This is a genomic window from Streptomyces sp. NPDC058457 (assembly GCF_042720695.1).
In the GTDB taxonomy this organism is placed as follows: Bacteria; Actinomycetota; Actinomycetes; order Streptomycetales; family Streptomycetaceae; genus Streptomyces.
The window spans coordinates 1-57,671 of the sequence record NZ_JBHXLU010000075.1 but is presented as its reverse complement, the minus strand read 5'-3'; the positions used below and the strand labels follow the sequence as shown (position 1 = coordinate 57,671).

Sequence of the window (57,671 nt, the reverse complement as noted above, 5' to 3'; positions counted from 1 at the left end):
TGTAGGCCTTGCGGCGAGCGGTCTCGATCCCGATGGGGCCGACTCCGTCGTCGCTCAGCAGTACCTTGGTGATGCCGCTGCGGTTGACGACCGCCACGCAGATCCGCGCCCCCTCGGCCCGGGCCGCGTCCAGCGCCGCCTCGGCCGCCTTGTGCGCGATGGCGTACGACAGCGGTTCCCTCATCCCGCGGTCCTCTCCTGGAGTGGGGCACTGGAGGCTGCCGGGATCCCGCGGATCAGGTCCGAAGCCTTCTCCGCCACGGCGATGACGGTGGCGTTGATGTTCGCGCCGGGCACGGTCGGCAGCACCGACGCGTCGACGACACGCAGTCCGTCGATGCCGCGCACCCGCAGCTCGGGGTCGACGACCGCGGTCTCGGAGGTTCCGATCGCGCACGTGCCGCAGGCGTGGTTGGCGGAGTAACCGGTCTCGCGCAGATAGCGCTCGAAGTCGGCGTCGGTGCGCACGTCGGGGCCCGGTGCGAGCTCCGCCTTGATCATCGGGGCGACCTCGGGGCTGCGCAGGAGGGCCAGCGTGGTGCGCACGGTCTCCCGCAGCGCGGCGACGTCCTCCGGCTCGGTGAGCAGGTTGAACGTGATCCGCGGCGGGGCGGCCGGGTCGGCGGAGCCCAGCCTGACCTCACCGCGGCTGCGGGGGGTCGCGACGGCGTTGAGGGCCACGCAGTGCCGGTCCTTCAGCGGCCGGATGCCGGGGAACCACGGCCGGGCGTCGAAACCGCCGGCCAGGATGCCGAGGAACCCGTCGGGACGGTCCAGGTCGGGGCGGGTGCGAATGTACGCGGAGAGGAACTCGGGCATCCCGGCCAGCGGACCGTTGCCCGTGAGCAGCCAGCGGAGCGCGCCCACCGCCGCGCGGTCGGCGCGCAGGTGCTCGTGGAAGGTCACCGGATCCTTGACGTCGAACAGCACGGGAGCCGCCGGGTGGTCCTGGAGGTTGGCGCCGACGCCGGCCAGGTCCGCCACCGGTTCGATGCCGTGCTCGCGCAGGTGATCCGCCGGTCCGATGCCCGAACGCATCAGCAGCTGCGGCGAGTTGTAGACACCCGCGCAGACCACGACCTCGCGGGCCGCCCGGATCACCCGGATCTGTCCGCCCTCCACGACACGGACGCCCGTCACGCGTCCCTGGTCGAGCACGAGCGTGTCCGCCAGCACCCCGGTGAGCAGGGCGAGGCCGGGGCGTCGCCGCAGCGCGGGGCGCAGGTACGCGGCGGCGGTGCTGTGTCGTCGCCCACGGTGGATGGCGTTCTCGACCTGGCCTGCTCCGGTGGGGTCCCCGCTCTGGGTGTCGTCGGGGAACTCGATGCCCAGCGATCGGGCGGCGCGGTCCAGACGGCGGCCGAAGGGACCTCGCCGGACCGTGGTCGACACAGTGACGGGTCCATACCCGCCGTGGTGCTCGGTGTCCCCGCGCCAACTGCTCTCCGAGCGGCGGAAGTAGGGCAGCAGGTCATCCCAACCCCAGCCCGTCGCACCGGACTTGACCCAGTCGTCGTAGTCGAGGCGGTGTGCGCGGACATGGGTCGAGCCGTTGATCGATCCGGTGCCGCCGACCAGCCGGCCCCGCGGGACCGGGATATGCCTGCCGTTCAGGCCCGGCTCGGGCTCCGACTCGTAACCCCAGCCGATGTCCTTGCGTCCCGACAGCAGGCCGACCCCGAGGGGGAGTTGAACGAGCAGACCGCGGTCCGCGGGCGGGCCGGCCTCGATCAGCAGCACCCGTGTCCCGGTGTCCGCGGACAGGCGCGCGGCGAGGACGCAGCCGGCCGTACCCGCGCCGACGACGACGTAGTCGTACTCGGCGCTGTGCCCGGCGCTCATACGGAGGGTCCTGCGCTGGGTCCGGACATCTCGTCTCCTTCGGCTCTGGAGCGAACGCGCGCTGGAGGAGCTGCGGAAAATCGCGGGGAGGCGGTCGCCGGCTCGGCACGTTCTCAGGTGTTGTCGCGAGGTGCGGCCAAGTCCGCGAGCGGGGCGCCACCTCGGTGCCGGGTCACCGTAACAAGAGCGTCCGGCGATTCGACAGGGGTCTGCAAGTAATTCATCAAACCAGGTCGGAGCCATTGACAGTTTTTCATCAGGGCCGTACAACGGCATGAACGCCTCAGGGGCGCACACCGCTGGCCGTGCCTGTCCGTCCCTTGTCGGAGCGTGCCGGAGAGCCGCCGCACGCTTGCGCCGCAGCGCCTCGCGACAGCGCGAAGCAGCCTCGACCGCGGGCTGTCCGACCCCTCGAACGGCCCTCGTACACGCGTCCCCACTGCCTCAATGCCGAGGAGATGGTCCACATGACCGACATGACCGTGCCCGACACGGGAACCGGCTACGGCCGTAAGCCCTCCTCCCACGACGCCCGCCTGACCGAGGTCGGCCCCGGCACCCCGATGGGCGAGGCGCTGCGCCGCCATTGGCAGCCGATCGCCAGCTCCACCGCCCTGACCAGCGACGTTCCGCACCGAGTGCGCCTGCTGGGCGAGAACCTGATCGTCTTCCGGGACGGCCAGGGCCGCCCCGGCGTCGTCTTCGAGCGGTGCGCGCACCGCGGCAGCAGCCTCTTCTACGGCCGTGTCGAGGAGGACGGCATCCGCTGCTGCTACCACGGCTGGAAGTTCGACGTGCAGGGCCACTGCCTGGACCAGGCCTGCGAACTCGACGGCGGCAAGCGCCGCAATCTCGCACGTCAGCCGTGGTATCCGGTGGAGGAGGCCTACGGCCTGGTCTTCGTCTACATGGGCCCGCCCGAGATCAAGCCCCCGCTGCCGCGCTACGACAGCCTCGAACCCCTGGGCGAGGGCGAGAGCTATCACACCAGCTGGATGGTGCCCGGCGCCGAGGTCATCGGCCTGGAGCAGGACTACAACTGGCTCCAGCTGTTCGAGAACGCCGTCGACCCCGTGCACGCCGCGTGGCTGCACTCCAACCACAGCGGGTTCCAGTTCCAGGGCACCGGCACGACCGGCTTCCCCGAGCACTACTACAACCACCGCACCGCCGCCGAGCGCACCACCTACCACCGCACCGACAACGGCGTGAAGTACGTCTGGCGCTACCAGGACACCAAGGGCGACGGTGGCGCACCCGTCGACCTGGAGTGGTCGGTGGAGTGCATGCTGCCCAACATCATCGCCCTGCCCGACTTCATCCGCTCGACCCCCGACGTCCGCAACGACATGCTGATCTGGGTCGTCCCAGCCGACGACACCCACCACCGGCTGGTCTTCTCCATCCGTTCCGCCGACCCCGAGCGGGCCACGTCCTTCATGTTCGGCATCAAGCAGAACGGCAAGGACGGCTGGCAGCTGAGCGACGAAGAGAAACAGCGCTTTCCCGGCGACTACGAGGCCCAGTGGTCACAGGGCCCCATCACCCAGCACTCCGAAGAGACCCTGGCGCCGTCCGACAAGGGCGTCGTCATGCTCCGGCGCATGCTGCGCACGATGCTGGACGACGTCGAGGCCGGACGCACCCCGCTCGGCGTCGCCACCCCCGGCGAGCCGGTCCGCCGTGTGGAGGCCGGCCTCGTCACCCGGCCGGAGGCGCCCACGGGGACGGACCGGGCGGCAGCGCCCACGGCGGCAGGGGCGTGACCGAAACGTGAGCACCACCTGGACGGACGCGGTCGTCGTGGCCCGGTACGACGCCACGCCGAGAATCGCGGTCTTCGACCTCGCCCGGGCCGACGGCGACGAACTGTGGGAGTACGAGCCGGGCGCCCACATCGACGTACAGGTCGGCGCGGCGGGACTGATCCGGCAGTACTCCCTGTGCGGACCACCGGGCGTCCGCAAGCAGTACCGGCTCGCGGTCCTCGACGAGCCCGCCTCGCGCGGCGGTTCACGCGCCATGCACGCCCTCGCCGAGGGCGACACGCTGCGCATCGCCGCACCGCGCAACCGCTTCGGCCTGACGTCCGCGCGCCGGCACGTGCTTCTCGCGGGCGGCATCGGCATCACCCCGCTGCTGTCGATGGCCCAGAGCCTCGACGCCACCGGGGGCGACTACCACCTGCACTACTGCGCCCGCAGCCGGAGCGAGGCCGCGTTCCTCGCCGACCTGGAGAACCACCCGCGGGTCACCCTCCACTTCGACGACGAGCCCCCGGAGCAACGCCTGGATCTGGGAGGCGACTTGGGGAGCCCCGCTCCCGGGACCGCGGTCTACGTCTGCGGTCCCGGCGGGTTCATGGACTACGCGCTGGGGCGGGCGGCCGAGCTCGGATGGCCCACGTCCGCCCTGCACAAGGAGCGCTTCAGTGCCTCGCCCGCAGTCGCGGCCGAGCCCGGCGGGGGAGGGGAGGGCAGATTCACCGTGCGCCTGTCCTCCACGGGAGCGGAGTACCCCGTTCCCGAGGACCAGAGCGTCCTGGACGTCCTGCTGGCGAACGGGGTCGAGGCGCCGAACTCGTGTGGACAGGGCATCTGCGGCGAATGCATCGTGCGGGTGCGCGCCGGTGAGCCCGACCACCGGGACGACGTCCTGACCGACGAGGAGCGCGGGGAGGGTCTGTTCACCCCATGCTCGTCCCGGTCGAAGTCCCCGATCCTGGAGCTGGAGCTGTGACCACCTCATCGACCGTGGCGAAAGACCTCGCCGCCGCTGCCCCCGTCCCCGCCTCCGCTCCCGTAACGGTCGAGGAGGCCGAGGCCGCCTGGCTCGCCGCACAGACCCTCCCGGACCCGGAACCGGTGCTCCGCGACCTGATGCATCCCGACTGCGTGATCGTGCACTCGGCGGTGGGCCACATCCACGGCGTCGACGACTGGTTGCGGTACGCGGCACGCCTGGGCCGTACCAGTCAGGTGGACACCCATGACGTGACCGTCCAGAGCTTCGGCACCACGGCCGTGGTCTCCTGTCTCCAGGAGATGCGGGTCGCCTTCGTGCCCGAGCTGACCCCGTTCGTCATCCAGGCCGCCGTCACCCGGGTCTGGGTGCGCTCCCCGTCGGGCGGCTGGCAGCTGGCGCACCTCCAGATGGCCCGGCGGCTGCCGCCCGGCTGAGCGGCGCACGGACTCCCGGAACCCTGGGATCCGGTCGAGGATCCGGTGGTCGTCAGTCCTGGGGCTCGCCGTCCACCGGCGAGCCCTCGTCCTGTGCCGCCTGTGCCGCCTGTGTCGCTGTTGTCGCTTCGGCGAGCGCGGAGACGATCCGGCCCACCTGCTCCGCGTAGTGGTCGATGAATTCCGGTGATTCTGGGTCCTGTTGGCCGAGTTCACGGGCGATCCACGGGATGGCCACCGGAGCGATCGAGGCGGCGAAGAAGACGAGGGCCACGGCCCCCACGTCGAGGTCGCTCCGGAATTCACCGCGCGCCTGCCGGGCGCGGAGTTCCTCGACGTGCTTGAACAGCTCGGCGGCCCGCTCGTCCTCTGCGGGCGGGCGCGTGCCGGGCTCTTCGCGCGTCAGCGTGTGCACCCACGCGGGGTCCTCATGCGCCCAGTGGACGTAGCGCCGCGCGGCATCCGCGAAGGTACGGGCCTGGCTGACGCGCATGGACTCCTCGAGCCACTGATCGCTCAGCGCCTCGTACAGCCCGCGTTTGCCCCCGAAGTAGTAGGTGATCAGCTGATGGCTGACGCCGGCCGACTCCGCGATCCGCACGACCCGGGCCCCGTCGAAACCGTGGGCGGCGAACTCCGCGCCGGCGGCGGCCAGAATGGCCCGCCGGGTGCCCACCGGGTCGCGCTGACGACCGGGATCATCAGGGTGCCTCCGGCGCTGCTGCCTGCCCGACGCCGCTCCCGACTTTCCTCGTGTCGCCTCTTCCCCTGTCACATGGACGACCTTACCGGCGGCCTTGTTGGGCAGGCCAACTACTTGCGACATCCTTCGTGCTCACCGCCGCGGCAACGGTAGTGGGTCGGCGAGGCAGCAGTGGCTGGACAGCCGCCCCCAGCTCGTCGTCGACTTCCGCCGAGCCACCTGACACCCCCGGATGACCCCGCCCCGGAGTGATCCAACCGGCCTCGCCGGCGCCACCGAAAGTCACCGGACGATGTCGAAGCGCATCCGGCTCCACACACCGTCGATGACACGACCCTCGGGCGTCGGCGTGCTGGCGGGCTGCTGCTCGAACTGTTTGATCGATCAGGGGGCGCTAAGGCGTACTGCCTGTGCGCTCTGTCGTTTGTGTAGGTCGCCGTCTGTTCCGGTAAGACAGGCAATGGCCGAAGGAGCCGGCGAGCGAGCGTCAGCGTCTTGTTGGATATGGCAGCTTTCCTGGTGGTGCATACCATTTGTATGTGTACGGGAGGACTTCTTCGTGAGCAGGAGCCGAGGTGACCCCTGAGGATGCTGGCCCGGATAGCCGCGCAGAGGAGCAGCCTCAGCCGGTGGCGTCCGGCTGCCCGGCGAACTGGGACGAAGGGGGGCGGCGCGAGGGAGCGTGGGGCAAGGAGACCACGGAGGCGCTGCCCCTCGTGCTTCAGCACGCGACGATTTGCCTTGGTGGCCTGGGAGCCTTGATGCACCGGTGGGTTCCCTCTACCGGTCGGCTGAGCCTGGTGTCGGTCAGCGGGCTCGCCCCACTAAACGCCGAAGCGTGGGCAGATCTTCACGCTGAGCAGGACGTGGCACCCGTGCGGGCCATGCGGGGTGGCGACTTCGTCTGGGTGGGCGGGGACAGCCTAGGTGTCGGGGCGGCTGGCACGGCGGCAGTGCCACTCCTGGGGGTCGACGGGCTGGTCGGAGTGCTGTCTGTACTCACCGCACGGGCTGATGAACCGGGTGAGGTGCAATGGTCCTTCCTGCGCGCGGTGGCGGGGTGGGCTGCTGGGCGCCTGGGCGGCGGGCCAGGCATACCGGCGGGCCCGGGACCAGTGTCCGGAGCCGAGCGCTCCGTCCGCATGGGTGAGCTGACCGTCGCGCTGGCCGAGGCTGTCACCTCACAGGACGTAGCGGAGGTTTTTGCGAAGCATGTCCTGGCTCCGTTCGGAGCCGACGGGCTGATGTTCATCGTGCTGGAGGGCGGGCGAACACATGTGGTCGCCAGCGTCGGCTACCCACAGGAATTCCTCGAAGCGATCAGCGGCACTCCGGCCTCCGCCAGTGCCCCGGCGCTCGACGTAGTGCGCACCCGTGTTCCCCGGTTCGTCGAATCGGGTACGGAGTTCTTGCAGCGATATCCGACGATGAGGGGCTTGTGGGAGCTGGCACCCAAGGAGGCCTGGGCGTTCCTGCCCCTGATGGTGTCCGGACGCGTCTTGGGTATGTGCACGGTGTCCTTCGGCCATCCACGTTCCTTCGGGGACGAGGAGCGCACCTTGCTGACGGCTCTCGGTGGTCTGGTCGGCCAGGCGCTGGAGCGGGCCCGGCTGTACGACGTAGAGCACGCCCGTTCCCAGGAACTGCAGCGCGGTCTGCTGCCCAGGATGCTGCCTCGTCTGCCTGCCACCAGCGCCGCCGCCCGCTACCTGCCCGCAGGAAGAGACGAAGATGTGGGCGGTGACTGGTACGACTTGATTCCACTGTCCGCCGACCGGGTCGCCCTGGTGATCGGCGACGTCATGGGGCACGGCATCACCGAAGCGGCGATGATGGGCCGTCTGCGCACCGCCGTTCGCACCCTCGCCGACCTCGAAATGCCTCCTGACGAGCTTTTTATCCATCTCAATGACCTCGTCAGCGACCTTGGCGAGGACAGCTACGCCACCTGCCTGTATGCCGTTTTCGACCCCGTCGCACGTACTTGCACCTATTCCCTGGCCGGTCACCCCCCGCCCGTCGTGGTCCACCCCGATGGCACCGTCCGCATTCCCGACGTGAGTCCGGACCCGCCGCTGGGAGCCGCTGAACCACCGTTCGACTCGCACCAGCTGGACCTGCCCGACGAGAGCCTTATCGTCCTGTGCACCGACGGCCTCGTCGAATCGCCCACCCGGGATGTTGATCAAGGGCTGGCTCAGCTCCGGCAAATCGTGTCGCAGGCCGCTGCCCACACCGCGTACTTCGACCCCGATGACGAGGACAGCGACGTTCGGCGCTTGGAAGATCTGTGCGACACCGTCGTCTCGGCTCTGCTGCCCGACCCTGGGCAGACAAATGACGACGCCGGCCTGCTCATCGTCCACACCCGATGCACCGATGCAGGAGATGTCGCCTCCTGCGGCCTCCCCGAGGGCCCTCAGGCGGCCGGACAGGCCAGAGCGTACGTTCGGGAGCGCCTCCACGTGTGGGGCTTGGAGGAGCTTGTACCCGCCACGGAGCTGTTGGTGAGCGAGCTGGTCGGTAACGTCGTTCGGCACGCCAAGGGCCCAATCCGCATGCGCCTAATGCGCAGCCACTCGCTGACATGTGAGGTTTACGACGGCAGCCTCACGACCCCGCGCATGCGCCGTGCCACCTACACGGACGAAGGTGGACGTGGCTTGCAACTCGTCGCAGCCCTGTCCAGGCGCTGGGGCGCCCGGTATCTCGATGACGGCAAATGCATCTGGACAGAGCAGGACATCCCGCACGGGGATGCCTCTGGTGAGCCTGGGCTGGTGAATGCCGCTTCGGCGGTGTGACCGGAGGCTCGAGTTCCTGGATGGAGCGTAGGACAGGCGGCCTCCCGGATCGCCTGCGATGAGAGGCGGCCCGTGACGACGGCGAATGAGGTCACGATGCCGCCTCAAGACCCTGTTCGGCGAGACGATCCGAGGAAGCGCCGCAGCTTCGAGCTCTCCGAGGGACCGGCCCGGGAAAACCTTGCGATGCAGTCACGGTGCTCGCGGCTGATCCGAGGGTCATCGACCACATGCTTTCCCCACGGCCCTTCGGACTGCCCTCCCCAGTCCTCCTGTGGAGCCACTGATCTCGGTACCTCGCGCTCGAGAGGGCGTTGGTCGACAATGCGCGCGGTCGGATCAGCTCCCGCGCGGTGTCGGTCGAACCGCGGACGCCGCCGGCGAACCGTTTTGTCGGCTCGATCTCGCTACTCTTGCGCCTGCGTCGGCGTAGAGGGGGAGGCCGTGAGGCGAGGGACATCGGAGTACGAGGCGGCCCAGGAGGCCATGGCGGAAATCCTGCTGGAGCGGGCCCGCAGCGGGGACTGGCCGATCCAGTACGGGAAGCTGAGCAACCTCCTGGAGGAGCAGGGTCACAACGTCCCGGCCCACAGCGTGGAGATGGATCACCTCTTGGCCGACGTCTCCCACCAGGAGAGCCCAGACGGCACCAAGACGACGCTCTCCGTCATGGTCGTACTCAAGGAGAAGGGAGAGCCTGGCGCCGGGTTCTACCGCCTGGCCCGAGAGGAGTTCGGCCGCAAGGGCGACAACGTGGGCATCTGGGGCGAAGAGATGAAGCTCCTGGCCGGTGACTTCAGGCATCGCTGAGTCACTCACTGAGCAGGCACGGCCTTGGACTCCTGAGTAAGGATGGGAGAGGGGCTATCGTTATTTTACGCCCCTGGCGGATCCAGCTGGCGAACCCACACGACGATTGCATGTGTCCGACGGTATGCCGGACATGTTGCGTACCTCGGTGGTGCCGCGGGGGAGTGCCTGCGAGGCGAGTTGGCCGCTGCTATCGACGATTTGCTCGTATGCGGAGACCGTCACGCAGATCGCGCACTGGCGCTACTATGAGCGGATCGGTTACATGACCATCGTCGACCGCTTGAACGCCGACCCGGACAAGTACCCACCACCCGAGCCGCCCGGCGGTGCCACCAAGGCCAGGGGTACCTGGAGTACATCGGCGGTCTGCCCAGGTTTGAACGGCTCTTCTCCCGGGCCGGTGGAGGGCATACATGTGGCGCCCCCGGAGCCGCCGAACTGTGAGCCACACGGCGGGCACAAGCGGTCCTGGGTGAGGGTGGGTTTCTCTCTGGGCCTGGGGCGAGCGAGACCCTCTACCCCAGTCGTAACGTGACGCGCCATGCGGATGCTGGTCCGGACGGCGCTATGTCGCCAGGCTGTCTGGGTGGCAGAACAAGTACGCGTCCGCGAGATCGATGACGACGAAGGGCAACGCCTGTTGCGGATCATCCGCAGAGGCACCGGATCGGTGGTGACCTGGCGTCGAGCCCAGATGGTCTTGCTGTCCGCGCAAGCATGCCCGTGGAGAAGATCGCCGAGGTGCCGTTCACCCTCCCGGAACGCCGGGAGATCAAGAAGATCGCCAAGTCCAAGTCGGCCGAGCACGGTCTGCCATATTCGACCTGGAGCCCGGCCAAGCTGGCCGATTTCCTGGTCGCCGAGGGGGTGATCGACGACATCAGCCACGAGGGCCTTCGGGTCCTTCTCCGCGAGGAGGGCGTGTCGTTTCCATGCATAAAGACCTGGAAGACCTCGAGGTCGTACCCGAGGAGGGCGAGCCCGGCGTCGCCTTATGCCTGGATGAGTTCGGCCCGCCCAACCTCCAGCCCCACCCCGGCCGGCAAGGGGCCGAGCGCGGCGGACGGCACAAGGATCCCGACCGGGAACCCCGGCACCGCCGCCGGGCGACCTTCACGCGGCCCCGACTACGCCATCGAGAAGGCTCGTGTCGAGCACCGAGCACCTCTAAGCGATCGCCGACGGCGAGCCATTGCCATGAAAGACACTTCCGGCTATAGGGATGACTCCCGTGTCGACGGCCGGGCACGGACGCGCCGAGAGGACCGGCTCTTCGGCGGCGTGCAACTGGATGTCACGGGGTGTGTCGGCAGGCCATCCCACTGCGTCCGGCCGTTCCGGTGTACTGGCGCTGGACCCCGACCGTGTGGGTGCCCTTCTTCACGGCGCCGCACCGGTCTCCCCCGGCCCCTGCCAGCGAGATCATGGCTGATGGAAGCTAGCACAATGAGGTGGATCGCTCCTGGTTGCCGTGTCTGGGGCGGGAGTTGAGCGTTCGGTCCGGCGTGGGGACGTCGCCGTGGATCGTGTCGGATGAGCTGTGGGGTCATTTGGACCCGCTGTTGCCGCAGCGCGAGTGCAGGTTCCGGTATCCGGGTCGCAGGCCGTTGCCGGACCGGGACGTGTTGTGTGGGATCTTGTATGTGCTGCACACCGGGATCCAGTGGGGTACCTGCCGCCGGACCTCGGCTTCGGGTCGGGCATGACGTGTTGGCGGCGGTTGCGGGACTGGAATGATGCTGGCGTGTGGCAGCGGCTGCACGAGGTCCTGCTGGCCGAACTGAACGCGGCGTCGCGGCTGGACTGGTCCCGTTGCGTGGTTGACTCCTCGCAAGTTCGAGCGCTAAAAGGGGGCAGCACATGGGTCCGTCACCGGTCGACCGGGGCCGCTGGCGAGGATGCCGCGCGGATGCTGACTTTTTGCTGATCCTGAACGTGTTGCATGGCCCTGACCTGCGGAAACTCTGGCAAACACCTGGATGATGCTCTGGGTGACCTTCCTCGCCGAGCTGCTCTACGGCCTCCTCGGCGTCCTCACCCCCGGCCTGCTGGCGCTCCGGCTGGCCGAGACCGCGGTGGGCGCCCTCGGTGCCGTACTCGCCGTGCTGTTCGTGCTGCCGGTCACCACCCACCTCACCACCGACGCCTGGATCCGGCGCGCCCTGCGCTGCGTGCACGCCTGCACGGCCGAGGCCGCCGCCAGGCTCGCCGGCTCAGCCACCGCCGACCCGGCACCCCGGGTGGCCGAACTGGAACAGCTCCTCGGCCGGGTACGGCTCTCGGTCGCCCCTCTCGTGCACCCGCTCACCCCGATGCACGGCCGCAAGCGCCGCGCCCGCCGGGTCCTCGCCCTGCTGGACGACTGCGCCCGGGAGGTCCGCGGCCTGGTCGCGGTCGCCGCCGACCCGGAGGCCTCGCACGACGCCCGGCTGGCCGCCGCCTGCTGGCGCGTCGAGGCGGCCGTCGAGGCGCTCACCAGGGGCTCGGAGCACATCACCGCCCCCGCCGAGCCGCCCGCCGAACCCGCCCTCGCCCACCTGCACGGCCTGGAGCGCGCCCTGTCCGAACTCGCCGAGCCGCTGCGCACCCCCTCGGGCTCGCCCCTGGTCGGCGCCTGAGACGCGCCGCCCCGCACGTCTTGGTCTAGACCGCAAGCTGCTACCGTCGGCCCGGACCGGCTCGTACGGCTCGGTACTCCCTCGTACTGACCCGTACCGGCTTGTGGCGGCTCGTAGCGGCTCGTGGCGAGAGGGGACAGCGGTGGCAGACGGCGGCAGGCGGCGGAGGGCGTTCATCGGGTCGTTCACGGCCGCGGGCGGCCCCGGGGTCGTCACGGCGGCGGTCCGTCCGGACAGCGGCGCCCTGGCCCTCCTGGAGGGCGTCGACGGCGTCCCCGACCCGTCGTATCTCGCCCTCGCACCCGGTGGGCGCACCCTGTACGCGGTCAGCGAGACCGCCGACGGCGCGGTGGCCGCGTACCACGTCCACGACGACAAGCCGCGGCTCGCCGGGCCACCGGTCCCGGTCGACGCCAGCGGTCCCACCCACCTCAGCGTTTTCGACGGTCATGTCCTGACCGCCAACTACGGCTCCGGCAGCGTCACCGCCGTCCCCGTCCGCCCCGACGGCACCCTCGCCCCCGCCCCCTCCGGGCAGCTCCGGCACACCGGCTCAGGCCCGCACGAGCGGCGCCAGCGCGGCCCGCACGCCCACCAGGTGCAGCCCGACCCGAGCGGCCGCTGGGCGGTCAGCGTCGACCTGGGCACCGACTCGGTCCGCGTCTGCACCCTGGACGAGGGCACCCCCGCCCTCCACCGGGAGTTCGCCCTGCGCCCCGGCTCCGGCCCCCGCCACCTGGCCTTCCACCCCGGCGGCCGGTACGCGTACGTCGTCAACGAACTCACCCCGACCGTGACCGTGTGCCGCTGGGACGCCGGCACCGGCACCCTGAAACCACTGACCGAGACCCCGGTCCTGCCCGGCGCCCCGGCCGGCGACGCCTATCCGTCCGGCATCGCCGTCTCCGCCGACGGCCGCTTCGTCTGGACGGCGACCCGGGGCGAGGACGTCCTGACCACGTTCACGGTCGACGGGGACCAGCTCCACCTGACGGCGACGGTCCCGTGCGGGGGCCACTGGCCCCGGGCGATCACCGAGTCGGAAGGCTTCCTCTACGCCGCGAACGAGCGCTCGGGCAACATCACCTGGTTCACGATCGACCAGCACACGGGCCTGCCCCGCTACGACGGCACGGTGGAGATCCCGGCGCCCTCCTGCATCGTCTTCGACTGAAGCGCCCCGTCAGGGCTGCGGGACCGTGATGATCTGCGGCGGCCGTAGCGCCCCGGAGGGGCGCGGGGAACTGCGCGCTGAGCCCCCACCGGCCCGCAGCCGAGGGCCTGCCGTACCACCCCAAAAAAAGCCGATGGCCCCCTCTCCAGGAAAGGGAGCCGTCGGCTTTTGCCGGCTGTCAACGTACAGGCGCACCCTGCGGCTGCTGCGGAGCAATGCCCAGCGCCGTCGTGTACTTGGCCAGCGCCAGCTTGCCGATCGCCGGGTACGGCCCCAGCGGGTCGGCGGTGGCGCAACCGGCCTCCTCGGCGGCCGCCGCCACCAGCGCCGCGTCGATCTCCGGCCCTATCAGGTACGGCGCCAGCGCCAGCTGCTGCGACCCCGAACCCCGCAGCTGCTCCGCGACGGAGGCGATCGAACCCTCCTGGTCCAGCGCGGCGGCCATCACCGGCACGGCCAGGCGCGCGGCGAGCAGCATGCCGGTGATCCCGGCGGCCTGCACCGCCTCGTCGCCGCCCACGGACGCGAGGATGATGCCGTCCGCGGCCGTCGCCACGGTGAACAGCCGGGCCCGGTCGGCACGGGCCAGACCCGCCTCGGAGAGGCGCACGTGCAGCGCCTCGGCGAGCAGCGGGTGCGGACCGAGGACGTCGGTCAGGTCGGCGGCGACCCGGCTCTCCATGACCGCCTGGCGGACCTGGCGCAGCAGCGCGCTGTCCGGACCGGCCAGCAGCGGTACGACGACGGCGACGGGGCCGTCGGGGGCCTTGATCCCCTCGACGCCGGCGGCGACGGCCTGCTCGTAGCGGGCGGTGCGCTCCTCGGCGGCACGGGCGAGCACGGACTGGAGGGTGGGGAACTCCGCGTCGTTCCCGTCCAGGTACCCGATGCGGGCGTCCAGGCCGGGCAGCTCGGAACGGGCGATGCTCACGACCTCATCGGCGAGGCTGCGCGTGGTCGCGCTGGGCGTCCCCGGTACCGCGAGGACGAGAGCGGGCGCGTCCTCGGGAGCCACCAGCGGCTCGGGACGGCGGTGCCGTCCGGGCTGGCGGGGGCGCGGCATTCGTACTGGCAGGCCGGCGGGCCCAGTGGGGGAGCTCATGGCGCCGCATGTTACTGGCTATCTGGGCTCCCTTGTTCGGGGAGGGTGCAGGTGAGCGGTATCCGTCCGGTTTTGTCTGATGAGTTACGCATGATTCGGAGGTGATCCCTTCACCTGTCGGATACTTCATGTCCCAGTGGGATCAATCCCTTTTTGTACGCACCACGAAGAGCAGCTTTTCATCACCCGGGAGAGTGAGCCGTCCGGTGACCAGGTCACTCGCGACGCGTACCGCTCCGTGCAGCGGATCACCCTCCGCCGGCACCTGCCGCGCCCGCGGAAGCGACCGCGCCAACTCCTCGGTCAGCGGTACGAGAAGCGGATCGCCCAGCTTGGACAGGCCGCCGGTGAGGGCGACCAGGGGCCCACCGGCAGTGGGGCAGACGGCGGCGGCCGACTCGGCCATGTGCCGGGCGGCGGCACGCAGGATCGCGACCGCGACCGGGTCGCCCGCAGCGGCGCAGTCCGCGACGTGCGGGGCGAAGGAGGCCAGTACGGCGGGCCGGTCGGCGCGCGGATAGAGCTGCCCGGGCAGCCCGGGCAGCGGCCCGAACCGCTCCTCGGCGCGGGCCCGTAGCGCGGCCGAGCCGCCGTCCCGCCCGTCGAAGGCGCGCAGCGCCGCCTCCAGGCCGGCCCGGCCGATCCAGGCGCCACTGCCGCAGTCGCCCAGCAGGTGTCCCCAGCCGTCCGCCCGCCGCCACCCGGCGAGATCGGTGCCGATCGCGATCAGCCCGGTCCCGGCGGCGACCACCGCGCCCGGGCGCGGACCCAGGGCGCCGACGTACGCGGTCACGGCGTCGGCGGCCAGCGCGACCGTCCGCACACCGAGCTCGCGGGCCAGCGCGCCCGGCAGCTGGGCCCGCAGCGCGTCGCCGAGACTGGCCAGCCCGGCGGCACCGACGACGACCGTCGTCACCCGCTCCAGCCCGTACGAGTCGGCCAACGCCCGGGCCATGGGCAGGAGTTGCTCCAGCAGATGCCCGGGGTCGATGCCCCGCGCCCCTGTCCGTACCGGCTCCCGGGAGGCCCGTGGCGCCGACGGCTCGCGTCCCGGCACGCCGACGACGGCCCGTAGCCCGGAGCCACCGGAGTCGACCGCGAGGAATCCCGCGCCGAATCCGGCGCCGGACCCCGCAGCGAGTTCCGTGCCCCGGGATCCACCACCCTCGTCGGTCACGGCAGGCGCCGGTCCACCGGCTGTCCCCCCTGCTGGATCAGCAGGGCGTTGGCGCGGCTGAACGGGCGGGAGCCGAAGAAGCCGCGGTCCGCCGACATGGGCGAGGGATGCGCGGACTCCACCGCCGGCAGCCGGCCGAGCAGCGGGCGGAGATTGCGGGCGTCGCGGCCCCACGGGATGGACACCGGCGGCTTGCCGCAGCCGGCCGGCGCCCTGTTGAGCAGCAGGGCGCCCTGCCGGCTCCAGGGGGTGAGGGCGCCGTCGGACGGCTGGGGCAGGCCCGGGTCGGTGCCGAGCTCCCGGTAGATGTCGATCAGGCTGCCCGGCAGGGTGCGATGTCGACGGCGGAGTGGCCTGGTCACTGGATGCAACAGGCTCCCCTCCTTCCCGGTGGCCGACTGCGCGCATTGCCGGACCGGCTCGATGACCTTGATCAGGAGGAAGGGTAGCGCCGCGGGCGTCGTGCGTGCGGGGAGACTTGTGCGTCTGTGTGGAACCCGGTGTGTGCCAGTAGGGTGACGCGCTGTGGCACCACGACCCTTGTATGAACTTGTTGAAGCAGGCTGGGCGAAGGCTCTTGAACCTGCGGCCGAACGTATCGCTGCGATGGGGGACTTTCTCCGGGCCGAGATCGCGGCCGGCCGGACCTACCTGCCGTCCGGGGCGAATGTCCTGCGGGCCTTCCAGCAGCCCTTCGATGACGTACGCGTCCTGATCGTCGGTCAGGATCCCTACCCCACGCCGGGCATGGCCATCGGGCTGAGTTTCGCGGTGGCGCCCGAGGTGCGTTCGTTGCCGGGGAGTCTGGAGAACATTTTCCGGGAGCTGCACTCCGACCTGGCAGCGCCCAGGCCGTCCAGTGGCGATCTGACGCCGTGGACGGAGCAGGGGGTGCTGCTGCTGAACCGGGCGCTGACGACGGCGCCGCGCAGCCCCGGTGCGCACCGGGGCAAGGGCTGGGAGGAGGTCACCGAGCAGGCGATCCGGGCGCTGGCGGCACGTGGCAAGCCGCTGGTGTCCATCCTGTGGGGGCGTGACGCGCGTAATCTGCGGCCGTTGCTCGGGGATCTCCCGGCGATCGAGTCCGCCCACCCGTCCCCGATGTCGGCGGACCGTGGCTTCTTCGGCTCCCGCCCGTTCAGCCGCGCCAACGACCTGCTGGTCCAGCAGGGGGGACAGCCGGTGGACTGGCGACTGCCGTAAGCCCTGGTGCGGGTGACGGCTCGGTCGGCGGTCAAAGGTCTCTGGCGCCGCGGAGTGGACCGGCCGACTCGGCGGCTTCTCCCGTCTCACCGCGACAGGGCGGCAGAACCACGGCATGGCATCGCGGAACAGAGCCGAACACCCAGTCGGTTCGAGAACGGTTCAGCGTCAGCCGCCCTGCCGGGCCCCGGCCCTACCGAGACGTCCCCTTGGCGAGGTCGACCGCGTCGAGCGACATGGTGGCCGGTCCGGACCGCGGTGCGGGAACCAGATGGAGGCGCTGGACATCGACGGCGCCGTCGACTGATGCCTGCTGCCCGTCGTGACACCCGCAGGGCTGGTCGTCGAAGCCGGCGAACCGGTACGCGATCTCCATCATGCGGTTGCGGTCAGTGGCCCGGAAGTCGGCGCTCAGATGCGCTCCAGCCGTGGCGGCCTGATCGATGAGCCAGTTGAGGATGACCGAGCCGGCACCGAAGGACACCACGCGGCACGAGGTCGCCAGCAGCCTGAGGTGCCATGCCCCGGGCTGCCGGCGCAGGAGGATCAGGCCCACCGCGCCGTGCGGCCCGAACCGGTCGCCCATGGTGACGACCAGCACCTCGTGCTCGGGGTCGGCCATCAGCCGGCGCAGCGCGGCGTCGTCGTAGTGCACCCCGGTCGCGTTCATCTGACTCGTGCGCAGGGTCAGTTCCTCGACGCGGCTCAGTTCTTCGTCGGTCGCCCTGCTGATCGACATCCACAGGTCGAGCGAGCGCAGGAAGTCCTCGTCCGCTCCCTTGTACTCCTCGCGCTCGGCGTCCCGGCGGAAACCGGCCTGGTACATCTCACGGCGTCGCGTCGAGTCCACCGTGACGGAGGCGGGACTGAACTCCGGCAGGTTCAGCAGGTCCGTCACCTGCCCGGCGTCGTAGCAGCGCACCTCCGGCAGGTGGTACGACACCTCGGCGCACTCGGCCGGTGTGTCGTCGATGAACGCCATCGCGCCGTGGGCGAAGTTGAGTCGTTCGGCGATGGACCGGACCGAGTCGGACTTCGGTCCCCAGCCGATGTGCGGGAGGACGAAGTACTCGGCCACGCCCAGTTGCTCCAGCCGCTGCCACGCGAGGTCGTGGTCGTTCTTGCTGGACACCGCCTGCAGGATGCCCCGCCGGTCCAGTTCGGCGACCACGTGCTTGATGCCGTCCGTGATCCGGACGTCGTCTCCGTCCAGCAGGGTGCCCTGCCACAGTGTGTTGTCGAGATCCCAGACGAGGCACTTCACCGTCGTCGGCCGCTCGGCCATGGGCCGTCTCCTTCATGAGTCCGACGTCTTCACGAGTCCGACAGCACGTGCTCGGCCAGCATGACCTGGCACAGCTCGTTGCTGCCCTCGATGATTTCCATCAGCTTGGCGTCCCGGTAGGCCCGGGCGACCAGGCTGCTGTTGTCCGCGCCGGCGGATGCCAGGACCTGCACCGCCGCGGCGGCCCCCTGTGCCGCCTGGGTGGCACCGACGTGCTTGGCCAGGATGACGGCGGTGACCGCGTCGGTGGCGTTGGCGTCCCAGAGGGCGCTCGCGTGCTCGCATGCCCGAGTGGCGATCTGTTCGGAGACCAGCAGCTCGGCGAGGTGCCGACCGACCAGTTGGTGTTCACCGAGGGGCTTGCCGAACTGGTGGCGGGAGCGGGCATGCGCGCCTGCCGCGGCCAGGCAGGCGCGGAGGATGCCGACACAGCCCCAGCCCACGGACATGCGTCCGTACGCCAGGACGAGGGTGACCAGCATCGAGAGCGGCATTCCCGCCCCGCCCAGCAGCCGCCGTGCCGGTACCCGGACGTCCTCCAGGCGGATCGTGGAGTGTCCGGCGGCGCGGCAGCCCAGCGGATCGGGCACCCGCTCGACGGTGACACCGGGAGTGTCCGCGGGGATCACGACGGCCGCGCCGCCTTCCCCGTACCGCCCGAAGACCACCAGTTCGTCGGCGTAGTGGGCCGCGGTGATCCACACCTTGGTGCCGTTCACCACCACGTCGTCCCCGTCAGGTCGGACGGTGGTGCTCATGGCGGTGACGTCGCTGCCCGCTTCGGCCTCGCTGAAGCCGACGGCCGCCAGCCGGCCTCCGACCAGGCCGCCCAGGAGATCGGTGTGCTGCTGGGCGGCACCGAGGCGCTGGACGGCCCAGGCGGCCATGCCCTGCGAGGTCATCACGCTCCGCAGCGAGCTGCACAGACTCCCGACGTGCGCGGTGAACTCGCCGCTGAGGGCGCTGTTCAGGCCGAGACCGCCGTACTCCTGCGGAACCTGGGTGCAGAGCATGCCGCGCGCGGACATCTTCCGTAGCAGCTCGTGCGGGATCAGTCCGGTCCGGTCCCAGTGGTCGGCCTGGTCGCCCACCAGCTCGGTGACCTCGGCGGCGAGCCGGTCAGGCACGGGTGTTCCCGCCGAGCCTTGTGACGAGCTGGACCATCGAGTCGACCGTGCGGAAGTTCTCCAGACGCATGTCGGCGCCGCCGATGGAGATGCCGAACGTCTTCTCCAGGTGGACCACCAGCTCCATGGCGAACAGTGAGTTGAGCCCACCGGCCGCGAAGATGTCGGCGCCGGGGTCCCAGCTCGTCTTGGTCCTGGTCTCGACGAAGGCCAGGACGGCCGCCTGGACGTCCGCGGGCCGGTCTGTCGGGACGGTCATGTCGTGCTCTCCTCGTACTCGTAGAAACCGCGTCCGGTCTTCCGGCCGTGGTGGCCGTCGGCGACCTTCTGCAGCAGCAGGTCGCAGGGGCGGCAGCCCTCGTCGCCGGTGCGCTTGAGCAGCACCCACAGGGAGTCGACGAGGTTGTCGATGCCGATCAGGTCCGCCGTGCGCAGTGGTCCGGTGGGGTGGCCCAGGCAGCCCTGCATCAGCGCGTCGACGTCCTCGGCGGTCGCCGTGCCCTGCTGGACCACCCGTGCCGCGTCATTGATCATCGGGTGCAGCAGACGGCTGGTGACGAAGCCGGGTGCGTCGCGGACCACCACGGGCCTGCGACCGACCTCGTGGAGCAGGCCGCGTACCGCCTCCAGGGCCGTCTCACCGGTGCGCACGCCGCGGATGACCTCGGTGGTGCCGATCAGGGCCGGCGGGTTCATGAAGTGCGTGCCGATCAGGTCGGCGGGGCGGAGCACGGCGTCAGCCAGCTCGTCGATGGGGATCGAGGACGTGTTGGAGACGATCGGGGTCCCCGGGGACACGAGCGCGGAGACCTCGGACAGCACCGCGTTCTTCAGGCCGGCGTCCTCGGTGATCGCCTCGATCACCAGTCGCGCGCCGCGGACGGCGGACGAATCGCCGTGCGGGCTGACCTCGCCCTGGGCACGGTCCGAGGGCAGGGCGCCCATGAGCTGGGCCATGCGCAGTTCCTGGCGGATCCTGCCGGGTGCGCGCGTCAGTTTCTCGGGGTCGTTGTCCACCAGCCGTACCGGCAGGCCATGGCCCGCCAGGAGCGTGGTGATACCCACGCCCATCACACCGGCACCGAGAACCGCGATCGGCTCGGTCGTCATCGTCGCTCCTGCTTTCTGGGCATGACTCGTGCTCGGCGGCCGAGTACGCGGACGGGTGGTCGCCGGGGCCCGGCGGGAGCCGGACGCTCTTCACGGCCGTCCCGCCGCCACGGTTCTGGCCGCGGCGGTCGGGGCGTCCTCAGGCGGATCGCTTGCGGGCGAGGGTGATGCCGTCGGCCATCGGAAGCAGGGACACGTCGACCCGCTCGTCCTCGCGTAGGAAGGCGTTGAACGCGCGGATCGCGACGGTGTCGGCGTCCTGGGCCTCCGGATCCACCACCCGCCCGAAGAACAGGGTGTTGTCCACCACCACGAGACCGCCTGGCCGCAGCAACGTCAGCGCCTTCTCGTAGTAGTGCAGGTAACCGGTCTTGTCCGCGTCGATGAAGACCAGGTCGAAGTGGCCCGCTCCGTGCTCCTGGTGCAGCGCGTCAAGGGTGTCCCTGGCGTCACCGATCCGCAGCTCGATGCGGTCCTCGACGTCCGCCTTCCGCCAGTAGTCGACTGCGATGCCGGGCCAGCGGTCGGTGATGTCGCAGGTCGTCAGGCGGCCCCCGGACGGGAGGGCACGCGCCATGCACAGCGTGCTGTAGCCCGTGAAGGTACCGACCTCCAGGACATTGACCGCGCCGGTCAGGCGGACCAGGAGAGCAAGGAGCTGCCCTTCCTCCGGTGACACCTGCATCGCGGCACCCCCCGGCAGTTGCGCGGAGAAGTCGCGAAGGGCGGTCAGTACAGGATCCTCCCTGAGCGAGACCTCACGGAGATACGCATGCAATGTCTCGGAGAAAGCGAGTTGTTCGGCCATCGTGTAATCCCGTCGGCAAACGTCCGTTTTGCGCAGAGTGAGGTGGGGTTTGACCGCGGCGGCCTTCGGTGTCGTGGTGGTGAATGGCCCCGGGTGATTGCCGCATTGAAAATATGAAGGTTTATTTTGAATTTAGTTGCTGATGGCTCCGGTCTGGCGGTGGAGGGGCGCTCGGATTGCGGCCGAGTTAAAAGCGGATTGCATCGGGGTCTCTTGACGCGGCTTTGTCGTCGAGTGGTTCCGGTGAAACCTCCGGGTCGCCTGCCGTGAATGGCCATACCCTGCTTGTCTACCCTGCGTGCGATCGGCTTGTCCAGTCCGGTCGAGTGCTCAAGTGCCTTGCTGTGGTGGTGATCTGAAGCACTGTGGGCGGTTTCCGGACTGGCGCGAATCTGCTGCTCGGGGCCCTCTCATCCCGATATGTGGGGTCTGTCCAGTTGGCGGTGGATATAAAGCAGAGAAGGGCCCGCATTCCAGGACGTGGCTCAAAAACTCTGGCGTGAATCATGTCCATGGTGTGCGCTAGCATCAAATGGTCGTTGCCTGCTGCATGCGTAACGGGCTTTGGTCTCTGCTCTTATGGAGGCCGTGAGGTTGGGCGGCATTGGTTTGGATTGACCGGCGATGCTTCGTGGGATCGCGTTGGATACCTGTACCTGTGAACCTGCTGAACAGCACGGAAACAATGCGGAAAAGGTCCGGCATGTTGAGGAGTACGCGTTGACTACGACGGACCTGCAGCAGGCTGCCATCGCGGTCATCGGCTATTCGTGCCGACTGCCCGACGCGCCCGACCCGGAGGCTTTCTGGCGGCTGCTGCTCGACGCACGGCATGCCATCACCGAGGCGCCGGCCGACCGGTGGACCCGCGCCCAGATCGACGCCGTGGGAACGCCGAACGCCGCCAGTGCGCGCTGGGGCGGGTTCATCGAGCATCCCGACGCTTTCGACGCGGCCTTCTTCGGTGTCTCGCCCCGCGAGGCCGCCGCGATGGACCCGCAGCAGCGCCTCGTCCTGGAACTGGGCTGGGAGGCCGTCGAACGCGCGGGCCTGCTGCCCGCCGCGCTCGCCGGTACCCGCACGGGCGTGTTCGTCGGCGCGGGATGGGACGACTACGCCACCCTGCGGCGGCAGTCCGCCGACGAGATCACCCATCACACGCTGGTCGGCACACAGCGCGCCCTGATCGCCAACCGGCTCTCGCACACCCTCGGTGTGCGCGGCCCGAGTCAGCTCGTCGACACCGGGCAGTCCTCGTCCCTGGTCGCGGTGCACCTGGCGTGTCAGAGCCTGCGCAGCGGTGAGTCCGTCACCGCGCTGGCCGGTGGCGTCAACCTGAACCTGGCACTCGACACCGCGCTGGTCGCCGCCGGCGTGGGCGCCCTCTCGCCGACAGGGCGCTGCCACACCTTCGACGCGCGGGCCGACGGCTATGTGCGCGGCGAGGGCGGCGGCCTGGTGCTGCTGAAGCTGCTCGACCGGGCCGTCGCCGACGGCGACACCATCCACGGCGTGCTCCTCGGCAGCGCCGTCAACCACGACGGCGGCGGCAGCGCGCTGACCGTGCCCGACGTCGAGGCGCAGCGCGAGGTGGTGGAACTGGCCCAGCGGGCCGCCGGGGTGTCGCCCGCCGACGTCGACTACGTCGAGCTGCACGGCACGGGCACCAGGGTCGGAGACCCCGTCGAGGCGGCCGCACTGGGCGCCTCGATCGGCTCCGCGCGGCCGGCCGGCTCACCGCTGGTCGTCGGCTCGGCCAAGACCAACGTCGGCCACCTGGAGAGCGCCGCCGGTATCGTCGGCCTGCTCAAGACCGTCCTGGCGGTCCGTCACGGCGAGATCCCGGCCAGCCTCAACTTCGACACGCCGCCGCCCGGCATCCCCCTCGACGAGCTGAACCTCAAGGTGGCCACCGAACGCGGCCCCTGGCGTGGGAACCGCCGGATCGCAGGCGTCAGCTCTTTCGGCCTGGGCGGTGCCAACTGCCACGTGGTGGTGGCCGGTTACGAGCAGGACGGGGCCACGGCGCCGGCCTCTCCCGAACGGCCCGCAGCACCCGGCGCCACGCCCTTGGTGGTGTCCGGGCGCACGCAGGCCGCGCTGCGCACGCAGGCCGCGCGACTGGCCGACTGGATCGACGACCACCCTGGTACGGACCCTGTCGATCTGGGCGGTTCCCTGCTGTCGTCCCGCACGCTCTTCGACCACCGTGCGGTGTCCCTGGGCGGGACCGGGCTGCGGACGCTGGCGGCGGGCGGAGCCGGGGAGGACGTGGTCACCGGACACGCCGCGGCACCCGTGGGCAAGACGGTGTTCGTCTTCCCCGGGCAGGGCTCGCAGTGGGTGGGCATGGCGCGTGAACTCCTGGACGATTCACCGGTGTTCGCCGCCCGCATGGCCGAGTGCGAACAGGCCCTGGCACCGTTCACGGACTGGCGTCTGGCCGACGTGCTGGGCGACGCGGACGCACTGTTACGCACCGAGGTCGTCCAACCCGTCCTGTGGGCGGTCATGGTGTCGCTCGCCGCGACGTGGCGGTCATGGGGTGTCGTCCCCGACGCGGTGCTCGGCCACTCCCAGGGCGAGGTCGCGGCCGCCGTGGTGGCGGGCGCCCTGTCGCTGGAGGACGGTGCGCGGGTGGTGGCCCTGCGCGCCAGGGCCCTGCGCGCCCTAGCCGGACGCGGTGGCATGACGTCACTGGCGCTGCCGGCCGCGGAGGCCCGCGCGCTCCTCGGGCCGGGGCTCTCGATCGCCACGGTCAACGGCCCCTCGTCGGTGGTCGTGGCCGGCGCCCCCGAGGCGCTCGCGGAGCTGGAGGCCCGTGCCGAGGCGCGGGACGTCCGCGCCCGTCGGCTGCCCGTGGAGTACGCCTCCCACTCCGCACAGGTGGAGGAGATCGAGGAGCAGCTGCTGGACGCCCTGCGGGACGTGACCCCCCGCGCGGGAAGCGTCCCCTTCTTCTCGACCGTGGACGTGGACTGGGCGGACGGCGCGGAGCTCGACGCCGGGTACTGGTACCGGAACCTGCGTCGGACCGTCGAGTTCGAGTCGGCCGTACGGACTCTGGCGGGCGCGGGATACGGCGTGTTCGTCGAGGCCAGCGCTCATCCGGTGCTGACCGCGGCGGTGGCGGAGACCGCCGGTGACGTGATCACGGGCGGGACGCTGCGCCGGGACGACGGGGGACTGGAGCGGCTGAAGCGCTCGGCGGCCGAACTCTTCGTCCAGGGCGTCGACGTCGACTGGTCCTCTGCGCACGCCGGCGCCACCCGCGTCACCCTGCCCACCTACCCGTTCCAGCGACAGTCCTACTGGTTCGACCGGGCCGCCGGGCCCGCCCCGGCCGTGACGGAGGCCGCCGACACCGGACTGCCCGCACTGACCGAGCTGGTCAGATCGCACGCCGCCGCCGTCCTGGGACACGCGAGCCCGGACGAGGTCGATGCCGGGCTGGCTTTCAAGGCGCTCGGCCTCGACTCCCACTCGTCGCTGGAACTGCGCGGCCGGCTGGCCGCCGCCACCGGCCTGCGACTGCCCGCCGCCCTGGTCTACAACCACCCCACCGTCGAAGAGGTCGCGTCCTTCCTGCACCGCGCTCTGCACGGCGCGGACAGTGCCGCGCCGGTCGCCGCACCGGTGGACGGGCCGGTGGACGGGCCGGTGGACGAGCCCGTCGCGATCGTCGCCATGAGCTGTCGGCTGCCCGGCGGGGTGGGCTCCCCCGAGGACCTGTGGCGGCTCGTGGAGTCCGGCACCGACGCCATCGGGCCACTGCCCGAGGACCGAGGCTGGGACCTGGACGCCCTGCTCGGCGGCGAGGACGGCGGCACCTCCCACACCGGCTTCGGCGGATTCCTGGACGGGGTGGGCGACTTCGACGCCGACTTCTTCGGTATCTCGCCGCGCGAGGCGCTGGCCATGGACCCGCAGCAGAGGCTGCTGCTGGAGACCAGCTGGGAGGCGTTCGAGCGGGCCGGTATCGTCCCGGCCACGCTGCGGGGCAGCGCCACCGGAGTCTTCGTCGGCGCCATGAGCCAGGACTACCTGCCCCGGCTGCACGAGATACCGGCCGAGGCCGAAGGATACGGCCTGGTCGGTGGCGCAGGCAGCGTCGCCTCGGGCCGTATCTCCTACACCTTCGGCCTGCACGGTCCGGCCGTGACCGTCGACACGGCCTGCTCGTCGTCGCTGGTGGCGCTGCACATGGCGGCACGCGCGCTGCGCACGGGCGAGTGCACCCTGGCCCTGGCCGCCGGAGCCACGGTGATGTCGGGCCCCGGCATGCTGATGGAGTTCAGCCGGCAGAACGGCCTTGCCCGAGACGGCCGTTGCCGGTCCTTCAGCGACGACGCCGCCGGCACCGGCTGGGGCGAGGGCGTTGCCGTACTGCTCCTGGAGCGGCTCTCGGACGCCCGGCGCAACGGCCACCCGGTGCTTGCGCTGGTGCGCGGCAGCGCCGTCAACCAGGACGGCGCCTCGAACGGGCTGACCGCGCCGCACGGACCCTCGCAGGAGGGCGTCATCCGCGACGCCCTGGCCGACGCGCGGCTGACCGCGGCCGAGGTGGACGCCGTCGAGGCACACGGCACCGGCACCGTCCTGGGCGACCCGATCGAGGCCGAGGCGCTGTTGGCCGGCTACGGTCAGGACCGCGAACAGCCCCTGTGGCTGGGCTCGTTGAAGTCGAACATCGGACACACCCAGGCCGCCGCGGGCATCGCCGGAGTCATCAAGACGGTGCAGGCCATGCGGCACGCGACGCTGCCCGCGACGTTGCACGTCCGTACGCCGTCGTCCCGGGTGGACTGGTCCGCCGGTGCGGTGCGGCTCCTCACGGAGCAGTCGGCGTGGCCGGACGCGGGCCGCCCGCGCCGGGCCGGCGTCTCGTCCTTCGGCGTGAGCGGTACCAACGCCCACGTCATCCTCGAAGAGGCCCCGCCTGCCGTAGCCGAGTCGGTGGAGCATGTCCCGGACGTCGTAGCCGAGTCGGTGGGGCATGTCCCGGACGCCGTACCCGAGTCGGCGGAACACGCCCCGGACACCGCACCGGCCTCCCCGCCCTGGATCCTGACCGCCCGGGACGCCCACGCCCTGCACCGGCAGGCCGGCCGACTGGCGATGCACCTGGGCGTCGCCCCGCAGCCGCGCCCCGCGGACGTCGGCTACTCGCTGGCGGCCGAGCGGACCGCGTTCGACGAGCGTGCGGTGCTGCTCGGCGGGCCGGCCGGGCTGCGCCCGCTCGCCGAGGCGGCGCCCGGCGACGCACTGCCGCTGGCCGGCGTGGTGCGCGGCACCGCGCTGCCCGGCGCCAGGACGGTCTTCGTCTTCCCCGGACAGGGCTCGCAGTGGGCTGGCATGGCCCTGGAACTCGCCGAGGCCGCGCCCGTCTTCGCCGAGCGACTGCGGGCCTGCGAGGACGCCCTGGCACCGTACGTCGACTGGTCGCTGTCCCAGGTCCTGGCCGAGCCCGGAGCACCCGGACTGCAGCGCGTGGACGTCGTGCAGCCCGCACTGTTCGCCGTCATGGTCTCCCTGGCCGCCCTCTGGCGCTCCCACGGCGTGCGGCCCGACCTGGTCGTCGGTCACTCGCAGGGCGAGATCGCCGCGGCCGTGGTGTCCGGTGCGCTGACCCTGGAGGACGGCGCGCGCGTTGTCGCGCTGCGCAGCAAGGCGCTGCGCGCCCTCGCCGGACGCGGCGGCATGGTCTCCGTCGCCGAGCCGGAGGAGGCGGCCGTGCGCCGCCTCGCCCGCTGGGGCGACCGGCTGGCCGTCGCCGCCGTCAACGGACCCGGAGCGGTCGTCGTCTCCGGCGACCCCGGGGCGCTGGACGAACTCCTCGCCGCGTGCGAGGAGGAGGGCTGCCGCGCCCGCCGGGTCCCGGTCGACTACGCCTCCCACTCGGCGCACGTCGAGGAGATCCGCGAGGCGGTCATCGAGGCGCTGGACGGGATCGAGCCCCGCCGCGCCGCGGTGCCGTTCCTCTCCACGGTCACCGGCGAGGTGCTCGACGGCACGGAGCTCGACGCCGGCTACTGGTACCGCAACCTGCGCGGCACGGTCCGCTTCGGCCCGGCCGTCGCGGACGTGCTCTCCCACGGCTCCGCGCTCTTCATCGAGGTCAGCCCGCACCCGGTGCTCACGCAGGGCGTCTCCGAGTCCCTCGACCAGGCCCCCGACCGCCCGGCGGCGGCGCTCGGCACGCTGCGCCGGGACGACGGAGGCCCCGAACGGTTCCTCACCTCCCTGGCCGAGGCGTACGTGCACGGGGCACCGGTGGACTGGGCGGCGCTGTACGCGGGCAGCGGTGCCCGGCGCACGGAGCTGCCGACCTATCCGTTCGAGCGCCGGCGATACTGGCTGGACACCTCGCGGGCCGCCGCGCCCGCGCGCTCCGGACCGGACACCTGGCGCTATCGCGTCACCTGGACCCCGCGGCCCGACGCCGAGCGGGCACCGGGTCCGGACGCCCTGTCCGGGCGCTGGCTGGCGGTGGTGCCCGAGCACCTCGCCGAGGACCCGTACACCGCCGCGGTGGCCGCCGTTCCGGCCGCGTACGGCGCGGACGTCCACACCGTGGCCGTACCGGCCGCCGACGACCGGGCGGCCCTCGTCGGGCGGCTGCGCGCCGCGGCCGCGGAGGGACCCGTCGCGGGCGTGCTCTCGTTGCTCGCCCTCGACGAACGGCCGTGCCCCGGGCGCCCGGCGGCGCCCGGCGGTCTGGTGTCCACCGTGGCGCTCGTCCAGGCACTCGGCGACACCGGCCTGACCGCACCGCTGTGGCTGGCCACCCGTGGCGCCGTCGCGGTGGACGCCGCCGACCGGCTCACCGCCGCCGCGCAGTCCCCGGTCTGGGGGCTGGGCCGGGTCGTCGGCCTGGAGCACGCTGACCGCTGGGGCGGTCTCGTCGACCTCCCGGCCACTCTGGACGAGGACACCCGCAGCCGACTGGCCGCCGTCCTGGCGGGCCTGCCCGCGGACGGCGCGGCGGACCCGGCCCGCGGTACCGAGGACCAGCTGGCCGTGCGCGCCACGGGCGTGTCCGTGCGCCGCCTGACACGGGCGACGCGGAGCACCCGCTCCGGGGCTCCCCGCACCTGGGAGCCCCGCGGCACCACGCTCGTCACCGGCGGCACCGGCGCCCTGGGCGCGCACGTCGCCCGTCGGCTCGCCCGCCGCGGCGCCGACCACCTGCTCCTCGTCGGCCGCGGCGGGCCACAGGCGCCCGGCGCCGACGCGCTCCGCCGGGAGCTGGCGGAACTCGGCTCCCGCGTCACGATCGCCGCCTGCGACGTGGCCGACCGCGACGCCCTGACGGCGCTGCTCGCGACGGTCCCGCCGGACCACCCGCTCACCGCCGTCGTGCACACCGCCGCCGTCCTGGACGACGACACGGTGGCGGCGCTGCGCCCGGAGCAGATCGACCGGGTGCTGCGCCCGAAGCTGGCCGGCGCGCGGCACCTGCACGAGCTGACCCGGACGCTGGACCTCGACGCCTTCGTGCTGTTCTCCTCCGTGGCGGCCACCTTCGGCGTGCCCGGCCAGGGCAACTACGCCCCGGGCAACGCGTTCCTGGACGCCCTCGCCGAGGAGCGCCGCGCCGAGGGGCTCGTCGCGACCTCCGTCGCCTTCGGCCCCTGGGCGGGCGCGGGCATGGCAGGCCTCGACGGTGTCGGCGACCTGCTGGCCCGGCACGGCCTGCCCGCCATGGACCCCGAGGACGCCCTGACCGCGATGGAGCGGGCCGTCACGGACGACGAGACCTGCCTGACCGTGGCGGACGTCGACTGGGACCGGTTCTTCCTGGCGTTCACCGCCTCCCGCGTCCGGCCGCTGCTGCACGACCTGCCCGAGGTACGGCGGATCCGTGCGGCGGCGGCCACCGCGGCCGGGGAGCCCGGCGCGGCGGGGACCGGGCTCGCCCGGCGGCTCGCCGACGCCGGCGAGGAGGAGCGCGGCCGCATCCTGCTCGATCTGGTGCGCGGTCACGTCGCCGCCGTGCTCGGTCACTCCGGCGCCGGGGCGGTCCCGGCGGAGCGCACGTTCAAGGAACTCGGCTTCGACTCGCTGACCGGCGTGGAGGTCCGCAACCGGCTGAGCGCCGCGACCGGACTGCGGCTGCCGGCCACCGTGGTGTACGACCACCCGACCCCGGCCGCCCTGGTGCGCCACCTGCGCGCCGAACTGACCGGCTCCGCGGCCGCCGTACCCGGGCCGGACCGCTCATCCGGGCCGGACCGTGCGCCCGTGCCGGTCGCGGCCGACGACGACTCGATCGCCGTCGTCGCGATGAGCTGCCGCTTCCCCGGCGGCGTACGCACCCCCGAGGACCTCTGGCGTCTCGTCGACGAAGGCACCGACGCGGTCGGCGCCTTCCCCGCCGACCGCGGCTGGGACCTGGACGGGCTGTACCACCCCGACCCGGCGCACCCGGGCACCACCTACGTGCGCGAGGGCGCCTTCCTCGACGACGCCGCCGACTTCGACGCCGACTTCTTCGGCATCTCGCCGCGCGAGGCGCTCGCCATGGACCCGCAGCAGCGCGTGCTCCTTGAGACGTCCTGGGAGCTGCTGGAGCGCGCCGGCCTCGACCCCACCACGCTGCGCGGCAGCCGTACGGCGGTCTTCGCGGGCACCAACGGGCAGGACTACCCGGCGCTGCTCGCCGCCGCGCCCGCGGACCACGCCGACAGCGAGGGCTACGGCAGCACCGGCGGCGCGGCCAGTGTCGTCTCCGGCCGCGTCTCCTACGCCCTCGGCCTGGAGGGGCCCGCCGTCACGGTCGACACCGCCTGCTCCTCCGCGCTGGTGGCCCTGCATCTGGCCTGTCAGTCGCTGCGCCGGGGCGAGGCCGACCTGGCCCTGGCCGGCGGCGTGACCGTGATGTCCACACCGGGTCTGTTCCTGTCGTTCAGCCGGCAGCGGGGCATCGCCCCCGACGGGCGCGCCAAGGCGTACGCCGCCTCCGCCGACGGCACCGCCTGGGGCGAGGGCGCCGGACTTCTGCTGCTGGAGCGGCTGTCCGACGCCCGGCGCAACGGGCACCAGGTGCTCGCCCTGGTGCGGGGCAGCGCGGTCAACCAGGACGGCGCCAGCAACGGTCTGGCCGCTCCGAACGGGCCCTCGCAGCAGCGGGTCATCACGGCGGCCCTGGCCGACGCCGGCCTGCGGGCCGACGAGGTGGACGCGGTCGAGGGCCACGGCACCGGCACCCGGCTGGGCGACCCCATCGAGGCCCAGGCGCTGATCGCCACGTACGGGCAGGACCGCGACGCCGACCGGCCGCTGTGGCTCGGCTCGGTGAAGTCGAACATCGGCCACACCCAGGCCGCGGCGGGTGTCGCAGGCGTCATCAAGATGATCATGGCGATGCGGCACGGTGTCCTCCCCGAGTCCCTGCACCTGGACGCACCCTCCGACGTCGTGGACTGGACCGCGGGAGCCGTACGGCCGCTGGCCGAGGCGCGGCCCTGGCAGCCACGGCCCGGAGCGCCCCGCCGGTTCGGCGTGTCCGCGTTCGGCATCAGCGGCACCAACGCGCACGCCGTCCTGGAGGAGCCCGGGCAGCAGGACGCCGGACCCGCCGCCGAACCCACCGCGGAACGGCCCGGCGGCCGCCCGGCCGCCGGAGCCCGGCTGTTCCCGCTCGCCGCCAAGGGCCGCCCCGCCCTGCGCGCCCAGGCCGCGAACCTGTCGGCGCTCCTCGGCAGCGGGTCCGTGGCCGACGACGGGCTGACGGACGTGGCGTACTCGCTGGCCACCACCCGCGCCGCGCTGCCTGACCGGGCCGTCGTGCTCGCCGAGGACCGCGACGCCCTGGTGCGCGCGCTCGACGCGTTCGCCGACGGCAGGCCCTCGGCGGCGGTCTTCGAGGGCAGCGCCCGCGACGACGCCGCTCAGCCCGTGGCCTTCCTGTTCACCGGGCAGGGCAGCCAGCGTCTCGGCATGGGCGCCGAACTGCGCGCCCGCGTCCCCGCGTTCGCCGTCGCCTACGACGAGGTCTGCGCGGAGCTGGACCGGCACCTGGACCGGCCGCTGCGCCAGGTCGTGGACGAGGACGCCGAGGCCCTGGAGCGCACCGAGTACGCCCAGCCCGCGCTGTTCGCCGTCGAGGTCGCCCTCTTCCGGACGCTGCGGGAATGGGGAGTGCACCCGCAGGGGCTCGCCGGCCACTCCGTCGGCGAACTGGCCGCCGCGCATGCCGCCGGTGTCCTCACCCTCGCCGACGCCGCCGTCCTCGTGACCGCGCGCGGGCGGCAGATGCAGGCCCAGCGCGCCGACGGCGCGATGCTCGCCGTCCAGGCCTCCGCCGACGAGGCGGCAGGACCGCTCGCCGCGTACGGGGACCGGGTCGCCGTCGCCGCCGTCAACGCCCCGGGGTCCGTGGTGCTCTCCGGCGACGCCGACGCGATCGCCGAACTCGCACGGCACTGGCGCGACCGGGGCCGCAGGACCAAGTTGCTGCGCACCTCCCACGCCTTCCACTCCGCGCACCTGGACGGCATGCTCGCCGACTACGAGCGGATCGCGGCCGGCCTCTCCTACGCGGCGCCGCGCATCCCCGTCGTCTCCACCGTGACGGGCGCCGAACTCACCCCCGAGGAGGCGTGCTCGCCGGCCTACTGGGTTCGCCAGGCCCGGGCGACCGTCCGGTTCGCCGACGCCGTACGCACCCTGCGGACCGCCGGCACCACCACGTTCGTGGAACTCGGCCCCGACGGCGTGCTCTCGGGCATGGTGCCCGACTGCCTGCCCGAGGAGAGCCCGCTGGCGGTGTCCCTGCTGCGCGACGGCCGGCCCGAGGAACAGACCCTGCTGGCCGCCGTGGCCCGCCTGCACACCGTGGGCGCCGGACCGGACTGGGAGGCGCTGTTCGCCCCCACCGGCGCCGTCCGCCGCGCGGTGCCCACCTACCCGTTCCGGCGCAAGCGGTTCTGGCCGAACGTACCGACCGCGTCCGGCGCCGCCGGGCAGACCGCCGACCGGTGGCGCTACCGGATCGGCTGGACCGAGCCGGCGCAGCCCGCCGGGACGGGCGTGCCCGACCGCACCTGGCTCGCCCTGGTGCCCGACACCGAGGACGGCGGCACAGCGCTGGCCGCCTGCCGCGGCTGGCTCCGCGAGCTCGGCACGCCCGTCGTCCCCGTCGCCGCCGGCACCGAACGGGACGCGCTCGCACAACTCCTGCGGGACGCTGCCGGACCGGACCCGGTAGCGGGCGTCCTGTCGCTGCTCGCGCTCGACGAGCGGCCCCATCCCGACCACCCGGCGGTACCCATCGGCCTGGCCGGCACCCTGACCGCCGCCCAGGCGCTGACCGACGCGGCGCTCGGCGCCCCGCTGTGGCTGGTGACGCAGAGCGCGGTCACCGTGGACCAGGACCAGGACCAGGACCGGGACCGGGACCGGGACCGGGATCAGTATCAGGACCGGGACATGGCACGGCCCGAGCAGGCGCAGATCTGGGGTCTCGGCCAGGTCCTCGGACTGGAACAGCCCGAGCTGTGGGGCGGTCTGGTCGACCTGCCCGCCGATGTCGACGACACCGTCCTGGCCCTGCTGGGCGCCGTGGTCACCGGCGGCGGCGACGAGGACCAGCTCGCCGTGCGGGCCGGCGGTGTCCGGGCCCGCCGCCTGGAGCACGCGCCGGCGGCCGGTCCGCTCTGGCAGCCGCGCGGCACGGTCCTCGTCACCGGCGGCACCGGTGCGCTCGGCCGCCACGTCGCGCTGCGCCTGGCCCAGGACGGCGCCGAGCACCTGGTGCTCACCAGCCGCCGAGGCCCGGCCGCGCCCGGCGCCGACGCGCTCCGCTCCGAACTGGCCGCCCTCGGCGCGCGCGTCACCGTCGAGGCGTGCGACATGACGGACCGCGAGGCGGTCGCCGCCCTGCTGGCGGCGCACCCGCCGACCGCCGTCGTGCATGCCGCGGGCGCGCTCGGCCTCGGGTCCGTCGCCGAGGACAGTGTGGCCGCACTCGCCGAGGTCGCCGCGGCCAAGGTGCTGGGCGCCCGCCACCTGGACGAACTGCTCGGTCACACCCCGCTGGACGCGTTCGTGCTGTTCTCCTCCATCGCCGGCGTCTGGGGCAGCGGGGGACAGGGCGCCTACGCCGCGGCCAACGCCCATCTGGACGCGCTGGCCGCCCGGCGCAGGGCCCGCGGGCTCACGGCTGTCTCGGTCGCCTGGGGGCCCTGGGCCGGCGGCGGCATGGCCGACGACGAAGCGCTGGACCGGCTGCACCGCCGCGGCCTCACCGCGCTGGCGCCCGCCGCGGCCGTCGCCGCCCTGCGCGCCCTGCCGGCCGGGCCGGACGCCACGGTCGCCGTCGCCGACGTCCGCTGGGAGGACTTCGCCCCCGCCTACACCGCGGCGCGCTCCCGCCCGCTCGTCGAGGACCTGCCCGAGGTGCGGGCGGTCCTGGCGGCCCGTGCGGAGGACCCGGCGCCGCCGGCGTCCGCGTTCGCCGCACACCTCGCCGGGCTGCCTGCGGCCGGCCGCGAGGAGGCGGTGCGCGACCTGGTCCGTGACCACGTCGCGGCCGTCCTGGGCCATGACTCCGCCGAGGGTGTCGCCGTCGACCGGGTCTTCCGCGACCTCGGCTTCGACTCCCTGACCGCCGTCGAACTGCGTAACCGGCTGGTCGAGGCCACCGGGGTACGGCTGCCCGTCACCGAGGTGTTCGACCACCCCACCGTCGGCGACCTGGCGCGCCGGTTGTACGCCGGACTCGACGGCACCGCGCCCGGAACGGCGCACCGTGCGTCCCCGGCGGCCACCCCGCGGACGGACGCCGACGAACCGCTGGCGATCGTCTCGATGGCCTGTCGGTTCCCCGGCGGTGTGACCTCGCCGGAGGACCTGTGGCGGCTGGTCGCCGACGGGACGGACGCCATCGGCGACCTGCCGGCGGAACGCGGCTGGGACCTGGAGCGGCTCTACCACCCCGACCCCGACCACGAGGGCACCTTCTACGCCCGCGGCGGCGGCTTCCTCCAGGACGCCGGTGCCTTCGACGCGGCGTTCTTCGGCATCGCCCCGCGCGAGGCGCTCGCGATGGACCCGCAGCAGCGGCTGCTCCTGGAGACCTCCTGGGAGGCGCTGGAGCGGGCGGGCATCGACCCGACGTCGCTGCGCGGCACCCAGGGCGGTGTCTTCGTCGGCGTCGCCACGATGGGCTACGGCAGCGGGTCCGCCGACGGCGTCGAGGGACACCTGCTCAGCGGCACCGTCACCAGCGTGGCATCCGGCCGTATCGCCTACACGCTGGGCACCGAGGGCCCCGCGGTCACCGTGGAGACGGCCTGTTCGTCCTCCCTGGTGGCGCTGCACCTGGCCGGCCAGTCCCTGCGCTCCGGCGAGTGCGCGTACGCCCTGGTCGGCGGCGCCGCCGTGATGGCGTCCCCCGACGTCTTCGTCGAGTTCAGCCGGCAGCGCGGGCTGTCCGCCGACGGCCGGTGCCGGTCGTTCGCCGAGGAGGCCGACGGCACCGGCTGGTCCGAGGGCGTCGGCGTGCTCGTCGTCGAGCGGCTGTCGGACGCCCGGCGCAACGGACACCCGGTGCTCGCCGTGGTCCGCGGTTCCGCCGTCAACCAGGACGGCTCGTCCAACGGCCTGACCGCACCCAACGGCCTCGCCCAGCAGCGGGTCATCCGCCAGGCGCTGGCCAACGCCCGTCTGAACCCTGCTGACATCGATGTCGTCGAGGCGCACGGCACCGGTACGACGCTCGGCGACCCGATCGAGGCGCAGGCGCTCCTGGCCACCTACGGCCAGGACCGCGCGGAGCCCCTGTGGCTCGGGTCGTTGAAGTCGAACATCGGCCACACCCAGGCCGCGGCCGGAGTCGCCGCGATCATCAAGACGGTGATGGCGATGCGCCACGGCACCCTGCCCAGGACCCTGCACGCCGAACAGCCCAGCACCAGGATCGACTGGACGGCCGGGAACGTCCGGCTGCTCACCGAAGCCCGCCCCTGGACGGGCCCGCGCCGGGCGGGCGTGTCGGCGTTCGGCATGAGCGGCACCAACGCCCACGTCGTACTGGAGCAGCCGGAGCCGGAGCCGGACGTGACGACGCCCGCGCCCGGCATCCCGGACCGCAGCGCGCCCCTGCTGCTGTCCGCCCGTACCCCCGGAGCCCTGCGCGAGCAGGCCGCGAGCCTGCACCGGCTGCTGCGCGACACCGGCGTCCGCGCCGCCGACGTGGCCCGCACGCTGGCCGGCAGGCCCCGCTTCGAGCGGCGCCTGGCGGTCCTGGGCACCGACCGGGACGCCCTGCTGTCCGCGCTCGCCGCGCCCGGCACCGCACCGAACGCCGTGACAGGCGAGGCCGGCTCCGGCCGCACGGTGTTCGTCTTCCCCGGCCAGGGCACCCAGTGGACCGACATGGCGCTCGAACTCGCCGACGCGGAACCGGAGTTCGCGGCCCGCCTGGACGCCTGCGCCGAGGCCCTGGCGCCGTACGTGGACTGGTCCCTGCGCGAGGTCCTCGCGGACGAGGCCGCCCTGAGCCGCGTCGACGTCGTCCAGCCCGCCCTCTTCGCCGTCATGGTCTCGCTCGCCGAGCTGTGGCGCTCCTACGGTGTTCGGCCGGACGCCGTCGTGGGCCACTCGCAGGGCGAGATCGCCGCGGCCGTGGTGGCCGGCGTGCTGAGCCTGGACGACGGCGCGAAGACCGTCGCGCTGCGCAGCCGGGCCATCCGCCGGTCCCTGGCGGGCAAGGGCGGCATGGTCTCCGTGGCGGCGGACGAGCCCACCGTCCGCGGACTCCTGGACGGTCACGCCGGGCGCATCGGGATCGCCGCGCTCAACGGCCCCGCCGCGACCGTCGTCTCCGGCGACCCCGAGGCGCTCGACACCCTCGTCGCCGACTGCGAGGCCCGCGGCGTCCGCGCCAGGCGCGTCCCCGTCGACTACGCCTCGCACTCCGCCCACGTGACGCAGGTGCGGGAGGAACTCCTCGCCGAACTAGCCGGAGTCCGGCCCGCCCCGGGCGACGTACCCCTGCTGTCCACCGTCACCGCGGACTTCGTCGACGGCACCACGATGGACGCCGAGTACTGGTACCGGAACCTGCGCGAACCGGTCGCCCTGCACGCGGCCACCGAACGCCTGCTGCGCACCGGCCACACCCTGTTCGTCGAGGTCGGCCCGCACCCCGTGCTGGTCGCCGGTATCGAGGGCACAGCCGCGGACGCCGGACTCCCGGTCACCACCGTCGGCACCCTCCAGCGCGGCCAGGGCGGCCGGGACCGCATGCACGCCGCCCTCGCCGAGGCGTGGACCGCGGGCGCCGACGTCGACCGGACCGCCCTGACCGGCACCGGCCGCCATGTCGAGCTGCCGACCTACCCCTTCCAGCGCGAGCACTACTGGCTGCCCACGCCCGGCAGATCCGCGGCCGGCGCCCCGCAACAGGCACCCGACCTGCTGTACCGGGTCGAGTGGCGCGCCCTGCCGGACCAGGACACGCCCGTACCGCTGGACGGCTGGGCGGTCGTCGTGCCCGACGGCGGCCACCCGCTCGTCGCCGCCCTGCCCGGATCCGTCACCACCGACGCCGATCTCAAGGGCCTCACCGGCCCCGTCACCGGCGTGGTCTCCCTGCTGCCGCCCGCCGACATCCCCGCCCTGGTGCGCACCCTGGGAGCCGTCGGCATCCAGGCACCCCTGTGGTGCGTCACCACCGAGGCCGAACGGGACCCGGAACAGGCCACGCTGTGGGGACTCGGCCAGGTCGTCGGCCTGGAGCAGCCGCAACGCTGGGGCGGCCTCGTCGACCTGCCCGCCGACCTCGACGACACGGTGGTACGCCGGCTGCGCACCGCCCTGGCCGGCACCGAGAACCAGGTCCGGGTGCGCGCCGACGGCACATACGCCCGGCGCCTGGTGCGCACTGCGCAGGCCGCGCCGCCCGCCGAACGCTGGGCACCCGGCCGCGTCCTCGTCCGCGGCGCCGACGAGCCCCTGGCGAGCGGGCTCGCCGGCTGGCTGGAGCGGCACGGAGCCGAGGGCGTCCGGGTCAGCGCCGACCCCGCCGCCCCGCCGGAGCCCGACGAGCGCACCGTGATCCAGATCGCGCCCGCCGAACCGCCGGCCGGCCCGGTCACCGAGGCCGTGCTGTCCGTGCCGGCCGAACAGACCGGTGCCATGGACACCTTCGTCCTGCTCCACCCGCTCAGCGGCGTCTGGGGCGCGGCACGGCAGGCTGCCGCCACCGCCCGGTACGCGGGCCTGGCCGCGCTCACCGCACGGCTGCGGGACCGCGGTGTCCGCGCCGTCTCGGTCGCCGTCGGCGGCTGGGAGCCACAGGCACCCGCCGAGACGCCGGTGCCCGCCGACTCGGTGATGGCGGCGGTCCGGCGGGCCGTCGAACGCGACGAACCGGCGCTGATCGTCGCCGACGTCGACTGGGACCTGGTCGTCTCGGCGGTCTCCACCCCGCGCCAGCTCAACCTGCTCTCCGAACTACCGGAGGCCGCACCGGCGGAGCACGGCGACGACCTCGTGGCACGGCTGTCCGCACTGCCGGAGGCCGACCAGCGCCGGGCCCTGCTCGACCTGGTCACCCAGCAGGTCGGCGCCGCCCTCGGTCACGACACACCCGATGCCGTCCGGCCCGACGCGCCCTTCGCCGACCTGGGCTTCGACTCCCTGCTCGCCGTCCAGTTCCGTAACCGGCTGTCCGCGGCCACCGGACTGGCCATCTCCCCGACCGTCGTCTTCGACCACCCGACACCGACCGTCCTCGCGGACCACCTGCACGGCGAACTGCTCGCCGAGCCCGACCCCGTCGCCCCGATGCTGGCCGAACTCGACCGTCTGGAGCGGGCCCTGGGCCGGCTGCCGGTCGTGGACGAGATCAGCACCCGACTCCACACCCTGCTGCGCCGCTGGGACGAGCGCAGCGCACCGGCCGACGCCGGTGAACTCAGTTCGGCGAGCGCCGACGAATTGTTCGACCTTCTCGACAACAACTTCGGCACCGCCTGAGGAGACCGGCCATCATGACAGACGACAAGAAACTTCTTGACTACCTCAGGCGTGCCACGGCGGAACTCGGCCAGACCAAGGCGGCGCTGCAAGAGGCCCGCCAGGCCCGGCACGAGCCGATCGCCATCGTCGGGATGGACTGCCGTTACCCCGGCGGTGTCGGGTCCCCCGAGGACCTGTGGCGACTGGTGGCCGACGGCACCGACGCCATCAGCGAGTGGCCCGACAACCGGGGCTGGGACCTGGAGGGCCGCTACGACCCCGACCCGGAACGGTCGGGCACCTCCTACACCCGCAACGGCGGCTTCCTGCACGACGCGGGCCTGTTCGACGCGGGCTTCTTCGGTATCTCGCCGCGCGAGGCGCTGGCCATGGACCCGCAGCAGCGGCTGCTCCTCGAGACCACCTGGACCGCCGTCGAGCGCGCCGGCCTCGACCCGCACGCGCTTCGCGGCACCAGGACGGGCGTGTACATCGGCGCCATCGGCAACGGCTACGGCGACGGCTCCAGGGACGTCCCCGAACTCCAGGGGCTGCTGGACACCGGTACCGCCGACAGCGTGGTGTCCGGCCGGATCTCCTACGTACTGGGCCTCGAAGGCCCGGCGGTCAGCGTCAACACCGCCTGCTCCTCCTCGCTGGTCGCCCTGCACCTCGCCGTCCAGGCCCTGCGCACCGGCGAGGCCACCATGGCGCTGGCCGGCGGCATCACCGTGATGGCCACCCAGGACGCGTTCGTCGCCTTCAGCCGGCAGCGCGGTCTGTCCGCCGACGGCCGCTGCAAGGCGTTCGCCGACGCTGCCGACGGCACCGGCTGGTCCGAGGGCGCGGGCGTCCTGGTCCTGGAACGCCTCTCCGACGCGCAGCGAAACGGCCACCAGGTGCTGGCCGTGGTCCGCGGCAGCGCCGTCAACCAGGACGGCGCGTCCAACGGCCTGTCGGCGCCCAACGGCCCTTCCCAGCAGCGCGTCATCAAGGAGGCGCTCGCCAACGCGCAGCTCTCCGCGGGTGACATCGACGTGGTCGAGGCGCACGGCACCGGCACCAAGCTGGGCGACCCGATCGAGGCCCAGGCCCTGCTGGCCACCTACGGGCGCCATCGCGAGCGGCCGCTGTGGCTGGGCTCGCTGAAATCCAACATCGGCCACTCCGCGGCCGCGGCCGGCGTCGGCGGCGTCATCAAGATGGTGATGGCCATGCGGAACGGCACGCTGCCGAGGACGCTGCACGTCGACACCCCGAGCCGGGCCGTCGACTGGTCGGCGGGCAACGTACGGCTGCTGACCGAGGCCCGGCCGTGGGACGACGAGGGCGGCCCGCGCCGCGCCGGCGTCTCCGCCTTCGGCGTCAGCGGCACCAACGTCCACACCATCCTGGAGCAGGCTCCGGTGGCGGAGCCGGCGGCTTCGCCTGTGGTGGCTCCGGGTGTGGTGCCGTGGGTGGTGTCGGGTCGTTCGGCGGACGCCGTGCGTGCGCAGGCGGGCCGGCTGGTCGCGTTGGCGGGTGAGGACCGGGCTGCGGTGGGTGCGGCTCTGGCGGGCCGGTCGGTGTTCGAGCATCGTGCGGTGGTCGTCGGTGGTTCGGCGGAGGAGTTCGGGGCCGGCCTGACGGCGGTCGCGGACGACGGGCCGGCGGCGGGCGTGATATCCGGTGTTGCCTCGCCTGTGGGGAAGACGGTGTTCGTCTTTCCGGGGCAGGGGTCGCAGTGGGCGGGGATGGCGGTGGAACTCCTTGAGTCGTCGCCGGTGTTCGCGTCGCGGTTCGCCGAGTGTGAGCGGGCCCTGGCGCCGTATGCCGACTGGTCGCTGACGGAGGTCGTGCGGTCGGGTGAGTTCGGCCGGGTGGATGTGGTGCAGCCGGTGCTCTGGGCGGTGATGGTGTCCCTCGCCGCGCTGTGGGAGTCGGTGGGGGCGCGGCCGGACGCGGTGGTGGGCCACTCCCAGGGCGAGATCGCTGCCGCGGTGGTGGCGGGTGCGCTGTCGTTGGAGGACGGTGCGCGGGTCGTGGCGCTGCGGTCGAAGGCGATCACGGCGCTGGCGGGCCGGGGTGGCATGGTCTCGGTGCCACTGCCGGTGGACCGGGTCCGGGGGCTGCTGCCGGACGGGGTGTCCGTCGCCGCGGTCAACGGCCCCTCATCGGTCGTGGTCTCCGGTGACCCGGCCGGTCTGGAATCGGTACTGGCGTCCGTGGAGCGGGCGAAGCGCGTGCCCGTGGACTACGCGTCGCACTCGGCGCACGTCGAGGAGATCCGCGAGGAGATCCGGCACGTGCTGGAGGGCGTGTCGCCTCGGACGGCGACGGTTCCCTTCTTCTCCACCGTCGATGTCGCATGGGCGGACGGGACAGGTCTGGACGCCGACTACTGGTACCGCAACCTGCGGCAGACCGTGGAGTTCGAGGCGGCCGTGCGCGACCTGGCGGCCGAGGGCTTCGGTGCCTTCGTCGAGGTGAGCGCGCATCCGGTCCTGACGACAGGGATCACCGAGACCGTCGGTGACGAGTCCGTCGTGTCGGGGACGCTGCGGCGGGACGAGGGCGGGCTGCGCCGGTTCCTGCTGTCCGCGGCGGAGTTGTTCGTCCGGGGCGTCGCGGTGGACTTCACACCGTTCTTCGGCGGCACGCCCGCGTACCGGGACCTGCCCCCGTATGCCTTCCAGCGCAAGTGGTACTGGCTGGAGGACAGCGTCGGCATCGCCGAGTCGGAGCAGAACCGCTTCTGGCAGACGGTCGAGGACGGCGGACTGGGGGAGCTGCTCGGACTGGACCCGCAGACCCCGCTCAGCGAGGTGCTGCCCGCCCTGTCGGAGTGGCGCAACCGTCACGACAGCCGCGCCACGGTCGACTCCTGGCGGTACCGCGTCACGTGGAAGGCGCTGCCCGACGGTGAGACCGCCGAGCTGTCCGGGCGCCACTGCCTGGTGCTCGTACCGGAGACCGGCCATCCGCTCATGGACGAGGTCTGCCGGGCCCTGGCGGACGCCGGCGCCACCGTGACGCGGGCGCAGCTGACCGCCGCCGACAGCGACCGGCGGACGCTCGCTCGGCGGCTGGCCGACGTGGCCGGCCCCCTCGACCGGGTCGTCTCGCTGCTGGGCCTGGACGAGCGGCCGCACCCGGACCATCCCGTCGTGCCGGTCGGCACGGCCCTCACCCTCGCCCTCGTCCAGGCACTGGACGACGCGGGCATCGACGCCCCCCTGTGGTGCCTGACCGGCGGAGCGGTCTCCACCGGTGACGACGACCCGGTGACCGGCGTCGCCCAGAACCTGGTGTGGGGTCTGGGACGCGTCGCCGCACTGGAATACCCGCGCCGCTGGGGCGGACTGCTGGACCTGGTCGCCGGCTTCGACCCCGCCGCCCTGGTGACCGCGCTGGCCGGTGCCGGCGACGAGGACCAGCTCGCGCTGCGCCCCGGTGGCGCGTACGGGCGCCGGATCGCCCGCGCCCCGCTGCCCGACGGACCAGCCCCCGAACCCTGGCGGCCCCGCGGCACGGTCCTCGTCACCGGCGGCACGGGCGCCGTCGGCGGACAGATCGCCGCCTGGCTGGCCCGCAACGGAGCCGAGCACCTCGTGCTCCTCAGCCGGCAGGGCGGCGACGCCCCCGGCGCCGCCGAACTGACCACGGAACTCCGGTCCCTGGGCGCCCGCGTGACCACCGCCGCCTGCGACGTGACCGACCGCGAGCAGCTCGCCGCACTCGTCGCCGGCCTGGAGGCGCAGGGCGAGACCATTCGGTCCGTCATGCACACCGCGGGCGCCGGCAGCCTCGTACCGCTGCCGGACACCGACCTCGCCGAGTTCGGCGACACCCTGCACGCCAAGGTGCTCGGCGCCGCGCATCTGGACGAACTGATCGGCGAGGTGGACGCGTTCGTCCTGTTCTCCTCCATCTCCGCGGTCTGGGGCAGTGCCGACCACGGCGCCTACGCCGCGGCCAACGCCTACCTCGACGGTCTCGCGGAGAACCGGCGCGCCCGCGGCCTCGGCGCGACCTCGGTGGTGTGGGGCATCTGGGCCCCGCAGGACGGCAAGGGCATGGCCGCCAACCTCGCCGAGCAGCAACTGCGCGGACGGGGCATCCCCTTCATGCGTCCCGCGCTCGCCATCGAGGGCTTCCAGCAGGTGCTGGACCGTGACGAGACGGTCATCGTGGTGGCCGCCGTCGACTGGGACCGCTTCGCTCCCGTGTTCACCTCGGCCCGGCCCAGCGCGCTCATCTCCGACCTGCCCGACGTCCGCGCCGCACTGGCCGGTCAGGACGCGGACAGCGCGGCACAGGACCAGGCCGGCTCGCCCCTGCCGGCCCGGCTGCGCGCGATACCCGCCGCCGAGCAGCGCGAGTTCCTGGCCGACCTGGTGCGCACCCAGGCGGCGGCCGTCCTGGGCCATGACTCGGGCGCCGCGATCGAACCGGGCCGCGCCTTCCGCGAGCTGGGCTTCGACTCGCTGACCGCCGTCGACCTGCGCGGCCGGCTGAACGCCGCGACGGGTCTGCGGCTGCCGGTCACCGTCGTCTTCGACTACTCCTCCGCCATCACGCTCGCCGACCACCTGCGCGACGAACTGCTCGGCACGGCGGCGACCCCGGCCGCCCCGGTCGCGGTCACCGTGCCCGCCGGGGACGACCCGATCGTCATCGTCGCCGCGAGCTGCCGCTACCCGGGCGGTGTCCGCACCCCCGAGGACCTCTGGCAGCTGCTCGCCGACGGGCGCGACGCGATATCCGAGCTGCCCGGCGACCGCGGCTGGGACCTCGGCGACGTCTACGACACCGACCCCGACCGGCCCGGCACCACGTACTCCCGGGCAGGCGGCTTCGTCTACGACGCCGGCCTGTTCGACCCCGTGTTCTTCGGTATCTCGCCGCGCGAGGCGCTCGCGATGGACCCGCAGCAGCGGCTGCTCCTGGAGACGTCCTGGGAGGCACTGGAGCGGGCCGGCATCGACCCGACCTCGCTGCGCGGCACCCACACCGGCGTCTTCGTCGGCGCCGGGTACCAGGGGTACGGCGGTGACGGCGAGCGGGTCCCCGAGGAGGCCGAGGGCCACCTCATCGCCGGCATCTCCAGCAGCGTGCTGTCCGGCCGCATCTCGTACTCGCTCGGCCTGGAAGGGCCGGCGCTGACCATCGACACCGCCTGCTCGTCCTCACTGGTCGCCGTGCACCTCGCGGCGCAGGCGCTGCGGTCCGGCGAATGCTCGCTGGCCCTGGCCGCGGGCGCCACCATCCTCGGCTCCACCCTGTCGTTCACCGGCTTCAGCAGGCAGCGCGGCCTCGCGGCCGACGGCCGGTGCAAGCCGTTCGGTGCGGAGGCCGACGGGTTCGGCATCGCCGAGGGCGTCGGCATGCTCGTACTGGAGCGGCTGTCCGACGCCCGGCGCCACGGACACCCGGTGCTGGCGACCGTGCGGGGCAGCGCCGTCAACCAGGACGGCGCCTCCAACGGCCTGACCGCGCCGAACGGCCTCTCGCAGCAGCGGGTCATCCAGCAGGCCCTGGCCAACGCCGGGCTCGAACCCGCCGACGTGCGGGTGGTCGAGGCACACGGCACCGGCACCAGGCTGGGCGACCCGATCGAGGCGCAGGCGCTGCTCGCCACCTACGGGCAGGACCGCACCGAGCCGCTGTGGCTGGGCTCGCTGAAGTCCAACATCGGCCACACCCAGGCCGCCTCCGGTGTCGCCGGGATCATCAAGATGCTCCAGGCCATGGAGCACGGCGTGCTGCCCCGGACCCTGCACGCGGACGTGCCCTCGCCGTTCATCGACTGGTCCGCGGGCAACATCGAGCTGCTGACCGAGGCCCGGCCCTGGGCGGGACCGCGGCGGGCCGGCGTGTCGTCGTTCGGCATGAGCGGCACCAACGCGCACGTCATCATCGAGCAGGCCGACCCCGTCGAGATCACCGAGCGGGTCGGCTCCGTCGAGGCACCGGCCCCGGCGGGCGACCGCAGCACGCCCGCGCCGGCCGTGGCCTGGACGCTGTCCGGACGGACCGAGGAGGCCGTGCGCGAGCAGGCGCGCGCCCTGCTGGACCGGCTGGACGCCGACCCGCTGGACGTCGGCTGGTCGCTGGCGGCCACCAGGACCGCCTTCGAGCGCAGGGCCGTCGTCGCGGGCGCGGACCGGGAGCACCTGGCCGCCGGACTGCGGGCGGTGCGCGACGGCGAGGCGCCCGTGCACACCGCCGACGTCGGCCGCCGTACCGTGTTCGTCTTCCCCGGCCAGGGCACCCAGTGGACCGGCATGGCCCTGGAACTGCTGGAGAGCGCCCCGGCGTTCGCCGAGCGCTTCGCCGAGTGCGAGCGCGCCCTGGCACCGCACCTCGACTGGTCGTTGACCGAGGTGCTGCGCAGCGGCGAGTACGAGCAGGTGGACCGCATCCAGCCGGTGCTGTTCTCCGTGATGGTCTCGCTGGCCGCGCTGTGGCGGTCCTGCGGCGTCGAGCCCGACGCGGTGGTCGGGCACAGCCAGGGTGAGATCGCCGCCGCCGTGGTGGCCGGTGCGCTGTCGCTGGAGGACGCGGCGAGGATCGTCGCACTGCGCAGCCAGACCCTCATCGCGCTCGCCGGGCAGGGCGCCATGATGTTCGTGGCCATGGCCGCCGAGCCGCTGCGCGAGCGCGTCGCCGCCTGGGACGGCCGGATCGGGGTGGCCGCCGTCAACGGGCCCGCCTCGGTCACGGTCTCCGGCGACCCCGAGGCGCTGGAGGAGCTGAGCGCCGCGCTGTCGGACGAGGGCGTCCTGCGCTGGCCGATCCCCGGTGCCGACTTCGCCGCCCACTCGGCCCAGGTGGAGCGCATCCACGACGAACTCCTGCGCGTGCTGGACGGCGTGCGCCCGCGGTCGACGACCGTCGGGTTCTGGTCCACCGCCGACAGCGCCTGGCTGGACGGCGCCGCCCTGGACGCCGAGTACTGGTACCGCAACCTGCGCCGGACCGTCGAGTTCGACCAGGCCGTCCACCAGCTGATCGCCGCCGGATACGACGCCTTCGTGGAGGTCAGCCCGAACCCGGTGCTGGCGATCTGGGTACAGCAGGCCCTGGAGGCCGCCGGCGGCGGAGTCGTCGTCGGCACCCTGCACCGCGAGGCGGGCGGCCTGGACCGCTTCCTGACCTCGCTGGGCGAACTGCACGCGCGCGGCGCCGCGGTCGACTGGGCCGCCGTGCACCGCGGCGGCCGGCGGGTCGACCTGCCCACCTACGCGTTCCAGCGGCAGCACTACTGGCTCGTCCCGCGCCCCCTCGCACCGCCGGCCCTGCCCGCGGCCGAGGACACCGACGCCTGGCGGTACCGGGTCGACTGGCGCGTCCTGCACGACCTGCCGGCCGGCCAGGCCACCGGGGAGTGGCTCGTCGTCACCCCTGCCGGCACGGATGTCACCCCACACCTCGACACCCTGCGCCGGCACGGCCTCACCACGCTCGTGGTGCCGTGGGAGGACACCGGCGACCGCACGGCCGACGCGGAACGCCTGCGCGCCGCGGCCGACGGGCACGAACCCACCGGAGTGCTCTCCCTGCTCGGCCTCGCCGACCGGCCCTGGTCGGACGGCACGGTGCTGCCCGCCGGGCTGCCGCTGACCGTGTCCCTGATCCATGCTCTGGGCGCGGCGGGCATCGACGCCCCGCTGTGGGCCACCACCCGCGGCGCCGTCTCCGTCAGCCCCGCCGACCCCGTCGCCGGCCCCGCGCCGGCGGCCCTGTGGGGCCTGGGCGGCGTGGCCGGAGTCGAGTACCCGGGACGCTGGGCCGGTCTGGTCGACCTGCCCGCGGCCCTCGACGACCAGGCCGCACAGCGCCTGCTGGCGGTCCTCACCGGCGAGTCGGGCGAGGACCAGGTGGCCATCCGCCCGTCCGGCGTCTACGGCCGCCGTATCGCCCACGCAGGCAGGTCCGGTTCCAGCGCCGGCCGGCCCTGGGAGCCCAGCGGAACCGTCCTGGTCACCGGCGGTCTCGGCGCCCTCGGCGGGCACGTGGCCCGCTGGCTGGCCACCGCCGGCGCCGAACACCTGCTGCTGACCGGGCGGCGCGGCGCGGACACCCCGGGCGCGGCCGAACTCGTCGCCGAACTCGGCGCGCTGGGCGCCCGGGTCACCGTCGCCGCCTGCGACGTGGCCGACCGGGACGCCGTCGCGGAGCTGCTGGCCGGCATCTCGGCCGAGACCCCGCTGACCGCCGTGGTGCACGCGGCGGGCGTCCTCGACGACGGCGTGCTCGACTCCCTCACCGCCGAGCGGGCGGTCGGCGTGGCCCGGCCCAAGGCCGACGCCGCGCTGGTGCTGCACGAGCTGACCCGGGAGACGGACCTGGCGGCGTTCGTGCTGTTCTCCTCGGTGGCCTCCACCCTCGCCGGCACCGGACAGGGCAGCTATGCCGCGGCCAACGCCTACCTCGACGCGCTGGCCCTGCACCGCCGCGACCTCGGCCTGCCCGCCACCTCCGTGTCCTGGGGGCTGTGGGCCGGCAAGAGCCTCGCCGACGACGCGGTGGCCGCCCGGCTGGTCCGCGACGGCATGCCCGCCATGGATCCCGGGCGGGCCGTCGCCGCCCTGCGGGACGCGGTCGGCTCGGGCGAACCGCACGTGATCCTCTCCGACTTCGCGTGGGACCGCTTCGCCGCGGCCTTCACCGCCCTGCGGCCCAGCCCGCTCATCGCCGACCTCCCGGAGGTGGCCGCGGTCATCGAGCGGTCGGCCGCGCCCGAGCGGCCGACCGCCCTGGACCGGACCGCGCTCCTGGACCTGGTGCGCACGGTGGCCGCCGAGGCCCTCGGCTACGACGGTGCCGACGCGATCGGCCGTGACCGGGTCTTCAAGGACCTCGGCTGCGACTCGCTGACCGCGGTGGAGCTGCGCAACAAACTCTCCGTGGCGACCGGGCTGCGGCTCCCGGTCACCCTGGTCTTCGACTACCCGACCCCGACCGCCGTCGTCGACCACCTGGCGGCGGAACTGGGCGAGCCGGAGGCCCGCGCCGAGACCGCCGCCGCGGTGCCGTCGGCCGGCGCCGCGGTCACCGACGACGCCATCGCCATCGTCGCGCTCGCCTGCCGCTTCCCCGGCGGGATACGCACCCCGGAGGACTTCTGGCGGCTGGTCAGCGAGGGCGGCGACGCCATCACGCCGTTCCCCACCGACCGCGGCTGGGACCTGGACGCCCTCTACGACCCGGACCCCGAGCACCACGGCACCACGTACACACGCGAAGGCGGCTTCCTGCACGACCTGGCCGACTTCGACCCCGCCTTCTTCGGCATCTCCCCGCGCGAGGCGACCACCATCGACCCGCAGCAGCGGCTGCTCCTGGAGACCACCTGGGAGGCGTTCGAACGGGCCGGCATCGACCCGCGGTCGGTCAAGGGCAGCCGTGCCGGCGTGTTCGTCGGCTCCAGCTACCACGACTACGGCCTGCGGGTGCGCAACGCCCCGGAGGAGGTGGAGGGCTACCTCGGCATCGGCAGCGCGGGCAGCGTCGCCTCCGGACGCATCTCCTACACCTTCGGCCTGGAGGGCCCGGCCGTCAGCGTGGACACCGCGTGCTCGTCCTCGCTGGTCGCCATCCACCTCGCCGCACAGTCGCTGCGCTCCGGCGAGTGCACGATGGCGCTGGCCGGCGGGGCTGCCGCGATGGCCACCCCCACGTCGTTCATCGAGTTCAGCCGGCAGCGCGGGCTCGCCGAGAACGGCCGCTGCAAGCCCTTCGCGGCCGCCGCCGACGGCACCGCCTGGGCCGAGGGCGTCGGCCTGGTCCTGCTGGAGCGGCTCTCCGACGCCCGGCGCAACGGCCACCCGGTGCTTGCCCTGGTGCGCGGCAGCGCGGTCAACCAGGACGGCGCGTCCAACGGCCTGACCGCCCCCAACGGCCCCTCCCAGCAGCGCGTCATCCGCGACGCACTGGCCGGCGCCCGCCTGACGCCCGCCGAGCTCGACGTGGTCGAGGCGCACGGCACCGGTACCCGGCTGGGCGACCCCATCGAGGCCCAGGCCCTGCTGGCCACCTACGGCCAGAACCGCACACAGCCACTGCTGCTGGGCTCGGTCAAGTCCAACATCGGTCACACCCAGGCCGCCGCGGGCATCGCCGGCGTCATCAAGATGGTGCTGGCCATGCAGCACGGCACGGTGCCCGGCACCCTCCACGTGGACGAGCCGTCCCCGTTCATCGACTGGAGTGCGGGCAGCGTCGACCTGGTCACCGAGAACACCCCGTGGCCGGTCACCGGCCGGCCGCGCCGGGCCGCCGTGTCCTCCTTCGGCGTCAGCGGCACCAACGCCCACACCATCCTGGAACAGGCCCCCGACGACGAGCCGACCGCCACCGTCGGCGGGCGGGCACCGCTGCCGGTGCCGCTGGTGCTCTCCGCCCGCAGCGCACCGGCGCTGCGCGAGCAGGCGGCCCTGCTCGACCGGCACCTTGCGGAGAACCCGGACGTACGGCCCGCCGACGTCGGCTACACCCTGGCCACCGCCCGCGCCCACCTGGAGCACCGGGCCGTCGTGCCGGACGGCGACCGCGACGCGATCCGTGCCGCCCTGCGGTCGGTGACCGGCACCGTGCCGCCCGCCGAACCGCGCGTGGCGTTCCTCTTCTCCGGCCAGGGCAGCCAGCGGCTCGGCATGGGACTTCGGCTGCACCGCGAGTTCCCGGTGTTCGCCGAGGCCTTCGACGCCGTCTGCGCCGCTCTCGACCCACTGCTCGAACGGCCGCTGCACGAGGTGATCGGCGCCGCCGCCGGCTCCGCGGACGCCGACCTGCTCGACCGCACGGCCTACACCCAGCCGGCCCTGTTCGCCGTCGAGGTCGCCCTGTTCCGGCTCGCCGAGCACTGGGGCCTGCGCCCCGACCACCTCATCGGCCACTCGGTCGGCGAGCTGGCGGCCGCCCACGTCGCCGGGGTGCTGTCGCTGCCGGACGCCGCCCTGCTGGTCGCGGAGCGCGCCCGGCTGATGCAGGCCATGCGCGGCGACGGCGCCATGGTGTCCGTGATGGCGCCGGAGGAGGCGGTGCTGCCCTACCTCGCCGAGTGCGGGGACCGGGTCACCGTGGCCGCGGTCAACAGCACGGTCGCCACCGTCGTCGCCGGTGACGAGGACGCCGTGCTCGAGGTCGCCGCCCGGCTCGCCGCCGACGGCCGCAAGACCAAACGGCTGCGGGTCAGCCACGCCTTCCACTCCCCGCACATGGACGGGATGCTGGAGGAGTTCCGCCAGGTCGCGGCCCGGCTGGAGTTCCACCCGCCCCGCATCCCCGTCGTCTCCAACGTCACCGGCGCCCTCGCCGGCGCCGACGAGCTGTGCACCCCGGACTACTGGGTGCGCCACGTCCGCGGCGCGGTCCGGTTCCTCGACGGCGTACGGGCCCTCGAACGGGCCGGAGTGACCGCGTTCGTCGAGATCGGCCCCGACAGCTCCCTCACCGCGCTCGCCCAGGACTGCCTGGAGGGCCACGCCGAACTGATCCCGCTGCTGCACCGGGACCGCGACGAGGCCGACTCGGTGACCGCCGCCCTGGGCCGCCTGCACGCCCAGGTGACCGCCCCCGACTGGGAGCGGGTCCTCGCGGACCGCGACGTGCGCCGCGTGCCGCTGCCCACCTACGCGTTCCAGCGCGAGCGCTACTGGCTCGACGACACCGCGGGTGCCGGCGACGTGACGTCGGCGGGCCTGGTCGCCACCGGGCACCCGCTGATCGGCGCCGCCGTCGAACTGGCCGACGCGGACACCTACGTCTTCACCGGCAGGCTGTCGCTGCACAGCACGCCGTGGCTGGCCGACCACGGGGTCTTCGACGAGGCCCTGTTCCCGGCGACGGCCTTCCTCGAACTGGCCGTCAGGGCGGCCGACGAGGTCGGCTGCGCCCGGGTCGACGAACTGTCCCTGGCGGCACCGCTGGTCCTGCCGAGGGACGGCGCCGTCGTGCTGCAGATGCGGGTCGGCCCGCAGGGCACGGACGGCACCCGCTCGCTCGAGGTGTTCTCCCGGCCGCAGGACGCGCCGGCCGACGAGACCTGGATCCGGCACGCCGACGGTGTGCTGTCGCCGGGCGCCGCGCCCGTCGCACCGGTCACCGGGACGCTCACCGAGTGGCCGCCGCCGGGCGCCGAGCCGATCGACGTGAACGGCCTGTACGACCGGTTCGCCGAGAGCGGCTTCGCCTACGGTCCCGTCTTCCAGGGGCTGACGGCGGTGTGGCGCCGCGGCGACGAGGTGTTCGCCGAGGCCGCGCTGCCCGCCGCCCAGCGGTCCGAGGCCGGCCGGTTCGGACTCCATCCGGCCCTCCTGGACAGCGTGCTGCACTCCCTCGCCTTCGGCGTACTGAGCGGCAGCGACCAGGCCTGGCTGCCGTTCGCCTGGAGCGGTGTCACCCTGCACGCCGGGGGCGCGGCCGCCGTCCGGCTGCGGATGGCGCCCACCGGGGACAGCTCGATGTCGGTCGCCCTCTTCGACGGCACCGGGGCGCCGGTCGCCACGGCCGAGTCGCTCGCCCTGCGTCCCGCGGCGCCCGCCCGGTCCGCGACGGGCGGCGGACGAACCCACCGGACGCTGTTCCGCCCCGAGTTCACCGAGGTGCCGCTGCCCGCCGCCGACGCCGGTCCCGCGTTCGAGGTCCGCAGCTACGAGCCGGGGCAGGACGCCGAGGCGGTACGCCGTGCCACCCGGCGGGCGCTGGCCGACATCCGCGACTGGCTCGGTCGCGACCGGGCCGGGGCGAAGCTCGTCTTCAGCACCCGCGGCGCGGTGCCGCTGACCGCCGGGGACGACGTGCCCGACCTCGCCGGAGCCGCCGTCTGGGGCCTGGTCCGTTCCGCGCAGACCGAGCACCCGGACCGGTTCGTCCTGGTCGACCAGGAGCACGGCGACCAAGGCCACGACGGTCATGACGGCGACGGTCATGCCGGTGACGGCACGACGTTCGCGCGTGCCGTCGCCAGTGGTGAGCCGCAGCTCGCGGTGCGCGACGGACGGGCGTACGCCTACCGCATCGCGCGCGTCCCGGTCGGCGTCGCGGACGCCGAGCAGGAGTGGGAGCGCGGCGGCACCGTCCTGGTGACCGGCGGCACCGGCGCGATCGGCGCCCATGTCTCCCGGCACCTGGTCGCCGCACACGGCGTCAAGCGACTGCTGCTGACCAGCCGCAGCGGCCTGGCCGGCGAGGGCGCCGCACGGCTGCAGGAGGAGCTGACCGCGCTGGGCGCCGAGGTGCAGGTGGCGTCCTGCGACGTCGCCGATCGCGACGCACTCGCCGCCCTGCTCGCCGCCGTCCCGTCCGAACACCCGGTCACCGCCGTCGTCCACACCGCCGGTGTGGTCCAGGACGGCATCGTGGCGTCGATCACCGACGAGCAGCTGGACCTCGTCCTGCGGCCCAAGGTCGACGCGGTCCTCAACCTCCAGGAACTCACCGCGGAGCTGGACCTGTCGGCCTTCGTGGTCTTCTCCTCCATCGCCGGCGTCTTCGGCGGCATGGGACAGGCCAACTACGCGGCGGCCAACGCCTTCCTGGACGCCCTGGCGCACCGCCGCAGGGCCCAGGGACTGCCGGCCGCCTCACTGGCCTGGGGCCTGTGGGCCAACGACACCGGCATGAGCGGCCACCTGGGCGAGAACGACTTCAAGCGCATCGCGCGCGGCGGCATCATCGCCTTCCCGCCCGCGGAGGGCCTGGAGCTGTTCGACACCGCCCTCGCCGAGGGCCATCCGGTACTGCTGCCACTGCGCCTGGACACCAAGGCGGTCCAGGCGCAGGGCGAGGTGCCCGCGGTGCTGCGGGGCCTGGTGCGCGCGGCCGTACGGCGCAGCGCCGCCGACACCGCAGGCGGCGCCGCCGAGGCGGCCGGGCTGGCCCAGCGGCTGTCCGCAATGACGGACACCCAGCGTGACCGGGCCCTGCTCGACCTGGTCCGCGACCACACGGCCACCGTGCTGGGCTTCGCCGACGCCGGCTCCGTCGACGTCGACCGGGGCCTGCTGGAGGTGGGCTTCGACTCCCTGACCGCGGTCGAACTGCGCAACCGGCTGGGCGCGGCCAGCGGGCTCCGGCTGCCCGCCACCCTGCTCTTCGACTACCCGTCGTGCCGTGCCATCGCCGGCCACCTCGCCGCCGAGCTCGCGCCCGAACCGGCGGACGGACAGCTGCCCGGCCTCGCCGAACTCGCGCGGCTCACCGTCCTCCTGGAGGACGAGCGCCACCGCGAGGAACTGACCGGGCGGCTGAACGACCTGCTGGCCAGGGCACGCGCGGCCGCCGGCGGCGACTCCGTCGAGGAGCTCCTCGACGCGGCCGACGACGACGAGATCTTCGACTTCATCGACAACGAGCTGGGCATGTCGTGACCGCCCACCAAGGTAGAGGGACAGCAGTGAACGACGACAAGCTCCGTACCTACCTCAAGCGGGTCACGACCGATCTGCACCGCACGCGTCAGCAGCTGACCAGACTCGAGGCCAAGGACACCGAACCCATCGCCATCGTCGGCATGGCCTGCCGCTACCCGGGCGGCGTGCACAGCCCCGAGGACCTGTGGCGCATGGTCGCCGCCGGCACGGACGCCGTCACCCCGTTCCCGGACGACCGCGGCTGGGACCTGGAGCGGCTGTACGACCCGGCGGGCAGCCGCCCGGACAGCAGCTACGCCCGGGAGGGCGGCTTCCTCGACGAGATCGCCGGCTTCGAGCCGCAGTTCTTCGGCATCTCGCCGAACGAGGCGCTCGCGATGGACCCGCAGCAGCGACTGCTCCTGGAGACCACCTGGGAGGCGTTCGAACGGGCCGGCATCGACCCGCAGGCCCAGCGCGGCGCCCAGGTCGGCGTCTTCGCCGGCGTGCAGTACCAGGACTACGGTTCCCGGCTGCGCCGGGTGCCCGAGGAGGTCGAGGGATTCCTCGCCGGGGGCAACTCCGACAGCGTCGCCTCCGGACGCATCGCGTACGTCTTCGGTTTCGAGGGCCCCGCGGTCAGCGTGGACACCGCCTGCTCGTCGTCGCTGGTCGCCCTCCACCTGGCAGCCCAGGCACTGCGCGCCGAGGAGTGCACGCTCGCCGTGGCCGGCGGAGCCATGGTGATGTCGACACCCGTCGCGTTCACCGAGATGAGCAGGCAGCGTGGCCTGGCCGCCGACGGCCGCTGCAAGTCGTTCGCCGCCACCGCCGACGGCACCGGCTGGGGCGAGGGCGTCGGCATGCTCCTGCTGGAGCGGCTGTCGGACGCCCGGCGCAACGGCCACCCGGTGCTCGCCCTGGTCCGCGGCACCGCCGTCAACCAGGACGGTGCCAGCTCCCGGCTCACCGCGCCCAACGGCCCCGCCCAGCAGCGGGTCATCCGCAAGGCGCTGGCCAACGCCAGGCTGACCGCGGCCGACGTCGATGTCGTCGAGGCGCACGGGACCGGCACGCCGCTCGGCGACCCGATCGAGGCGCAGGCGCTCCTCGCCACCTACGGCCGCGCGCACAGCCCGGAGCAGCCGCTGCTGCTGGGCTCCCTGAAGTCGAACATCGGCCACACCCAGGCCGCCGCCGGAGTGGGCGGCATCATCAAGATGGTGCAGGCCATGCGGCACGCCCAGGTGCCGCCCACCCTGCACGCGGACCGGCCCACGCCCCAGGTCGACTGGGAGTCGGGCACGGTCCGGCTGGCCACCGAACTCCAGCCGTGGCCCGCCGTGGACCGGGTCCGCCGCGCCGCCGTCTCCTCCTTCGGCGTCAGCGGCACCAACAGCCACGTCGTACTGGAACAGGCACCGGAGCCCGATCAGCCGGAGGAGACCGAGCCCGGTCCCGACGCCGACGCCCCCGCCGCGGTGACCGCCCCGGCCGTCGTGCCCTGGACGCTCTCCGCGCGCAGCCCGCAGGCGCTGCGCGCCCGGGCGGCCCAGCTGCGCTCCCTCACCGGCCTCGACCCGCTCGACGTCGGCCACTCCCTGGCCACCACCCGGGCCGCACTGGAACACCGCGCCGTCCTCGTCGGGGGCAGCGACACCGACGCCGCGCTCGCCGCCCTGGCGAACGACGAGGAACACCCCTCCCTGGTGCGCGGCACCGTCCGCCCCACCCGCGACCTGGTCTTCGTCTTCCCCGGCCAGGGCGCGCAGTGGACCGGCATGGCGGTGGACCTCCTCGACACCTCACCCGTCTTCGCCGAGCGGATCCACCAGTGCGCCGAGGCGCTCGCCCCGCACGTCGACTGGTCCCTGGAGGACGTGCTGCGCTCCGGCGACTTCGACCGGGTGGACGTCGTCCAGCCGGCGCTGTTCGCCGTGATGGTCTCCCTCGCCGCCCTGTGGCAGGCCGCGGGCGTCCGGCCGGACGCCGTCGTCGGCCACTCGCAGGGCGAGATCGCCGCGGCCGTGGTGGCCGGCGCGCTCTCCCTGGAGGACGGCGCGCGCGTCGTCGCGCTGCGCAGCAAGGCGCTGAACGCCCTCGCCGGCCGCGGCGGCATGACCTCGGTCGCCCTCTCGGCGGAGGAGGCCCGGCGCCGCATCGGCCCCGGCCTGTCCGTCGCCGCCGTCAACGGCCCGTCGTCCGTCGTGGTCGCCGGCGACACCGCCGCCCTCGACACCCTCGACACCTGGGACGACGTGCGCGTCCGCCGCGTCCCCGTCGACTACGCCTCCCACTCCGCCCATGTGGAGGAGATCCGCGAGGAGCTGCTGACCACGCTCGCGGGCCTGGCCCCGCGCAGCGCCGAGATCCCCTTCCACTCGACGGTGACCGGGGGTCTGCTGGACACCGCGGCGCTCGACGCCGAGTACTGGTACCGCAACCTGCGGCAGACCGTGGAGCTGGAGACCACCGTGCGTGCGCTGGGCGCCGCGGGACACGGTGTGTTCGTCGAGGTCAGTCCGCATCCGGTGCTGACCTCGGCGATCGAGGAGACGGTCGGCGGGACCGTGGTGGGCACGCTGCGGCGGAACGCGGGCGGCTGGGACCGGTTCCTGCTCTCCCTCGCCGAACTCCACGTGACCGGCGTCTCCGCCGACCTCACCGCGCTGCTCCCCGGCGGCTCCCGCATCGACCTGCCCACCTACCCCTTCCAGCGCGAGGCGTACTGGCTGGAGGACCACTCCGCCCAGCAGGGCGACGTGACCGCCGCCGGCCTCGGCTCCGCCGACCACCCGCTGCTCGGCGCGGTCGTCGCGCTGGCGGACACCGAGGGTGCCCTGCTCACCGGACGTCTCTCCGTCCGCACCCACCCCTGGCTCGCCGACCACACGGTGCGCGGCGCGATCCTGCTGCCCGGCACGGCGTTCCTGGAGCTCGCCGCCCGCGCCGGCGACCAGGTGGGATGCGAGCGGGTCGAGGAACTCCTGCTGGAGACACCGCTCGTCCTGCCGGAGAACGGCGCCGTCACCATCCAGCTCGCGGTCGGCGCCCCCGACGCGGCGGGCCGCCGCACGGTCACCCTGCACGCGGCCCCCGACGGCACGGACGAGTGGACCCGCCACGCCAGCGGCACCCTGTCCGCCGCGCCCGCCGCGCCCGCCGCCGATCTCACCGTCTGGCCGCCGCGGGACGCCACACCGCTCGACAGCGCCGACATGTACGACCGCTACGCCGCGGCCGGCTTCGGCTACGGACCGGCGTTCCAAGGCCTGCGTACGGCGTGGCGTCGCGGCGACGAACTCTTCGCCGAGGTCGCCCTCCCCGACGACCAGCAGGGCCCGGCCCGGCTCTTCGGCCTGCACCCCGCGCTGCTCGACGCGGCGCTGCACGTCACCGGACTCGCCGACGCCGCCGAAGCCCGGCTCCCGTTCTCCTGGAACGGCGTGGTCCTGCACGCCCAGGGCGCCACCGCGCTCCGCGTCCGCATCGCCCCCGCCGGACCGGACGCCGTCTCCGTGCACGTCGCCGACCCCGCCGGCCGGCCCGTGGCCTCGGTGGAGTCCCTCGCGCTGCGCCCGCCCGCCGCCGACGCCATGGCCACGCCGGGCGCCGACGCCGTCTTCCGCCCGGCCTGGACACCGGTGTCCGCCACGCCCGGCACCACAACACCGGCCGAGACGCTGCGCATCGAGCCCGGCGGCGACGTCCGGGCCACGCTGCACCACGCCCTCGCCCGGATCCAGCGGTGGCTCGCCGACGACGAGCCCGGACAGCTGGCGTTCGTCACCACCGGAGCGGTGTCCGCCACCTCTCCGGAGGACGTCACCGACCTGGCCGGCGCCGCCGTCTGGGGCCTGGTCAGGTCCGCCCAGTCCGAGCACCCGGGCCGCTTCGTGCTCGTGGACACCGACACGGACGGCGCCGAGGCACCGTTCGTCACCGGCGAGGACCAGCTCGCGGTGCGCGGTGCCCGGCTCCTCGCCCCCCGCCTGGAGCGTGCCCGGTCCGACGGCCGGCCAGCCGCGCTCGACGGCACCGTCCTGATCACCGGTGGCACCGGCCTGCTCGGCTCCCACCTCGCCCGGCACCTCGTCACCCACTACGGCGTAAGCCACCTCGTGCTGCTCAGCCGCACCGGGCACGCTCCGGAGCTGCACGCGGAGCTCACCGGGCTCGGTGCCGAGGTCGACGTGGTCGCCTGCGACGCCGCCGACCGCGCCGCCCTGGCCGCAGTGATCGAGGGACTGCGCCGACCGCTCCGCGCCGTGATCCACGCTGCCGGCGCGCTCGACGACGGCGTCGTCACCGCCCAGACCCCCGAGCGCATCGACACCGTCCTGCGGCCCAAGGTGGACGCCGCCGTCAATCTGCACGAGCTGACGCGCGACCTCGACCTGTCCGCGTTCATCCTGTTCTCCTCCGCCTCCGGCGTCTTCGGTGGCCCCGGCCAGGCCAACTACGCAGCCGCCAACGCCTTCCTCGACGCGCTGGCCCAGCACCGCCGCGCCGCAGGGCTGCCCGCCCAGTCCCTCGCCTGGTCCCTGTGGGAGCAGGCCAGCGCGATGACCGGCCACCTCGACGAGGCCGACCTGCGCCGCATCGCGCGCTCCGGCATGCCGCCGCTCACCGTCGAGCAGGGACTCCAGCTGTTCGACCGGGCGCTGACCGCACCGGACCCGCTGCTCGTCCTGATGCGCCTGGACCTGCCGGTGCTGCGCGCTTCATCCGACCCGGTCCCGCCGCTGCTGCGCGGGCTGGTCCGCACCCCGGCCCGCCGGGCCGTCGCGGGGCAGGACACCGCCGTCGACACCACCTCGCTGGCCGCACAGCTCGCCGCCCTGCCCGCCGCCGACCGCCTCGGCACCGTCGTCGACCTCGTGCGCACCCGCGTCGCCACGGTCCTCGGCCACGCCTCCGCCGACGTCATCGACGGCAGCAGGGCCTTCCGCGACCTCGGCTTCGACTCGCTGGCCTCGGTCCAGCTGCGCAACCGGCTGGGCGCCGTCACCGGTCTGAAGCTCCCGGCCACGCTGGTCTTCGACTACCCGACCCCGCTGGTGCTCGCCGAGCACCTCCTCAGCGAACTGGGCGAGGGGCAGGACACGGCCGCCGCCACGGTCCGGGCCGTCGCGGTGGACGAGCCGATCGCGATCGTCTCCATCGGCTGCCGCTTCCCCGGCGACGTCCGGACCCCCGAGGACCTGTGGCACCTGGTCGCCTCCGGCGGCGACGCCGTCGCCGCCTTCCCTGGCGACCGGGGCTGGGACCTGGAGGGTCTGTACGACCCGGAGGGCGTCCGCCGCGGCAGCTCGTATGCGCGCGAGGGCGGCTTCCTCGCCGAGGCCGCCGACTTCGACCCCGGCTTCTTCGGCATCAGCCCGCGTGAGGCGCTGGCCATGGACCCGCAGCAGCG

General features: G+C 73.4%; 20 protein-coding genes and 4 pseudogenes (1 of these 24 running past the window's edge). 13 read left to right on the top strand and 11 right to left on the bottom strand.

Annotated elements, in window-relative coordinates; genetic code table 11:
• Positions 1-184: the beginning of a heme-binding protein gene (locus ACFWPS_RS40105; protein ID WP_383715088.1), read on the bottom strand. The gene continues 239 nt to the left of window position 1, outside the view; 184 of the gene's 423 nt are visible here — the first part of the coding sequence; its start codon is at positions 182-184; its stop codon lies beyond the left edge, outside the window.
• The gene (locus tag ACFWPS_RS40100; protein WP_383715086.1) at positions 181-1,842 is read right to left on the bottom strand and encodes a GMC family oxidoreductase; all 1,662 of its coding nucleotides are present in this window, start codon (positions 1,840-1,842) and stop codon (positions 181-183) included. The genes ACFWPS_RS40105 and ACFWPS_RS40100 overlap by 4 nt, the downstream gene beginning before the upstream one ends.
• Before the next feature lie 467 nt (positions 1,843-2,309).
• Here ACFWPS_RS40100 and ACFWPS_RS40095 point away from each other — a divergent pair, with 467 nt between their 5' ends.
• Genes ACFWPS_RS40095 through ACFWPS_RS40085 form a run of 3 tightly spaced genes read left to right on the top strand, consistent with a single transcriptional unit; the run spans position 2,310 to position 5,021 of the window.
• A complete protein-coding gene (locus ACFWPS_RS40095; RefSeq protein ID WP_383715083.1) occupies positions 2,310-3,608 on the top strand; it encodes a Rieske 2Fe-2S domain-containing protein in 1,299 nt (432 codons plus the stop codon).
• A gap of 7 nt (positions 3,609-3,615) precedes the next feature.
• Positions 3,616-4,581: a PDR/VanB family oxidoreductase gene (locus tag ACFWPS_RS40090; RefSeq protein WP_383715081.1), complete on the top strand. Its 966-nt coding sequence runs from the start codon at positions 3,616-3,618 to the stop codon at positions 4,579-4,581.
• Entirely contained in the window at positions 4,578-5,021 is a 444-nt protein-coding gene (locus ACFWPS_RS40085) for a YybH family protein (RefSeq protein WP_383715078.1), read from the top strand. The genes ACFWPS_RS40090 and ACFWPS_RS40085 overlap by 4 nt, the downstream gene beginning before the upstream one ends.
• A gap of 52 nt (positions 5,022-5,073) precedes the next feature.
• Here ACFWPS_RS40085 and ACFWPS_RS40080 read toward each other — a convergent pair whose 3' ends face one another.
• Positions 5,074-5,847, bottom strand: a complete 774-nt coding sequence (locus tag ACFWPS_RS40080; protein ID WP_383715075.1) for a TetR/AcrR family transcriptional regulator — start codon at positions 5,845-5,847, stop codon at positions 5,074-5,076.
• Between the two features lie 1,019 nt (positions 5,848-6,866).
• Between ACFWPS_RS40080 and ACFWPS_RS40075 the strand changes: the two genes are divergently transcribed.
• The 6 genes and pseudogenes from ACFWPS_RS40075 (at position 6,867) to ACFWPS_RS40050 (ending at position 13,133) form a co-directional block, all read left to right on the top strand.
• Positions 6,867-8,528 (top strand): SpoIIE family protein phosphatase, encoded by a 1,662-nt coding sequence (locus tag ACFWPS_RS40075; RefSeq protein ID WP_383715072.1) that lies wholly within the window; start codon positions 6,867-6,869, stop codon positions 8,526-8,528.
• 444 nt (positions 8,529-8,972) lie between these two features.
• Entirely contained in the window at positions 8,973-9,338 is a 366-nt protein-coding gene (locus ACFWPS_RS40070; protein WP_383715070.1) for a hypothetical protein, read from the top strand.
• Between the two features lie 589 nt (positions 9,339-9,927).
• Positions 9,928-10,477: pseudogene (locus ACFWPS_RS40065) on the top strand (IS630 family transposase); the annotation flags it as partial.
• Between the two features lie 330 nt (positions 10,478-10,807).
• Positions 10,808-11,231, top strand: a pseudogene (locus ACFWPS_RS40060) (transposase); the annotation flags it as partial.
• An 83-nt stretch (positions 11,232-11,314) separates the two neighbouring features.
• Positions 11,315-11,959 (top strand): annotated as a pseudogene (locus ACFWPS_RS40055) (FUSC family protein); the annotation flags it as partial.
• A gap of 142 nt (positions 11,960-12,101) precedes the next feature.
• Positions 12,102-13,133, top strand: a complete 1,032-nt coding sequence (locus ACFWPS_RS40050; RefSeq protein WP_383715067.1) for a lactonase family protein — start codon at positions 12,102-12,104, stop codon at positions 13,131-13,133.
• Positions 13,134-13,311: 178 nt separating this feature from the next.
• On the opposite strand, the gene ACFWPS_RS40045 is transcribed toward ACFWPS_RS40050, so the two are convergent.
• From ACFWPS_RS40045 to ACFWPS_RS40035, 3 genes and pseudogenes are all read right to left on the bottom strand, one after another.
• Positions 13,312-14,235: a sirohydrochlorin chelatase gene (locus ACFWPS_RS40045; RefSeq protein ID WP_383715064.1), complete on the bottom strand. Its 924-nt coding sequence runs from the start codon at positions 14,233-14,235 to the stop codon at positions 13,312-13,314.
• Positions 14,236-14,377: 142 nt separating this feature from the next.
• A complete protein-coding gene (locus ACFWPS_RS40040) occupies positions 14,378-15,292 on the bottom strand; it encodes an N-acetylglucosamine kinase (protein WP_383715100.1) in 915 nt (304 codons plus the stop codon).
• A gap of 116 nt (positions 15,293-15,408) precedes the next feature.
• Positions 15,409-15,747 (bottom strand): annotated as a pseudogene (locus ACFWPS_RS40035) (uracil-DNA glycosylase); the annotation flags it as partial.
• Positions 15,748-15,937: 190 nt separating this feature from the next.
• Here ACFWPS_RS40035 and ACFWPS_RS40030 point away from each other — a divergent pair.
• Positions 15,938-16,615 (top strand): uracil-DNA glycosylase, encoded by a 678-nt coding sequence (locus ACFWPS_RS40030; protein WP_383715062.1) that lies wholly within the window; start codon positions 15,938-15,940, stop codon positions 16,613-16,615.
• Between the two features lie 193 nt (positions 16,616-16,808).
• Here the strand turns inward: ACFWPS_RS40030 and ACFWPS_RS40025 are convergent, their stop codons facing one another.
• The 5 genes from ACFWPS_RS40025 to ACFWPS_RS40005 all read right to left on the bottom strand — a co-directional run bounded on the left by ACFWPS_RS40025 (position 16,809) and on the right by ACFWPS_RS40005 (position 20,945).
• Positions 16,809-17,900 (bottom strand): HAD-IIIC family phosphatase, encoded by a 1,092-nt coding sequence (locus ACFWPS_RS40025; RefSeq protein ID WP_383715059.1) that lies wholly within the window; start codon positions 17,898-17,900, stop codon positions 16,809-16,811.
• Between the two features lie 29 nt (positions 17,901-17,929).
• Positions 17,930-19,027, bottom strand: a complete 1,098-nt coding sequence (locus tag ACFWPS_RS40020) for an acyl-CoA dehydrogenase family protein (RefSeq protein WP_383715057.1) — start codon at positions 19,025-19,027, stop codon at positions 17,930-17,932.
• A complete protein-coding gene (locus ACFWPS_RS40015; protein WP_383715054.1) occupies positions 19,020-19,286 on the bottom strand; it encodes an acyl carrier protein in 267 nt (88 codons plus the stop codon). Before ACFWPS_RS40015 ends, ACFWPS_RS40020 begins: the two co-directional genes overlap by 8 nt.
• Complete coding sequence (locus tag ACFWPS_RS40010) at positions 19,283-20,137, bottom strand: 3-hydroxyacyl-CoA dehydrogenase family protein (protein WP_383715052.1); 855 nt, start codon at positions 20,135-20,137, stop codon at positions 19,283-19,285. The genes ACFWPS_RS40015 and ACFWPS_RS40010 overlap by 4 nt, the downstream gene beginning before the upstream one ends.
• Before the next feature lie 139 nt (positions 20,138-20,276).
• Entirely contained in the window at positions 20,277-20,945 is a 669-nt protein-coding gene (locus ACFWPS_RS40005) for an O-methyltransferase (protein WP_383715049.1), read from the bottom strand.
• A 720-nt stretch (positions 20,946-21,665) separates the two neighbouring features.
• Here ACFWPS_RS40005 and ACFWPS_RS40000 point away from each other — a divergent pair.
• The 3 genes from ACFWPS_RS40000 to ACFWPS_RS39990 all read left to right on the top strand — a co-directional run.
• Entirely contained in the window at positions 21,666-37,934 is a 16,269-nt protein-coding gene (locus tag ACFWPS_RS40000) for an SDR family NAD(P)-dependent oxidoreductase (RefSeq protein ID WP_383715047.1), read from the top strand.
• A 14-nt stretch (positions 37,935-37,948) separates the two neighbouring features.
• Entirely contained in the window at positions 37,949-52,273 is a 14,325-nt protein-coding gene (locus tag ACFWPS_RS39995) for a type I polyketide synthase (RefSeq protein ID WP_383715045.1), read from the top strand.
• Between the two features lie 26 nt (positions 52,274-52,299).
• On the top strand, positions 52,300-57,671 hold a 5,372-nt coding region (locus ACFWPS_RS39990; RefSeq protein ID WP_383715043.1), incomplete at its 3' end, for an SDR family NAD(P)-dependent oxidoreductase.

Coding starts and splice junctions, on each gene's coding strand:
- ACFWPS_RS40100 (WP_383715086.1), bottom strand. CDS start 1,842: ATGAGCGCCGGGCACAGCGCCGAGTACGACTACGTCGTCGTCGGCGCG.
- ACFWPS_RS40095 (WP_383715083.1), top strand. CDS start 2,310: ATGACCGACATGACCGTGCCCGACACGGGAACCGGCTACGGCCGTAAG.
- ACFWPS_RS40080 (WP_383715075.1), bottom strand. CDS start 5,847: ATGTCGCAAGTAGTTGGCCTGCCCAACAAGGCCGCCGGTAAGGTCGTC.
- ACFWPS_RS40075 (WP_383715072.1), top strand. CDS start 6,867: ATGGGTGAGCTGACCGTCGCGCTGGCCGAGGCTGTCACCTCACAGGAC.
- ACFWPS_RS40045 (WP_383715064.1), bottom strand. CDS start 14,235: ATGAGCTCCCCCACTGGGCCCGCCGGCCTGCCAGTACGAATGCCGCGC.
- ACFWPS_RS40025 (WP_383715059.1), bottom strand. CDS start 17,900: ATGGCCGAGCGGCCGACGACGGTGAAGTGCCTCGTCTGGGATCTCGAC.
- ACFWPS_RS40015 (WP_383715054.1), bottom strand. CDS start 19,286: ATGACCGTCCCGACAGACCGGCCCGCGGACGTCCAGGCGGCCGTCCTG.
- ACFWPS_RS40010 (WP_383715052.1), bottom strand. CDS start 20,137: ATGACGACCGAGCCGATCGCGGTTCTCGGTGCCGGTGTGATGGGCGTG.
- ACFWPS_RS40005 (WP_383715049.1), bottom strand. CDS start 20,945: ATGGCCGAACAACTCGCTTTCTCCGAGACATTGCATGCGTATCTCCGT.
- ACFWPS_RS39995 (WP_383715045.1), top strand. CDS start 37,949: ATGACAGACGACAAGAAACTTCTTGACTACCTCAGGCGTGCCACGGCG.